This window comes from Massilia atriviolacea (assembly GCF_003953935.1).
GTDB lineage: Bacteria > Pseudomonadota > Gammaproteobacteria > Burkholderiales > Burkholderiaceae_D > Telluria_A > Telluria_A atriviolacea.
The window spans coordinates 57672-113680 of record NZ_RXLQ01000020.1 but is presented as its reverse complement, the minus strand read 5'-3'; the positions used below and the strand labels follow the sequence as shown (position 1 = coordinate 113680).

51 protein-coding genes (2 of these 51 cut by a window edge) are annotated in these 56009 nt (G+C 64.7%); 23 read left to right on the top strand and 28 right to left on the bottom strand.

Features of this window, described 5'->3' with window-relative positions; all coding sequences use genetic code 11:
* A protein-coding gene (locus EJB06_RS27365) for an NAD(P)H-binding protein (protein WP_229427319.1) crosses the window boundary here: on the bottom strand, nucleotides 1–902 show its 5' portion. Its footprint begins 10 nt before the window's first position; the window shows 902 of its 912 coding nt (coding positions 1–902); the start codon lies at nucleotides 900–902; its stop codon lies beyond the left edge, outside the window.
* A 122-nt stretch (nucleotides 903–1024) separates the two neighbouring features.
* Here EJB06_RS27365 and EJB06_RS27360 point away from each other — a divergent pair, with 122 nt between their 5' ends.
* Nucleotides 1025–1927, top strand: coding sequence for a LysR substrate-binding domain-containing protein (locus EJB06_RS27360; protein ID WP_126077195.1), 903 nt, complete (start codon nucleotides 1025–1027; stop codon nucleotides 1925–1927).
* Nucleotides 1928–2004: 77 nt separating this feature from the next.
* Here EJB06_RS27360 and EJB06_RS27355 read toward each other — a convergent pair whose 3' ends face one another.
* Nucleotides 2005–3543 (bottom strand): peptide MFS transporter, encoded by a 1539-nt coding sequence (locus EJB06_RS27355; protein ID WP_126077194.1) that lies wholly within the window; start codon nucleotides 3541–3543, stop codon nucleotides 2005–2007.
* A gap of 253 nt (nucleotides 3544–3796) precedes the next feature.
* Here EJB06_RS27355 and ppnN point away from each other — a divergent pair, with 253 nt between their 5' ends.
* Nucleotides 3797–5167 carry a nucleotide 5'-monophosphate nucleosidase PpnN gene (gene ppnN / locus EJB06_RS27350; protein ID WP_126077193.1) on the top strand — a complete coding sequence of 457 codons (1371 nt, stop codon included), beginning with the start codon at nucleotides 3797–3799 and terminating at the stop codon, nucleotides 5165–5167.
* Nucleotides 5168–5182: 15 nt separating this feature from the next.
* On the opposite strand, the gene EJB06_RS27345 is transcribed toward ppnN, so the two are convergent.
* The 4 genes from EJB06_RS27345 to sigJ all read right to left on the bottom strand — a co-directional run bounded on the left by EJB06_RS27345 (nucleotide 5183) and on the right by sigJ (nucleotide 9488).
* On the bottom strand, nucleotides 5183–7267 hold the full coding sequence (locus EJB06_RS27345) for a TonB-dependent receptor (protein WP_126077192.1): 2085 nt from the start codon (nucleotides 7265–7267) through the stop codon (nucleotides 5183–5185).
* Between the two features lie 53 nt (nucleotides 7268–7320).
* Nucleotides 7321–7611: a putative quinol monooxygenase gene (locus EJB06_RS27340; protein WP_126077191.1), complete on the bottom strand. Its 291-nt coding sequence runs from the start codon at nucleotides 7609–7611 to the stop codon at nucleotides 7321–7323.
* 96 nt (nucleotides 7612–7707) lie between these two features.
* Nucleotides 7708–8622 carry an AraC family transcriptional regulator gene (locus tag EJB06_RS27335; RefSeq protein WP_229427318.1) on the bottom strand — a complete coding sequence of 305 codons (915 nt, stop codon included), beginning with the start codon at nucleotides 8620–8622 and terminating at the stop codon, nucleotides 7708–7710.
* On the bottom strand, nucleotides 8619–9488 hold the full coding sequence (gene sigJ / locus EJB06_RS27330; RefSeq protein ID WP_126077190.1) for an RNA polymerase sigma factor SigJ: 870 nt from the start codon (nucleotides 9486–9488) through the stop codon (nucleotides 8619–8621). The genes EJB06_RS27335 and sigJ overlap by 4 nt, the downstream gene beginning before the upstream one ends.
* 91 nt (nucleotides 9489–9579) lie before the next feature.
* Between sigJ and EJB06_RS27325 the strand changes: the two genes are divergently transcribed.
* Nucleotides 9580–10014: a carboxymuconolactone decarboxylase family protein gene (locus tag EJB06_RS27325; RefSeq protein WP_126077189.1), complete on the top strand. Its 435-nt coding sequence runs from the start codon at nucleotides 9580–9582 to the stop codon at nucleotides 10012–10014.
* A 46-nt stretch (nucleotides 10015–10060) separates the two neighbouring features.
* Here EJB06_RS27325 and EJB06_RS27320 read toward each other — a convergent pair whose 3' ends face one another.
* From EJB06_RS27320 to prfB, 8 genes are all read right to left on the bottom strand, one after another.
* Nucleotides 10061–10921 (bottom strand): PEP-CTERM sorting domain-containing protein, encoded by an 861-nt coding sequence (locus EJB06_RS27320; RefSeq protein WP_229427317.1) that lies wholly within the window; start codon nucleotides 10919–10921, stop codon nucleotides 10061–10063.
* Nucleotides 10922–11040: 119 nt separating this feature from the next.
* Nucleotides 11041–11913 (bottom strand): PEP-CTERM sorting domain-containing protein, encoded by an 873-nt coding sequence (locus tag EJB06_RS27315; RefSeq protein WP_126077188.1) that lies wholly within the window; start codon nucleotides 11911–11913, stop codon nucleotides 11041–11043.
* A 214-nt stretch (nucleotides 11914–12127) separates the two neighbouring features.
* The gene (locus tag EJB06_RS27310) at nucleotides 12128–13498 is read right to left on the bottom strand and encodes a Dyp-type peroxidase (protein WP_126077187.1); all 1371 of its coding nucleotides are present in this window, start codon (nucleotides 13496–13498) and stop codon (nucleotides 12128–12130) included.
* A gap of 7 nt (nucleotides 13499–13505) precedes the next feature.
* Nucleotides 13506–14114: a hypothetical protein gene (locus EJB06_RS27305; RefSeq protein ID WP_126077186.1), complete on the bottom strand. Its 609-nt coding sequence runs from the start codon at nucleotides 14112–14114 to the stop codon at nucleotides 13506–13508.
* Between the two features lie 72 nt (nucleotides 14115–14186).
* Nucleotides 14187–15284 (bottom strand): catalase family protein, encoded by a 1098-nt coding sequence (locus EJB06_RS27300; protein WP_126077185.1) that lies wholly within the window; start codon nucleotides 15282–15284, stop codon nucleotides 14187–14189.
* 290 nt (nucleotides 15285–15574) lie between these two features.
* Nucleotides 15575–17107 (bottom strand): lysine--tRNA ligase, encoded by a 1533-nt coding sequence (gene lysS, locus EJB06_RS27295; protein WP_126077184.1) that lies wholly within the window; start codon nucleotides 17105–17107, stop codon nucleotides 15575–15577.
* Between the two features lie 38 nt (nucleotides 17108–17145).
* Nucleotides 17146–17811: an HAD family hydrolase gene (locus tag EJB06_RS27290; RefSeq protein WP_126077183.1), complete on the bottom strand. Its 666-nt coding sequence runs from the start codon at nucleotides 17809–17811 to the stop codon at nucleotides 17146–17148.
* A 3-nt stretch (nucleotides 17812–17814) separates the two neighbouring features.
* A protein-coding gene (gene prfB, locus EJB06_RS27285) for a peptide chain release factor 2 (protein WP_126077182.1) occupies nucleotides 17815–18919 on the bottom strand; the annotation gives its coding sequence in 2 pieces (ribosomal slippage) (nucleotides 17815–18837 and nucleotides 18839–18919; 1104 coding nt in all).
* Between the two features lie 157 nt (nucleotides 18920–19076).
* On the opposite strand from prfB, the gene EJB06_RS27280 reads away from it, so the two are divergent.
* Both EJB06_RS27280 and EJB06_RS27275 read left to right on the top strand, forming a co-directional pair.
* On the top strand, nucleotides 19077–21077 hold the full coding sequence (locus EJB06_RS27280; RefSeq protein ID WP_126077181.1) for a bifunctional 2',3'-cyclic-nucleotide 2'-phosphodiesterase/3'-nucleotidase: 2001 nt from the start codon (nucleotides 19077–19079) through the stop codon (nucleotides 21075–21077).
* The gene (locus tag EJB06_RS27275) at nucleotides 21074–21535 is read left to right on the top strand and encodes a tetratricopeptide repeat protein (protein ID WP_126077180.1); all 462 of its coding nucleotides are present in this window, start codon (nucleotides 21074–21076) and stop codon (nucleotides 21533–21535) included. Before EJB06_RS27280 ends, EJB06_RS27275 begins: the two co-directional genes overlap by 4 nt.
* Here the strand turns inward: EJB06_RS27275 and EJB06_RS27270 are convergent.
* Both EJB06_RS27270 and EJB06_RS27265 read right to left on the bottom strand, forming a co-directional pair.
* Nucleotides 21532–22353: a thioredoxin family protein gene (locus tag EJB06_RS27270; RefSeq protein ID WP_126077179.1), complete on the bottom strand. Its 822-nt coding sequence runs from the start codon at nucleotides 22351–22353 to the stop codon at nucleotides 21532–21534. The genes EJB06_RS27275 and EJB06_RS27270 overlap by 4 nt on opposite strands.
* Before the next feature lie 25 nt (nucleotides 22354–22378).
* Entirely contained in the window at nucleotides 22379–22591 is a 213-nt protein-coding gene (locus EJB06_RS27265) for a hypothetical protein (protein WP_126077178.1), read from the bottom strand.
* An 805-nt stretch (nucleotides 22592–23396) separates the two neighbouring features.
* Here EJB06_RS27265 and EJB06_RS27260 point away from each other — a divergent pair.
* The 5 genes from EJB06_RS27260 (at nucleotide 23397) to prfH (ending at nucleotide 31094) form a co-directional block, all read left to right on the top strand.
* Nucleotides 23397–26474 (top strand): glycoside hydrolase family 48 protein, encoded by a 3078-nt coding sequence (locus EJB06_RS27260; protein ID WP_229427316.1) that lies wholly within the window; start codon nucleotides 23397–23399, stop codon nucleotides 26472–26474.
* 84 nt (nucleotides 26475–26558) lie between these two features.
* Nucleotides 26559–27116 carry a LemA family protein gene (locus EJB06_RS27255; protein WP_126077176.1) on the top strand — a complete coding sequence of 186 codons (558 nt, stop codon included), beginning with the start codon at nucleotides 26559–26561 and terminating at the stop codon, nucleotides 27114–27116.
* A gap of 43 nt (nucleotides 27117–27159) precedes the next feature.
* A complete protein-coding gene (locus EJB06_RS27250; RefSeq protein WP_164558054.1) occupies nucleotides 27160–28845 on the top strand; it encodes a glycoside hydrolase family 5 protein in 1686 nt (561 codons plus the stop codon).
* Between the two features lie 426 nt (nucleotides 28846–29271).
* Complete coding sequence (locus EJB06_RS27245) at nucleotides 29272–30465, top strand: RNA ligase RtcB family protein (RefSeq protein WP_126077175.1); 1194 nt, start codon at nucleotides 29272–29274, stop codon at nucleotides 30463–30465.
* The gene (gene prfH, locus EJB06_RS27240; RefSeq protein ID WP_126077208.1) at nucleotides 30465–31094 is read left to right on the top strand and encodes a peptide chain release factor H; all 630 of its coding nucleotides are present in this window, start codon (nucleotides 30465–30467) and stop codon (nucleotides 31092–31094) included. The genes EJB06_RS27245 and prfH overlap by 1 nt, the downstream gene beginning before the upstream one ends.
* 332 nt (nucleotides 31095–31426) lie before the next feature.
* Here the strand turns inward: prfH and EJB06_RS27235 are convergent, their stop codons facing one another.
* Nucleotides 31427–31924: a hypothetical protein gene (locus tag EJB06_RS27235; RefSeq protein WP_126077174.1), complete on the bottom strand. Its 498-nt coding sequence runs from the start codon at nucleotides 31922–31924 to the stop codon at nucleotides 31427–31429.
* A gap of 160 nt (nucleotides 31925–32084) precedes the next feature.
* Here EJB06_RS27235 and EJB06_RS27230 point away from each other — a divergent pair, with 160 nt between their 5' ends.
* Entirely contained in the window at nucleotides 32085–33605 is a 1521-nt protein-coding gene (locus EJB06_RS27230; RefSeq protein WP_126077207.1) for a helicase HerA-like C-terminal domain-containing protein, read from the top strand.
* Nucleotides 33606–33617: 12 nt separating this feature from the next.
* Here the strand turns inward: EJB06_RS27230 and EJB06_RS27225 are convergent, their stop codons facing one another.
* The 5 genes from EJB06_RS27225 to EJB06_RS27205 form a co-directional block, all read right to left on the bottom strand.
* On the bottom strand, nucleotides 33618–33938 hold the full coding sequence (locus tag EJB06_RS27225; protein ID WP_126077173.1) for a DUF2288 domain-containing protein: 321 nt from the start codon (nucleotides 33936–33938) through the stop codon (nucleotides 33618–33620).
* 47 nt (nucleotides 33939–33985) lie between these two features.
* Nucleotides 33986–34669 (bottom strand): RES family NAD+ phosphorylase, encoded by a 684-nt coding sequence (locus EJB06_RS27220; protein WP_126077172.1) that lies wholly within the window; start codon nucleotides 34667–34669, stop codon nucleotides 33986–33988.
* Nucleotide 34670: 1 nt separating this feature from the next.
* Entirely contained in the window at nucleotides 34671–35108 is a 438-nt protein-coding gene (locus EJB06_RS27215) for an antitoxin Xre/MbcA/ParS toxin-binding domain-containing protein (protein WP_126077171.1), read from the bottom strand.
* Between the two features lie 111 nt (nucleotides 35109–35219).
* Nucleotides 35220–36914, bottom strand: a complete 1695-nt coding sequence (recJ, locus tag EJB06_RS27210; RefSeq protein ID WP_126077170.1) for a single-stranded-DNA-specific exonuclease RecJ — start codon at nucleotides 36912–36914, stop codon at nucleotides 35220–35222.
* Nucleotides 36911–37933: a hypothetical protein gene (locus EJB06_RS27205; RefSeq protein WP_126077169.1), complete on the bottom strand. Its 1023-nt coding sequence runs from the start codon at nucleotides 37931–37933 to the stop codon at nucleotides 36911–36913. The genes recJ and EJB06_RS27205 overlap by 4 nt, the downstream gene beginning before the upstream one ends.
* A 253-nt stretch (nucleotides 37934–38186) precedes the next feature.
* Between EJB06_RS27205 and EJB06_RS27200 the strand changes: the two genes are divergently transcribed.
* Together EJB06_RS27200 and EJB06_RS27195 are read left to right on the top strand one after the other, a co-directional pair.
* Nucleotides 38187–38576, top strand: a complete 390-nt coding sequence (locus EJB06_RS27200) for a DUF3060 domain-containing protein (RefSeq protein ID WP_126077168.1) — start codon at nucleotides 38187–38189, stop codon at nucleotides 38574–38576.
* A 113-nt stretch (nucleotides 38577–38689) separates the two neighbouring features.
* On the top strand, nucleotides 38690–39082 hold the full coding sequence (locus tag EJB06_RS27195; protein ID WP_126077167.1) for a DUF3060 domain-containing protein: 393 nt from the start codon (nucleotides 38690–38692) through the stop codon (nucleotides 39080–39082).
* A 155-nt stretch (nucleotides 39083–39237) separates the two neighbouring features.
* Here the strand turns inward: EJB06_RS27195 and EJB06_RS27190 are convergent, their stop codons facing one another.
* Together EJB06_RS27190 and EJB06_RS27185 are read right to left on the bottom strand one after the other, a co-directional pair.
* Entirely contained in the window at nucleotides 39238–40014 is a 777-nt protein-coding gene (locus EJB06_RS27190) for a ferritin-like domain-containing protein (RefSeq protein WP_229427315.1), read from the bottom strand.
* A 20-nt stretch (nucleotides 40015–40034) separates the two neighbouring features.
* Nucleotides 40035–41225, bottom strand: coding sequence for a hypothetical protein (locus EJB06_RS27185; protein ID WP_126077166.1), 1191 nt, complete (start codon nucleotides 41223–41225; stop codon nucleotides 40035–40037).
* Nucleotides 41226–41392: 167 nt separating this feature from the next.
* Between EJB06_RS27185 and EJB06_RS27180 the strand changes: the two genes are divergently transcribed.
* From EJB06_RS27180 to EJB06_RS27170, 3 genes are read left to right on the top strand one after another with little or no spacing between them, the layout of a single operon-like run.
* Entirely contained in the window at nucleotides 41393–42658 is a 1266-nt protein-coding gene (locus EJB06_RS27180; protein WP_126077165.1) for a lipoprotein-releasing ABC transporter permease subunit, read from the top strand.
* Nucleotides 42651–43358, top strand: a complete 708-nt coding sequence (lolD, locus tag EJB06_RS27175) for a lipoprotein-releasing ABC transporter ATP-binding protein LolD (RefSeq protein ID WP_198420929.1) — start codon at nucleotides 42651–42653, stop codon at nucleotides 43356–43358. The genes EJB06_RS27180 and lolD overlap by 8 nt, the downstream gene beginning before the upstream one ends.
* 2 nt (nucleotides 43359–43360) lie before the next feature.
* Nucleotides 43361–44155 carry a TatD family hydrolase gene (locus EJB06_RS27170; protein ID WP_126077164.1) on the top strand — a complete coding sequence of 265 codons (795 nt, stop codon included), beginning with the start codon at nucleotides 43361–43363 and terminating at the stop codon, nucleotides 44153–44155.
* A gap of 6 nt (nucleotides 44156–44161) precedes the next feature.
* On the opposite strand, the gene EJB06_RS27165 is transcribed toward EJB06_RS27170, so the two are convergent.
* On the bottom strand, nucleotides 44162–44917 hold the full coding sequence (locus EJB06_RS27165; RefSeq protein WP_126077163.1) for an SDR family oxidoreductase: 756 nt from the start codon (nucleotides 44915–44917) through the stop codon (nucleotides 44162–44164).
* A gap of 134 nt (nucleotides 44918–45051) precedes the next feature.
* Here EJB06_RS27165 and EJB06_RS27160 point away from each other — a divergent pair, with 134 nt between their 5' ends.
* The 4 genes from EJB06_RS27160 to EJB06_RS27145 all read left to right on the top strand — a co-directional run bounded on the left by EJB06_RS27160 (nucleotide 45052) and on the right by EJB06_RS27145 (nucleotide 51431).
* Entirely contained in the window at nucleotides 45052–45900 is an 849-nt protein-coding gene (locus EJB06_RS27160) for an AraC family transcriptional regulator (protein WP_126077162.1), read from the top strand.
* 79 nt (nucleotides 45901–45979) lie between these two features.
* Nucleotides 45980–46942: an alpha/beta hydrolase family protein gene (locus tag EJB06_RS27155; RefSeq protein ID WP_126077161.1), complete on the top strand. Its 963-nt coding sequence runs from the start codon at nucleotides 45980–45982 to the stop codon at nucleotides 46940–46942.
* Nucleotides 46943–47508: 566 nt separating this feature from the next.
* Nucleotides 47509–48498: a DUF1353 domain-containing protein gene (locus EJB06_RS27150; protein ID WP_126077160.1), complete on the top strand. Its 990-nt coding sequence runs from the start codon at nucleotides 47509–47511 to the stop codon at nucleotides 48496–48498.
* Nucleotides 48499–49073: 575 nt separating this feature from the next.
* Entirely contained in the window at nucleotides 49074–51431 is a 2358-nt protein-coding gene (locus EJB06_RS27145; RefSeq protein WP_126077204.1) for a DNA internalization-related competence protein ComEC/Rec2, read from the top strand.
* Nucleotides 51432–51486: 55 nt separating this feature from the next.
* On the opposite strand, the gene EJB06_RS27140 is transcribed toward EJB06_RS27145, so the two are convergent.
* Nucleotides 51487–52014 carry an HAD domain-containing protein gene (locus EJB06_RS27140; protein WP_126077159.1) on the bottom strand — a complete coding sequence of 176 codons (528 nt, stop codon included), beginning with the start codon at nucleotides 52012–52014 and terminating at the stop codon, nucleotides 51487–51489.
* Between the two features lie 55 nt (nucleotides 52015–52069).
* On the opposite strand from EJB06_RS27140, the gene EJB06_RS27135 reads away from it, so the two are divergent.
* Nucleotides 52070–52579: a hypothetical protein gene (locus EJB06_RS27135; protein ID WP_126077158.1), complete on the top strand. Its 510-nt coding sequence runs from the start codon at nucleotides 52070–52072 to the stop codon at nucleotides 52577–52579.
* Here the strand turns inward: EJB06_RS27135 and EJB06_RS27130 are convergent.
* The gene (locus EJB06_RS27130; RefSeq protein ID WP_126077157.1) at nucleotides 52557–53966 is read right to left on the bottom strand and encodes an ATP-binding protein; all 1410 of its coding nucleotides are present in this window, start codon (nucleotides 53964–53966) and stop codon (nucleotides 52557–52559) included. The two genes, EJB06_RS27135 and EJB06_RS27130, sit on opposite strands and share 23 nt — an antisense overlap.
* A gap of 1 nt (nucleotide 53967) precedes the next feature.
* Nucleotides 53968–54654 (bottom strand): response regulator transcription factor, encoded by a 687-nt coding sequence (locus tag EJB06_RS27125; RefSeq protein WP_126077156.1) that lies wholly within the window; start codon nucleotides 54652–54654, stop codon nucleotides 53968–53970.
* A gap of 137 nt (nucleotides 54655–54791) precedes the next feature.
* Here EJB06_RS27125 and EJB06_RS27120 point away from each other — a divergent pair, with 137 nt between their 5' ends.
* Together EJB06_RS27120 and EJB06_RS27115 are read left to right on the top strand one after the other, a co-directional pair.
* Nucleotides 54792–55244, top strand: a complete 453-nt coding sequence (locus EJB06_RS27120) for a Spy/CpxP family protein refolding chaperone (protein WP_126077155.1) — start codon at nucleotides 54792–54794, stop codon at nucleotides 55242–55244.
* Nucleotides 55245–55262: 18 nt separating this feature from the next.
* Nucleotides 55263–56009, top strand: the 5' portion of a protein-coding gene (locus EJB06_RS27115; protein ID WP_126077154.1) for a dioxygenase family protein. It continues 108 nt past the right edge of the window; the window shows 747 of its 855 coding nt (coding positions 1–747); the start codon lies at nucleotides 55263–55265; the stop codon falls past the right edge of the window.

Sequence of the window (56009 nt, the reverse complement as noted above, 5' to 3'; positions counted from 1 at the left end):
GCCAGGTCGTGCTGCAGGATCAGGTGGTCGAGCCAGTCGTCGCTGTGGCCGAAGCGGTAGCCCAGCTGGGCGGCGCGCGCGGTATTCATCATGTATTGGGCCGGATAGTCGAAGGGGCTCAGTTCGCCCGCCGCGGCCGCCTGCTTGGCCGGCAGCGCGCGTACCGGCACGTCGAGCAGCATGCCGATGCGCTGCACCAGGTCGAAGGCGGACAGGCCGCCGTCGCAGGCCGCGTTGACCGGTCCCAGGAAATCCTGGGCCCCGGCCCACATCAGGAAGCTGCTGGTGCCCTGGGCGCTCATGAAGGAACTGGCGGCGGCCGCATTCGCATAGCGCAGCGGCGCGTGCTGGCGCACCAGGTCGACGTAGTGGGCCAGGCGCCCGGTAAAGTCTTCGGCCCCGGCCAGCACGTGGCCGATGCGCACCGTCACCAGCGGCAGCGAACCGTCGCGGTATAAATACGCTTCGGCCTGCACCTTGCCCGTGATGTAGCTCTCGGTGGCCAGGCGCGTGTCGTGCCATGGATAGCGGGTGTCGATCGGCTGCGCCAGCATATTGATGTCGTCCTCGCCGAAGGGCGCATCCTGCTGCCCGAGCAGCTCGCGGTAGACGTCGATGGTGGAGGCGACGATATAGCGTTTGACCTTGCCGGCGAAGACCTTGACGGCAATCGCCGCATCCAGCGGGCTGTAACACATCTGGTCGTAGACGATGTCGTAGCCGGCGCAGTTGGCGAAGGCGGTGCGCATGGCGTGCTCGTTGCGGCGGTCGACCTTGATGCGGGAAATGCGCGCGCCGAACGGGTCCGGGGTGTGCCCCCGGGTGGCGATGGTTACCTGGTGACCTGCGTTAAGCAAACGCTGCACCAGCAGCTTGCCGAAGTAGCGGGTACCGCCTATCACCAAAATATTCTTGCGCATTGCATTCCCTTGTTGATCTCAGTATATTTTCTGCTTAGTATGCCGATTCAACAACCGAGAAAAATTAAACCGATGAGTAAGAAAAACTTAGCCATGGGATATGCATGAAGCCCTTGCGCACGCTCTCCGGGCTGGTCGACTTCGACTGCGCGGCGCGCTGGGGAAGTTTTAAACTCGCGGCGCAGGAGCTGCACAAGACGCCGGCGGCGATCAGCCAGCAGGTCAAGCAGCTGGAGGAAAACCTGGGCTTCGCCCTGTTCCTCCGCCATCCGCGCCATGTGACCCTGACCGCCAAGGGGCAGGAACTGGCGGTGGTGGTGGCGCGCATGCTGGGCGAACTGCGCGCCAAGGTCGGCGCCCTGCAAGGCGGTAACGAGGAATCGGTGCTGCGCATCTCGACCACCCATTCCTTCGCCATCAAGTGGCTGGTGCCGCGCATGCACCGGTTTACCAAGCTGTATCCGGAACTCGACATCCGGCTCGATTCGAACGATGCCCAGGTCGACCTGGAAGACGACAGCAACGACGTGGCGGTGCGCTACGGTCCGGTGAGCGACGGCGACCCGGCGCTGCTGTTCCGCGAGCGCCTGATCGCGGTCTACAGTCCCGACCTGCTGGCCCCCGGCCAGACCGAGCTGACCCTGGCCGACCTGCCCAGGTTCCCGCTCCTGTACGAAAATTCCACCGAGTCGTGGCTGCAGCTGCTCAACGAGAACAAGGCCCTGAAGGGTAAATACGATTTCTCGCGCGGCTACAGCCACTGGGGCGTGCTGACGCAGGCGGCGGTGGCGGGGCAGGGGATTGCGCTGGTGGTGTACGGGATCGCCTTCCAGGATATCCTCAAGGGCTCGCTGCGCCAGATCAGCTGCCGCAGCGCGCCGTTCGGCAGCGGCTACCGCTTCATGGTCAACCGCAGCAAGGAGAACATGCCGAAGGTGCAGCGCTTCCGCGCCTGGCTGGTGGCGGAGATGAACGAGATGCAGCGCGCGCTGGACCAGACCATCTGAATAAGCTCTGGTTGAATAACCTCAGGTAAACGACAACGGCGGCCCGCGGGCCGCCGTTGTTCATGGTGCGACTGCGCTTACTTCACGCCGTGCATCAGCTTCTGGATCAACGGTGCGAGCAGGAACAGCAGCACGCCGCCGATCATCAGCCACCAGAAACCCTGGGTGTAGCCGGAGAGCGCCGACGCGATCGACATGCCCGATTCGCCGCTGACATGGCTGGCGAAGATGCCGGACAGGTTGTTGCCGATACCGGTCGAGAGGAACCAGCCGCCCATGCCCAGGCCGACCAGGCGCACCGGCGCCAGCTTGGTGACCATCGACAGGCCGATCGGGGACAGGCACAGCTCGCCGATGGACTGGACCCAGTAGACCGCGAACAGGGTCCAGAACGGGATCTTGCCGTAGGTCGGATCGACCAGGTGGGTCAGCGCGTACATCAGCAGGCCGAAGGCGAGGCCGTTGAAAATGATACCCAGGCCGAATTTGCGCGGAATCGATGGATTGGCGTTGACCTTGCCCATGGCGACCCACACCCAGGCGATGATCGGTGCGCAGGCGATGATGGCGACCGAGTTCACGCTCTGGAACCAGGCGGTCGGGAATTCGCTCATGCCGAACGGCGCGGTGATGAAGGACAGGGCGCCCTTGCGGTCGACGATGCTCTCGGCCAGGAAGGTGAACGAGCTGCCGGCCTGTTCGAAGAACATCCAGAACAGGATATTGAAGGCGAAGATGATCATCATCGCGAAGGTCTTGTCGCGTGCGACCTTGCCGTCGCGGATGCCTTCGGCGACCAGCATGCCGGCCAGGATCAGGAACAGGATGGTCAGGACGATCTGCAGATTGCCGGCGCCGGCCTTGAGCAGGAAGAACATGACAGGGATGACCAGCAGCGCGCCGCCGACCACCATGATCATGCGTTTCGGGCTGTTGTCTTCCGCCGGTGGCGCGCCGATGCCCTTGAGGGTGGCGCGGCCGAAGAAGAACCATACCAGGCTGATCAGCATGCCGATACCGGAAGCGAAGAACACGACCTTATAGGCCGGCATGTCGCCCGTATTGAACACTTTCTGTGCCAGCACCTGGGTAAAGATCGGCGCCAGGAAGGCGCCGGCGTTGATGCCCATGTAGAAAATGGTGAAGCCGGAATCGCGGCGGGTGTCGTTCAGCGTATAGAGCTTGCCGACCATGGTCGAGATGTTCGGTTTGAACAGGCCGTTACCGACGATGATGGTCGCCAGGCCGATCTTGAACACATCTTCGTTCGGCACCGTGATGGCGAACAGGCCGGCCGCCATGAAGGCGGCGCCGATCAGGATCGAGCGCTGGTAGCCGATGACTTTATCGGCGACGTAGCCGCCGAAGACGGCGCCGGCATACACCAGCGCGAGGTAGGAACCATAGGTCAGGTTGGCCGCTTGCTGGCCGCTGGCGTCGCCGCCGTAGAACTGCGTGACTATATAGAGTACGAGTGCCCAACGAATACCGTAGAACGCAAAACGTTCCCAAAATTCGGTCATGAACAACATCCAAAGCGGACTTGGGTGACCCAAGAACTGCTTGAACTCCGGGATTGCGACTTCCTGGTTGGGTGGGGTAGCGGCACCGCTCATGCGGTTTCTCCTGAATATGGTTATGGTTGGATAAAACATATGGTCGGCCGCGGCTCGTGACCCCGGATTTCCAATAGGGTCGCATTTTAATGTAAATCTTCTATGCTCAGCGAATTTTTGCCGGATGTGCTAATTAAGACAAGAAACGAGGCCGCGCAAGCACAGCGGCACTTGGGTCCCCCAAGAGCGGCGAGTTGTCGTATATTGGCGTGGCAGGCTTGTTTGTTACACCGAATCGAAAAGGATTTGTACTATGGAACACGACGTTGTCGATACCCTGATTTCGCCAGAAGGCCAGCTCGAAGTGCTGTCGAAAGCCGAAGTCTTTAAACTGCTCGACACCAGCCAGGGTGGCCTGTATCAAATCTTCCGCAACTGCGCGCTCGCAGTCCTGAACTGCGGCAGCACCATCGACGATGGAAAAGAACTACTGGAACGTTATAAATCCTTTGAAATCAGCATCGTACAGCGAGAGCGCGGCATCAAGCTGGAGATCAAGGGCGCCCCGGCGATCGCTTTCGTCGACGGCAAGATGATCAAGGGGATACACGAGCACCTGTTCGCGGTGCTGCGCGATATCGTTTTCATCAGCAGTGAAGTGACCGACAATCCCAAGTTCGACATGTCGCGCACGGAAGGAATCACCGATTCGGTGTTCCACATCCTGCGCAACGCCGATGTGCTGCAGCCGCAGCGCAATCCGAACCTGGTGGTGTGCTGGGGCGGGCACTCGATCAACCGCATCGAATACAACTACTCGAAGGAAGTCGGCTACCAGATGGGATTGCGCGACCTCGACATCTGCACCGGCTGCGGTCCGGGCGCGATGAAAGGGCCGATGAAAGGCGCCACCATCGGGCACGCCAAGCAGCGCCTGTCGGGCGGGCGTTACCTGGGTATTTCGGAGCCGGGCATTATCGCGGCCGAATCGCCGAATCCGATCGTCAACGACCTGGTGATCATGCCGGATATCGAAAAGCGGCTAGAAGCGTTCGTGCGCACCGGGCACGGGATCATCGTCTTCCCGGGCGGCGCCGGCACGGCCGAGGAAATCCTGTACATCCTCGGCATCCTGCTCCATCCGGATAACGCCGACATGCCGTATCCGCTCATTTTCACGGGGCCGGAAACCTCGCGCGACTACTTCATCCAGATTAACCAGTTCATCGCCGATACCCTGGGCGAGGAAGCGCAGAAGCGCTACAAGATCATCATCGACGATCCGGAACTGGTGGCCAAGGAGATGCAGCTGGGGATCCGCCAGGTGCGCGAATTCCGCAAATCGCGCAGCGACGCCTATTATTTCAACTGGCTGCTCAAGATCGACGAGGAATTCCAGCGCCCGTTCCGGCCGACGCACGAGAACATGCGCAACCTCTCGCTGCACAAGAACCAGGAAAAGCACCTGCTGGCGGCCAACCTGCGGCGCGCGTTTTCGGGCGTGGTGGCGGGGAACGTCAAGGACGAGGGCATCCGGGCGATCGAAAAGTACGGGCACTTCGAAATCCACGGCGATGCCGCCATCATGGGGCCGATGGACGCGCTGCTGGCGTCCTTCGTCGCGCAGAGCCGGATGAAGTTGCCCGGCAAGGCCTACACGCCTTGCTACCGCGTGATTACCTGATCCGCACGGTGCGCGTCATTCGAACTTCCTGACGAAACCGACGTACAGGCGGCGCGCGACGAAATGGTCGTAGCCCGCCTGGCGGAAGGTGCTCGCGTCGGTCCGGTAGCTGCGCTTGCTGCCGTCGAACAGGTCGCTGGCGTTCACCGTCAGGCTGAGCGTCTTCGTCAATTGCCGCTTCCAGCTCAGGTTCACACTGCTGGTCGATCCCTGCCTGCCCAGCGCCGTGATGGCCGAGGACTGGCCGTGGGCGTCGAGCGAGACATTGTCCGCCCCCGCGCTGTAGCTCGCCCGCAGGTTCATGTAACCCGCAGTGCCGTCCTGGCGCACCGGGCCATGCAGGTCGGGCGTGGTCAGCGCCACGCGGTAGATGCCGCCGTCCACGCCGAAGCGCAGCGCCGCATCCGGGTTCCAGTCGAGCGAGCCGGTCATGCCGGCGGAGCGTGCCTGCCCGCCGTTCTGCTTCGACGTCACCAGCACCTTGTCGGCGAAGCTGCGCGCATCGGCCACCGTATCGGCGCTGGTGCGGTGAAAGGCGCTCACGCTGGCGCTCAGCTTTCCCATCTCCGTGTCGGCGCCGATTTCCCACGACGTCAGGCGCTGGGGTTGCAGGCCCGGATTGCCGCGACTGAGGTTTTGCGCATCGATGTAGGTCGTGAACGGATTCAGGTCGCGCGGGTCGGGGCGCTGCAGGCTGCGGCGATAGCTGAGCGTTAGTTCGGTGCTGTCGCTGGCGGCGAATTTGAGGTGCATGCTGGGATTGAATGCCTGCCAGTGGCCTCGCTGCCCGGCGCCCTGCGCCGGGCGCACGCGCAGCGCCATGCGTTCGAAGCGTCCGCCGAGCAGCGCTTCCCATTGTCCGTGCCTGATCTGGTCGGTCAGATAGACTGCACCGAGCGTGGTCGCTACCGCATAGCCGTTGGTCGTGGCAGGGTCGGGCGTCTCGGCGCCGCTCACCCTGTCGACCGAGGCCTGGTAGTTGGCCAGGTCGTTGACCTCGTCCTGGAGATCCACGCCCATGCCCCACTGGCCATGCCCGGACGCGCGGCTCCAGTCGAGCGTGGCCTGGGTCAGCTGGCGCGCCGAGCGCGTCGCTCCGCGACTGTCGCTGGCAGTGCGCGCCGGCGCGACGTAGACGTCGCTGTACGACTTGTCGATCAGGGTATCCGTTTCGCTGCGCTGGACCATGGCCTTGAGCGCGCTGGCGCTGTCCTGACGGCTGTAACCGAGGCTGGCGCTGTTGTCGGACTGCTCGTTCGGGCCTTCCGAAATACGATGGAAGATGCGCTGGCCCGCGTGGTCGCGAGTCGCGTTGAGCGTGTCGAGGCGGGGATGCGAGCGGCGCGCATTGTAGCGCGTCGCCAGGCTGAGGCTCTCGCTGTCGCTGAGGATGTAGTCGACGCCCAGCGCTGCGCTTTCCACCTTGCGGCGCACGAAAATCCCGGACGTCTGCAAGGTGCTGCCGGCGTCGCCATTGAGCGGATTGTTCCAGTCGACTGCCGAGCGGCGGAATTTCTGCGTGCCGTCGCGGCGGTAGGCCACGCTGCCGTTCACGCTGAAGTCCTTGCGGGTCAGGTCGCCGGACGCGCCTACGTTCCACAGGCCGTGGTCCGCAGCGCTTCCCTGGACCTGCGCGCGGGTTCCCGGCTTGCGGTTGCGCTTCAGGACGATGTTGACGATGGCGCCGCCATTGGCGTTGTAGGCGGCGGAGGGATTGGTGATCACTTCGATGCTGGCGATGTCGGCCCCGCTCATGGTCTGCAGCGCCACCGCGCGTTCGTCGCCCGCCATCATCGCGGTCGGCTTGCCGTTGACCAGGACCGTGACCTGCGAATTGCCCTTGACCGCGATCTGCCCGTCGGCGGTCAGCGCGATCCCGGGCGTCGACTGCAGGACGTCTTGCGCGGTGCCGTTGGCGGCCCTGGCCATGTCGGACACGTCGTGGACCGTCTTGTCGAGCTTCTTGACGACCGGTTCCTTCCTGGCGCTGACTGTCACGACAGCCGGTTGTTCGGCGCGCGCCGTCGCCGGCAGCGCGACGAGTGCGGACAGGATCAGGGAGAGGCTCGTCCTGCGCGGGAGGGATTGATCGAAATGCATGCCAGCATTTTAACGTTTCCACGAAGTCAAGTGGGCGCTTTTCGGCCGCTTGTTTACAGCGCGCTGGCGTAGCGCCCCGATGGCGGCTCCAGCAGGCAGGCGGCAATCGGGTCCCATGCGCCGGAGCTGGTGAGCCGGTCGATGTGGGCCTTGTGCGCCTGTTGGCTGTCCCATTCTTCGACCAGGGTGAACACGGCCGGATCGTCGACGGCGCGGAAGATGCTCACGCCACGGCAGCCGGCCACGCTGGGCAGGTCGCGCTTGACACCGTCGAGCATCGCGCGGAAATCGTTCGCGGCGTCGGGCCGGGTGGTAAAGGTGATGATGAAGGTGGTGGCGGTCATGGCTGTTTCGCTTTGCGTGCGGTGGTTGCGGCCGCGGATCGGCCGTACGCATACGATAGGCCCGGGCGCGCCATGCCGCCAGCACCCTGGCTGCGCTTATATTGACTGCGGCTGCGCACTTGCGAGCTGGCGCGCATACTGCGCCGGCGGGGCGCCGTAGCGGCGCTTGAACTCGCGCGTGAAGTGCGCCGCGCTGTCGAAGCCGGTCATGGCCGCCACCTCGCCGGGACGCTTGCCGCCGGCCAGCAGCAGCACGCGGGCTTGGTCCAGGCGCGTATTGCGCAGGAAGTGCATCGGCGCCAGGCCGGCCACCTCGCGGAAGGTGTGGGCAAAGTGCGAGGGACTCATCGCGGCGGCGTCGGCCAGTTCGGCGATGCCCAGCGGGCGGCGGAAATGCTGCTGGATCAGCTGCACCGCCTTCTGGATGCGCGCGGCCGAACGCTTGATCGCCGCCGCGTCGCGGATGGCGCTTGCCGCGTCCGAGCGCAGCAGGCGCACGACGATCTCTTCGACGACGAGCGGGGCGATGGTGGCGCGGTCGATGGCGTGATCGGTGGCCGGCAGCAGACGCGTAAAGGCGTCGAGCACGCGCTCGTCGACCGGGGCGACGTAATTCGGGACCGTGCCGCCGTTGGGCGCGGGAGCGGTGTCGGCCAGCGCGATGAAGGTCTTCACCAGCAGCTCGGGCGGCAGGTCCATGTGGATCGCGAGGTAGGGCTGGCCCGGGCTGGCCTCGACCACGGTGCCGTCGCAGCGCGTTTCGGCGCCGAGCACGAGGCAGCTCATTTCGTCGTAGCTGAAGGTGCTGGCGCCAAGGCGCGCGCTCTTGCGGCCCTGGAGCACGACCACAATGCCCGGTGCGAGGGTCTGGGTTTTGTCGTAACGGATGGGGCTCGAGAAGCGGTAGTAGCGCAGGCCGGGCCAGATGGCATCGGTGCGGCCTTCGTCCACGGCGCGTTCGGCCACCATGCCGCGCAGGCGTGCCAGGGGAGATGCGGCGCCGTCCGTCACGATGCGCGCAGCAGCTTGTCGGGATTGCGCACGACGTAGATCGCGCCGATCCGGCCATCCTCGATGTCGAACGACATGGTCGAATCGAGCTTGCCGTCGACGAGGCGCAGCAGGCCGGGCTCGCCGTTGACGATTGCGTGTTCGAAGGTGGTCGTGGCGCCGTACTTGCGCGCCATGCTTTCGTAGAAGCGGGCGATCTTGTCGGCGCCGCGCACGATGTTGATGGTGGCCGATACCTTGCCGCCGCCGTCCGCGCGGAAGCTGGCGTCCGGCGCGAACAATTGCGCCAGCTGCGCGCGCTCGCCGCCTTGCGCCGCCGCGACAAAGCGTCCCAGCAGCTCCATGTGGCTTGCGTCGGTCATCGCGAAGCGCGGCTTGTCGGCGCGTACCCGTTCGCGCGCGCGGTGCAGCAGCTGGCGGCAGGCCGCCTCGGTCTTCTTGACGACGGCGGCGATGTCGGCGTAGCCGCAGTCGAAGACGTCGTGCAGCAGGAAGACCGCGCGTTCTTCGGGACCTAGCCGTTCGAGCATCAGCATGAAGGCCATGGAGATGTCGCCGGCCAGTTCCAGGCGCGCCTCGGGCAGGTCGGCCGCGCGCGTGACGATCGGTTCGGCCAGCCACGGGCCGATGTAGGCCTCGCGCTCGGGCAGCGCGCTGCGCAGGCGGTCGATGCACAGGCGGGTGACGACGGTGACCAGCCACGCCTCGGCACTGGACAGGGTTGCGCGGGTGTCGCTGGCGTTCCAGCGCAGCCAGGCGTCCTGCACGGCGTCGTCGGCATCGGCGCGCGAGCCGAGCATGCGGTAGGCGATGCCGAACAGGCGCGGCCGGACCTGGTGAAACTGGCTGGTGAAAATATCGTTCATTCTTTTTTTGGGCTGGCTGTCACAAACGCTGCGGCAGCTTCGTCTAATGATTGTAAGGCCTGCCAATCAATCTCACAAAAAAGGAATCAACATGCAACGCATCGATTTTTACACCGCCGCACCGAAAGCCGTCAAAGCCTGGATGGCGCTGGAACAGTACATCGCCACCTCGAGCATCGACAAACCGCTGGCAGAACTGGTGCGCCTGCGCAGCTCGCAGATCAATGGCTGCGCGTTTTGCGTGGACATGCATGCGACCGATGCCGCCAAGGGCGGCGAGACCGAACGGCGCCTGCATGCGCTGGCGGTATGGCGTGAAACGCCGTTCTTCACGGCGCGCGAACGGGCCGCGCTGGCCTGGACCGAAACCATGACGCGCCTGGCGCAGCAGCCCGATACCGGCGAGAGCTACACCGCACTGGCGCAGCAGTTCAGCGCCGAAGAGATGGTCGACCTGACGTTCCTCATTTCGACCATCAACGGGTGGAACCGGCTGGCGGTGGGGTTTGCCAAGATGCCTGAGTAGGGCGCCGGCGAATTGGCGCAACGCTGCGCCAATTGCCCCAATGCCGTCAGGCGCGAGCGGCCCGCTTGCGGCGCGCCGCGCCAGCCACCAGCGCCAGGCCGCCGATCAGCATCGCATAGGTCGACGGCTCCGGCACCGGACTGGCCGATGGCGTCGTGTCGACCGATGCGGCGCTGACCCACAAGCCGATCGATAGTTTCAAGTTTGCCGCGCTCGACTCCGTGTTCTGGAACATGATCGACAAGCGCTCGCTTCCCGACTGCGAGAAGGGCAGGTTCGGGTCGCTGGTGAACCTCGGCGCTGTCAAGCTGAACGTCGCGCTCACATCGGGATACCAGTCGGGCAGCATACCGTCGAAGCGCATGGTAGCCTTGATACTTGCATCTTCGTTCAGGCGATTGGTGCGTGGCAGCGAGGTCGCCACGCTGCCGCTGGCGTCGGCGAAGAAGCTGATCTGCGTGCCCGGCGAGAGCACGAATTCATCGATCAGCATGGAGGTCGACGCGACCGCCGACCGGTCGTAGCCGGCACTGCCCGTGGTCGACGCGGCTGCGTCGAAGTTCAGGCTCTGGAAATTGCCTCCGCTGATGGTCGAGGTTACGGCGCCCTGGCGGACCGACAGGCTGGCATCGAGCGGGCGGCTGTACAGCGCGCCGCTACTGTCGTCGTTGATGTCGCGCGTGGTGCGTGCTCCGCTCTGGTTGATGTCGGCCCGCGCGAACGAGGCAAGCGGGTTGGGATTGCGCGGCTTGATCGAGAGCGATGGCGCGATGCCGTCGTTCGGCAGCAGGTCCATCAGCGTGTACGAAAAATTGGTGAATGTGCCGCTGGCACTGACTTGCGCGGTGGCGCACAGCGGCGCGGCGAGCGTGGCGGCGACTGCCAGCTTGGTAAGCAATGTCTTCATGATCAGTCCTGGATGAAAAATGAGCGTGTTTTAAACGGGAATGCGGCGCGCCTTTGCGGTACCCGGGCAGGCGCGACCATCGGGCGGACGCGCCATGTGCGGCGCTGTCCGGCAATCGTTCACTGGTCCTGGACTTTGCGGCGGCGACGGGCCGCGCCGGCGACCAGGGTCAGACCGGCAAGCAGCATGGCCGTGGTGGCCGGCTCAGGTACCGGGCTTGGCGGCACCGGGCTGGCGTCATACACCTGCACAGTCGAGCTCAAGGAAATGCCCAGCGTCAGAGTGGATGAAAACAGCGAAGTGTTGCCGAGCGTAAGCGAGAGGCGCTCACTCACCGAGTCCGTCGCCGCAGGACTGTTGGGGAATGCCCAGTTCGATGCGACGGCCTCGCTGAAAGTCGATGTAAATCCATTCCACCCGTCTTGCGCATCGGCATTTAATGAAAACGACGCGTAGGTTCGTGCATATTCCCGAAGTACATTGCCTGCTGGCAGCGTGGTCGAGGTGCCGGCGTTAAAATCCGCGAAAAACGACACCTGCGTACCCGGCGAGAGCACGAACTCGGTGATGGTGGAGCTGGCGCTCCCATTCGCCGCCCGGCTTGCCGCGGCGATGCTGGTGGTCGATGCCGCAGCATGCAATTGCAAGGATTGGAAATCGGCGCCTGTCGTGCTCGCGCTTGCCGTGCCTGCACGCGTGCCGATGCTGGCGGCGACGTCGCGGTTGAACGGCGTCGTGAATTGGCTGCGGCTGTCGGTAAACCATGGTTCGAAGGTGGAATTCTGGCTGACCTCGCCGGAGGCCGTGCTGGCGCCGGGATAATTCGATCGATAGGCGATGGTGAGCGACGGGGCAATGCCATCGTCCGGCAACAAGTCGATCAGGGTGTAGGAGAAATTGGTCACGCTACCCTCGGCGCGAATCTGCGCGTGGGCCAGCAGCGGTGAAGCCAGCGCGGCGGCCATCACCACACTCGTAGCGAATTTGTTCATGGATTTGCCTTCATTGAATTACAAAAATATCAAGACAGGCAATATACCAGTGACAGCAGGACGCGCGACAGGATGTTGCTAATTGAGTACAAGTTACACTTTGACATTTGAGTTCCGGCCTGGATGGGGCGCTGCCCGCGCCGGGCGCCATGCTGGTCCGGCCGGCCGGGGCGGCGAGCAGCGCCGTCGCCCCGGGTAACATGCCTGGCGGCGATCAGGCCGGATTGCGCCCTTCGCCCGCCAGCCAGCGCAGCGCCGTCAGGCTCGGCATGAACAGATACTCGCCGCCGCGCACCGTGCAGAAAGTCTGGATGCCGTGGATACGCTGGCGCACCGGCCGCTTCTGGATGGTGAAGGTGCTGTCCTCATCCTGCTGGCCGAGGATGGGATCGCGCTCCTTGCCCAGGTCCATGAAGTTGCCATGGTCGACCCACTCCTGCTGCATGAACTCCACCGTCTCCGGCGCCCTTGCGCTGATCCCGATGAAGAACAGGCCGCGTTCCTGGCCGTCGTCCTCCAGCAGGTCCGCGCGCCACGGCGCACCGAAGGTGGTGCTGCGGCGGATGATGCGGTGCAGGTTCACGTCGGTCAGCACCGCCAGCTTGCTGTCGCGCGGATTCATGCGGCGCATGTGGCAGCCGTGCGGCGCCTGCAGGCCGGCCTGGTCGTCCTTGTACGTGAAGTCGTTGTTGCGCTTCGGGTCGGCGCCGAGGGCGGGATCGTCTTTTTCCGGCGCCAGCGTGAGCGGCGCGCCGCTGCGCCAGCGGCCCACCAGTTTGGCGGCCAGCAGTTCCTGGCCGGCTTCGTCGTCGGCGTTATCGCGCAGGAAGCGGTTGAAGGCGGCGGCGTCGGCCTGGTACTTGCGGATCACGACAAACGTGCCGTTGCGTCCCAGTGCGTCGGGCTGCGGCATCGCCAGCGGCACGCCGGATTCGCCCGGATAACCGAGAATCAGTTCGCCCGCCTTGATGGCGTCGCCCTGGCCCGGCAGCAGCTCTTCGATGCCGCCGTCGATGGCCGGGTTGCTGATGTTGTCGCGGTAGCCGAAGGGATTGAGGCTGTCCGGCTGCGCGCCGAAGTCGTGCATGCCGAGCAGGGTCACGCCCTGGACGTTGTCGAACTCCTTCTGCGCGGTGGCCAGCGCATGCTTCCACGACGCTTCGTCCGGCGCGAAGATCGATACGGTCACGTGTACCTGCCCGCTGCCGTAAGGCGCTTCCCAGTTGGCCGGTGCGCTGGCGCCGCTGTCGCGCAGGCGCTCGGCGCGCGCGGCCATCCCTTCGCGGAAGGCGGCCGGGAAGCTGGCCAGCGAATCGGCGGGAATCTCCAGCGCCACCAGGCCCGCGTGGCTCAGCGCCACGGCGATCCAGGCAGCCTTGTTGGTGCGCGCGTCGGCGGCGCTGCGCACATGCGGGGCGAGGCGCGAGAGCAGCGCGCGTCCGCCGGCGGCGTCGTCGATCTTGAGCAGCACATGGGTGCCGTAGTACGGGTCCGGGCGTTTGAAGAGAATGGTGGCCTGGATGTCGTCGAGCTCCAGCGCCGGCGACGGATGAACGAGGTTCTTGAGTTTATCGATGAATGTCATGGGCGCCTCACGCAATCTTGTCCAGGAATTCCTGGAGCGCGTCGTTCTGCTTTTGCAGGCGGCGCGTTTCCACGACCGACAGATTGGGATTGGCGACGTACCAGCCGTCGGCGGTGATCTGGTGGCTGGCGATGAAGTCCTTCACGCCCGGATCGGTGATGCCGGGCCAGCCTTCGACCGAGGAAAACAGCAGGTCCATCAGGTCGGGGATCTTGGTCGCGAAGTCTTCGATGTAGGTATCCCAGTCGCCGTCGTAGGTGGTCGCGAACAGGATCCTGGTATCGTTTTCGAAGAACACGAAACGCATGTCGTGCAGGGTCGAGACCTTTTGCGCGCCGTTGAAGTTACCGTTGACCAGTTTGAAGATGCGGCGCAGGCGGTCGGCGCCGCCCGGCTTGAGCTTGGCCATGGCGGTCAGTTCGGAGATCTTGCCGGACTGGCGGCCGATGCGGCCGGCCGAACCGGCATGGCCTTCGGTGTTGGGGTCCTGCTCGCGCAGCATGTTCTCCAGCGCGAGTTTGAGCAGGTCGGGGGCGTCTCCAAGGACCTCCTGGACTTTGCGCTTGATTTCCGCGAGGTCGGTAGAGGATTTGTTTTGTGGGTTGGTGTCGCTCATGATTGCTCCTTGGTCTTGATAAAAAAGGTGATACGTGGTGCTGACTACTGAACTGCTGTACTGCGGTACTGCTTAATCGGGCACCTGGCCGATGCTGTCGATCTCGATGCGCGGCTGCGCATTCATCTCGTGGCGGAATTTGGACGATGCCTCGTATGCCTTGATGCGCGCGCGCATGATGGAGCCCATCGGACGGTGCGCCTCGATGCAGTGCCACGGGTTGAACGACAAGACGTCGTCGGCGAATACGCGGCGCGCCGGGCTGTAGGCCTGCTGCGGCGGGATGGTGAGCCTGGCGACCGGCTGGTAGGGCGAGTCTTCCTGCGGCCACTCGATCGAGGCGTCTTCGATCGGCATCTTCTCGATGTCTGTCAGGAGCTGCGCGCGCAGTTCGTACTCGGCGCCCTGGCCGTTGAAGAAGTCGACCACCAGGTTGCGCAGGGCCGAGTCGTCGGCGTCGTCGCCGAGCGGCTGGCCGGTGAGGGCGCGTACATTGTCGGACAGCGGCGCGGCGCACAGCTTGGCCACGTAGTCGCCGTAGCGCACGGCGGCCATGCTGAAGAAGGTCTCGCCGAGGATGTGGTTGTTCGGCGCGCCGAGCGTGTCCACCACGGGATTGTCGATGCCGAGGGCGTGCAGGGCCTTGCTGCCGCCGCGCGCAAGGGCGGCGACGATGCGGCGCACCATGTCGGGATCGTCGGCGTGCTTTTCGAGCAGCTTCTGGGTCTTGAGGTAGGCGCTAGCGTGGCCGAAGGCGATCACGGGGTGGTTCACCAGCAGCAGGTCCTGGGTCGTGGCGTCCTGGCGGTTCGGCAGCAATTGCGGACCGTCGACACCGAGCATCTTGATCGCCATGCCGCGCGGCGACGGCAGCTTGTCGCTGTGGATGTCGCCGGGCGCTGTGGACAGGCGGATCACGACCGGGTAGGTGGCGGGACGGGCGAACACGCCCTGCGCCAGGTGCGGCGGCAGATTGTCGTAGACGGTCACGTGGCCGGTCAGCACGCCGTGGCACTTGGCGTGGGCGTCGCGCTTGGCGTGGCGGTGCTTGTCGAAGACGCGGGTGTTTACGCGCATCATGGATTCGACCACGCTGTCGATGATCTGGTCTTCGTTTTCCTGTTTTTGTTCCAGGTTGTCGTTGTAGGGGACGTAGGTGGCGGTACTCATGGGCTTCCTCGCTGTGTTTGCAATATTGCAATCGATGCAAGGAGTCTACCGACAGGGGAGGCGCGTTCGCTAGAATGTTTGCTCGAACGGCGGGGTATGGTGGAGGCTGTTCCTGCGCAGGCGGTAATAGAAGCCACCGTCGTTCCCGCGAAGGCGGGAACCCAAGTTCGGTCCGCAGCCACCGCCCGCGCCGAAAACTTGGGTTCCCGCCAAGGGGGCCGCAGAGGCCGGGAACGACGGGCGAAAAAAAAGGCGGGCATGGCGCCCGCCTTTCGCTTGTGACGCTTGCCTTATTCTTCGCGGCGCAGGTGCGGGAACAGGATCACGTCGCGGATGTTCGGCGAATCGGTGATGAGCATGATCAGGCGATCGATGCCGATGCCGCAGCCGCCGGCTGGCGGCATGCCGTATTCCAGCGCGCGGATGTAGTCGGCGTCGTAGAACATCGCTTCGTCGTCGCCCGCATCTTTCGCTTCGACCTGCGCCAGGAAGCGCGCGGCCTGGTCTTCGGAGTCGTTCAGCTCCGAAAAACCATTGGCCAGCTCGCGCCCGACGATGAACAGCTCGAAGCGCTCGGTGATGCCGGCCACCGTGTCCGAGGCGCGCGCCAGCGGCGACACTTCGGCCGGGTAGTCGACGATGAAGGTCGGCTCCCACAGCTGCGCTTCGGCGGTTTCTTCGAACAGCGCCAGTTGCAGCGCGCCCAGGCCGGCCGTCGAAAACGGCTTGACGCCGAATTTGAGCAGTTCGGCCTTGAGGAATTCGGCATCCTGCAGCTGTTGCGCGGTGTAATGCGGCGCGTAGGCGTTGATGGCGCCGACGATGGTCATGCGGCGGAACGGCTTGGACAGGTCGAGCGGCTTGCCGCCGTAGGTCAGTTCGGCGGTGCCGTGGGCGTCGATGGCGGCCTGGCGGATCACCGCTTCGGTGAAGTCCATGATCCACTGGTAGTCGGTGTAGGCCGCGTAGAATTCCATCATCGTGAATTCGGGATTGTGGCGCGGCGAGACGCCTTCGTTGCGGAAGTTGCGGTTCACTTCGAACACGCGGTCGAAGCCGCCGACCACCAGGCGCTTGAGGTACAGCTCCGGCGCGATACGCAGGAACATTTCCATGTCCAGCGCATTGTGGTGGGTGATGAAGGGCTTGGCGGCGGCGCCGCCGGGAATGGCGTGCAGCATCGGCGTTTCGACTTCCATGAAGTCGTTCTTTTCCATGAAGCGGCGGATCGACGACATCGCGGCGGTGCGGGCCTTGAAGGTGCGGCGCGCCTGGTCGTTGGTGATCAGGTCCACGTAACGCTGGCGGTACTTGGTCTCCTGGTCCGACAGGCCGTGGAACTTGTCCGGCAAGGGGCGCAGCGACTTGGTGATCAGGCGCAGCGTGGATACCTTGACCGTCAGTTCGTCGGTCTTGGTCTTGAACAGGGTGCCCTCGATGCCGAGGATGTCGCCCAGGTCGTAGTGGCTCAGCGCTTCCATGGCGGCTTCGCCGGTCTTGTCGAGCGTGACGTAGATCTGGATGCGGCCGTCGGCGCGCGGGCCGGACGAATCCTGCAGGGTCGCGAACACGGCTTTTTTGCCGGCTTCGCGCTTGAGCATCATGCGCCCAGCCAGGACCACGGGCACCTCGGTCGCTTCGAGTTCTTCGCGCGTCTTGCCGCCGAATTCCTCGATCAGTTGCGCGGCCTTGTGTTTTGGACGGAAATCGTTGGGAAAGGCGATGCCGCCTTCGCGCAGCGTGGCCAGTTTGGCGCGGCGTTCGGCGATCAGTTTGTTTTCATCTGCCGGGGCGGGTGCCTGGTCTTGGGTGTCCGTAGTCATGGTAAGTATCGCTATATATAAGTTGTTGCGAATGTAAATCAGGAGGAAAACAGTTCGTCGATCGTCAGCTCGGAAAAATCGCTGGCGATGTGGATGACGTTGTCGAATTCGGCGAAGGCGTCGGCCGGCAGGGTGGTGGTCAGCACCACCGCGCGCATGCCGGCGCGGCGCGCCGCTTCCACGCCCAGCGGCGCGTCTTCGAACACGATGCAGTGCTCGGGCGCGACGCCGCAGCGCTCGGCCGCGAGCAGGAAGACGTCCGGATGCGGCTTGCCGCGCGCGACATCGGCCGCGCCGACCACGGTGTCGAAATGGCGGCGCAGGTCCAGGCCATCGAGCGTGAACGTGATGTTGGCGTTGGGCGCGGCGGTGGCCACGGCCAGCGCCACCTGGTGCTCCTTGGCCAGCGCGATCAGCTCGTCGAAGCCGGATACGGTCTTGCGGTGCGGTTCGTACAGCTCGCGATAGACCAGTTCCTTTTCGTCGTTCAGGACGCGCACCTCATCGTCGTCCAGGTGCTCGCCCATCTCGGCACGGATGATTTCCTTGCCCTGGCGGCCGGCCGTGGTGCGGAAAAATTCGTCGGCGTCGATGTCCTTGCCGCGCCGCTGGAAGAACGCAATCCAGGATTCGGTGTGGAAGGACATATTGTCGACGATGGTACCGTCCATGTCGAAGATGAATGCGCGTCGGGTAGCGGTCATGGATTACACGCCTTGCTTGAGTGAGGCCGAAATGAAGTCGTCCAGGTCGCCGTCCAGCACGCCCTTGGTGTTACCGGTTTCGAAGTTGGTGCGCAGATCCTTGATGCGCGACTGATCGAGCACGTAGGAACGGATCTGGTGGCCCCAGCCCACGTCGGTCTTCGAGTCTTCCAGCTTCTGCTGTTCGCTCATGCGCTTGCGCAGTTCGTGCTCGTACAGCTTGGCCTTGAGCATTTCCATCGCTTCGGCGCGGTTGCGGTGCTGGCTGCGGTCGTTCTGGCACTGGACCACGATGCCGGTCGGGCCGTGCGTCATGCGGACCGCGGAGTCGGTCTTGTTGATGTGCTGACCGCCGGCGCCGGAGGCGCGGTACGTATCGACGCGGATATCGGCCGGGTTGACGTCGATCTCGATCGAGTCGTCCACTTCCGGGTACACGAACAGGCTGGTAAACGAGGTATGGCGGCCGTTGGCCGAGTCGAACGGCGACTTGCGCACCAGGCGGTGCACGCCGGTTTCGGTGCGCAGGTGGCCGTAGGCGTATTCGCCTTCGACCTTCAGGGTGGCGGTCTTGATGCCGGCCACCTCGCCGTCGGACTGTTCCAGGATGTCGACCTTGAAGCCCTTGCGTTCGCAGTAGCGCAGGTATTGACGCAGCAGCATCGAGGCCCAGTCCTGGGCTTCGGTACCGCCGGCGCCGGCCTGGATGTCGATGAAGCAGTTATTGGCGTCCATCGGGTTGCCGAACATGCGGCGGAACTCCATCGCTTCGACCACGGCCTTGATGGCGTCGGCGTCGACGATGACCGCTTCGAGCGTGTCGTCGTCGTTTTCTTCGCGCGCCATGGCGAACAGGTCGTTCGCGTCCTTCAGGTCGGCGTCCGCCTTGATCAGGGTATGGACGACGCCTTCCAGCTCCTTCTTCTCCTTACCGAGCGCCTGGGCGCGTTTCGGATCGTTCCAGACGGTCGGATCTTCTAGTTCTTCGTTGACTTGTTCGAGCTTCTCCGACTTCTTATCGAAGTCAAAGATACCTCCGAAGTTCGGCTTCACGATCCGTCAGGTCGTTGAGCAGGGCGGAGAGGGCGTTAATGCGTTCGGCTTCCATGGCGTTTCCGGTCTTATTGAATTGGTTAAATCGAACCTTCGATTATACCCCAGCGCGCCACATTTCCGGTCCTCGCCGCGTACCCGGCTTGATCGGTGTGGCGGCGCTGCGTATGATGGCGCGAATTAGCCCCCGCCACTCGCCGAAAATCGCCCCTATGCGTTATCAAATTTGCATTCCCGTCCTGCCCCTGATGTTCTGCGCCGCCGCCGCTGCCGCCACCCCGCCCAAAGGGGCCACGGCCGTCGTCGGCGTGATGGAAACGACCGACCTGCATTCGAACGTGCTCGGATACGATTACTTCAAGCTGGCGCCGGAACCGTCGCTGGGCCTGGACCGCACCGCCTCCCTGATCGCGCAGGCGCGCCGCGAGTTTCCGAACAATCTGCTGTTCGATAACGGCGACACCATCCAGGGCAGCGCGCTGGCCGACTACCAGGCGCTGGCCAATCCGCTCAAGTGCGAGCAGACGCTGGCCATCTACAAGGTGATGAACAGGCTCGCTTACGACGGCGGCGGGATCGGCAACCACGAATTCAATTACGGCCTGGCGTACCTGAGCCAGGTGACCGGCAACCGCTTCGAGGTCGATGGCGTCGACGCCAGCAAGCCGCGCTGCGCCGGCCCGGCCTTTCCGCAGGTGCTGGCCAACGTCTACAGCATCAAGACCGCCAGGCCGCTGTTCGCGCCGTACCGCATCATCGACAAGCAGATCACGGCGACGGACGCCGACGGCAAGCCGGTGACGACGACGCTTAAGGTAGGCATCATCGGCTTTGCGCCGCCGACCATCCTGTCGTGGGACAAGCGCTGGCTGGAAGGGAAGGTCTACACCGAAGGGCTGCGCGAGACGGCGTCCAAGTTCATCCCCGAAATGCGCGCGCAAGGGGCCGACCTGGTGGTGGCGATCTCGCACGGCGGCCTCGACGACAGCACGTACGCGCCGTCGATGGAAAACGGGAACTGGCATTTGTCCAAGGTGCCCGGCATCGACGCCATGCTGATCGGGCACTCGCACCTGCCGTTCCCGAACGCGGCCAGCACCGTCCCGCAATTCAACCTGCCGGGCGTGGACAAGGTCAAGGGCCTGGTCAACGGCGTGCCCACCGTGATGGCCAACCTGTGGGGCAAGCACCTCGGCGTGATCGGCCTGCACCTGTCGTACGACGGCCAGCGCTGGGTGGTCGACCGCAGCAAGACCACCGTGGAAGCGCGCGCCGCGCAGCAGGCCGACAAATCGTTCGTCGCGCCCGATCCGGCGATTGCGGCGCTGGTCGCGGGCGAGCACGAGGCGACCATCCGCTACGTCAAGACGCCGGTAGGGGCGACCGACTTCCGCATGTCCAGCTATTTTGCCGATGTGGGCGACGTGACGGCGATTGCGGTGGTCAACCAGGCGCAGACCGAGTACGTCGCGAAGTACGTCAAGGCCAACCTGCCGCAGTACGCGGCGCTGCCGGTGCTGTCGATGGCGTCGCCGTTCAAGGGCGGCAGCGCCGGCGTGACCGATTACACCGACGTGAAAGCCGGCAGCCTGGCGCTCAACAATGCGGCCGACCTGTACCTGTATCCGAATTCGCTGTACGCGGTGAAGGTCAATGGCGGCGAGCTGAAAGCCTGGCTGGAACACGCGGCAGGGCGCTTCAACACCATCGACCCGGACCTGGCCACGCCGCAGGAGCTGATCAACACCGCCTTCCCGACCTATAACTTCGACGCCATCACGTCGAAGGACGTCAGCTACGAGATCGACGTCACCAAGGTGCCGGGCCAGCGCATCAAGAACCTGCGCTTCCGCGACAAGCCGGTCAATGCCTCGAACGAATTTTTGGTGGCGACAAATAACTACCGCGCCAGCGGCGGCGGCGGTTTTCCGGGCCTGGACGGCAGCAAGACCGCCGTGGCGGCGCCGGACGCCAACCGGGAGGTCCTGATCGCCTACATCAAGGACGTCAGGCACCTCACGCGCGCGCAGCACGGCCAGCAGCGCAGCTGGCGCTTTGCCAGGGTGCGCACCGCCGGCCCGGTGGTGTTCCATTCGGCGCCGGGCCTGCTGCCGCTGGCGCAGCAGGCCGGCCTTGCCAACGTGTCGCAAGTGCGCGCCGACGATGGCATGGGCAAGGGCTTTGCGTTGTACGCGCTCGACCTGTCGAAATGATCCGGAGCTGCTTGCTGGCGGCGCTGCTGGCCGGCGGCGCGGTGCATGCGCAGCCGCTCGACGGCGGCGACGTGGCGCGCCTGCGGCAGGCGGCGGCGCAGGATGCGCAAGCCGCGTATGACCTGGGGCGCATGGTCCGCAACGGCATCGGCGTGGCGCGCGAGCCGACGCAGGCCTTCGCGCTGATCGCATCGAGCGCGCGGCGCGGCCATGCGCCGGCCATGTTCACCCTGTCGGCCATGCTGGCGGCGGGGGAGGGCTGTGCGGCGGACCTGGCGGCCGCGCGCCGCTGGCTGGAGGCGGCAGCGGACCTGGAGCACCCGGAAGCGCTGCAGCAGATGGCGATGTACGTGCAGGAAGGCGCGCTGGGCTACCCGCGCGATGCGCAGCGCGCCGCCCAGTTGCTGCGCGAGGCGGCGCACGCGATGACCCACCGCGCGCACGGCCACCCGGATTAAGGCTTGCCGGCTTCCAGATGGGCGGCGAGGACGCCGCAACTGTGCGCGTCCGGCCCCCTGGCACGGGTCATGTTGAGCTCTTTCGCCATCCACGCTTCCATATCGCGCATGTCGCGCTGCGCGAGCGCGGTTTCTTCGCTGGCGTCGGCGCGGCTGGTGCGCGAGAGTTTCAGCATGGCCGCTTGGTTGAGCGCGGCCGCATGCGCCACCGTCCACGTTTGCAGGGCCCGGTCATAAGCGACCGCTTTCGGCGGCGTGACCTTGCCGCATGCCGCCACCAGTTCCTTGAACAGGTCCTTGCGCGTGTACAGGCGCAGCACGTCCTGCTGGGCTGCCGTCAGCGGTGTCTGCGGCGCCGGCGCGGCCGGCTCCGGCATGGAATCCTGGGTCACATCCCTGCCCGGCGCCGGCGGCAGCTGGCGAATTTTGTCGATATGGGCCAGCAGCGCGCTCGCGCTTTGCGGACGCCCGCCGGCCTGGCGCTGCTCCTTGCCATCCTTGAACACGATCTGGCGCGGCACGCCGCCGGTGCCGATGCGCGACCCGAGGTTCGGCGCCTTGTGCCAGAGCGGCCACTGCACGCGCGCGAAGACGGTATCGGGTGCGCTCGATTCGGCCGCCGCCTGGTCGAAGGTCCGGTCGGCGCCGATGCAGTAGGTGCAGCCGCGATCGGGCGAGGTCAGCTGCACCACCACGTAGCCGGGCCGGGACAGGAAGGCATCGACCTCCGTCGGTTTGAGTTCGGTCACCTTGGCGGCGTATGCCATGGTGCAGCCCAGCGCGGCGCCGGCGGCGACGGCAAATTTCATGAACTTCATCGTTCGGTTTCCTTGGTGAGTGGTGTCAGAGCATGCGCATGCGGTGCGGCGTGCGGATGCGGGCGCGCAGACAGGGCTGGGTGCCGGCGCCGATGGGCACCACGTCCCACTTCGCCTGCATGAACACGCGGATGTTAGCACCGGAGCCGGTGCAAATAAGCTCACTTTTCCGCTTGCCCGGCAGAAAACGCACAAGTAAAGAATTATTTAGCATGAAAGCGATTTCAAGGGTTGTCAAATTTTAAAGCGTCACTTTTTCGCCACGCATGTCTGGCGCTCTCGCACGCTGTTCAGCGACCCACCCGACATAGGAACGCCAAGGAATTTAACATTTCTTTTTCGCAGGTGATCTTGAACAGTAAGCATCATTATTTTGCGTCGTTTCGGGCCTGTTTTTCTATGAAATCCATGAAAGCCCCGCCGTTGAAGGCGCTACTTGTTCTTTTTTCTGGAAACGGTTCCGAAATGCTCCCCCATCGACACTCCTGTTTTCGCCCAGCAATTGCTATATGTGCAATGCAAAAAACGACATTTTTGCGTTCTTGACATTTAACCTTTGCAGGCGATACATTGCGTCAATACCTAGGCGACAAGATGAATTTGTTATCCGATGGTGTGCCTTGGCCCGGACACGTCCGTCGCCACGGAGATTCGACAAAAAAACGGTCGGTTGATCGTTTTTTTTGGAAAAGAGTTGAAAACGTTTTCAAGCCTGTGTAATGCGGGGACGGCATGGCCGGCTCCGCCGCACAGGCGCCGTGGGCGCCGCAGCCTTGCTCTGGGCAGTGGAAGGTGCGGCGCACATGGGCAACGAAGGCATCCACCTGTCTTCGGGCGCAAGTTGCTTCCTGCTTCGGCAGGCGGCGGCCGGCGCAACGCGAACCGCGCCGTGGCCGCCCGCCACGGACCGGAACGCGGGAAACACTGAAACAAGCGCCATCCGCACCGGTGCATCCGGAAAGACGGCGACAACCATGCCGGCGTACGTGCATCACGGACGCCATAAAGTACGACAATTGCGAGGAGACTCCTGAATGAATTCGATGTCCAACATTAAACTGAACGCGGTGACCAACGCCCTGCGTAACAGCGGCAGCGGCCGCAACCTGGCGCGCAGCGCGATGCGCGGCCTGCTGGCCCTGTCGATCACGGCCGCATCCGCCGCCGCGATCAGCCTGCCGATGATGGCAACGGCCCACGCCGCCGCCGATGCGGAATACACGCAGCGCTTCCTGACCCAGTACAAGAAGATGAAAGATCCTGCGAACGGCTACTTCAGCAAGGAAGGCGTGCCGTACCACTCGATCGAAACGCTGATGGTCGAAGCGCCGGACCACGGCCACGAAACCACCTCGGAAGCGTACAGCTACTGGCTGTGGATGGAGGCGCAGTACGGCCGCGCCACCGGCGACTGGGGTCCGCTGAACGCGGCCTGGGCCAACATGGAAAAGTACATCATTCCATCGCAGTCGGACCAGCCGACCAACAACTTCTACAATCCGGGCAAGCCGGCCACCTACGCGGCCGAATACGACCTGCCGAAAAGCTACCCGGCGCCGCTGAACGGCGGCGTACCGGTCGGCCAGGATCCGATCGCCAACGAACTGAAATCGACCTACGGGACCAGCAATATCTACGGCATGCACTGGCTGCTGGACGTGGATAACTGGTACGGCTACGGCAAATGCGGCGACGGCACCACGCGTCCGTCGTACATCAACACCTTCCAGCGCGGTTCGCAGGAATCGGTCTGGGAAACCGTCCCGCACCCATCGTGCGAAACCTTTAAATGGGGCAAAAACGGCGGCGGCGAAGGCTTCCTCGGCCTGTTCATCGGCGACAATAACCGCGCCAAGCAATTCCGCTACACCAACGCACCCGACGCCGATGCGCGCGCCGTGCAAGCCGTGTACTGGGCGTCGGTCTGGGCCAAGGAGCAAGGCAAGAGCGCGCAAGTGGCCGACCTGGTCGCCAAAGCCGCGAAGATGGGTGACTTCTTGCGTTACGCCATGTTCGACAAGTACTTCAAGAAAATCGGCAATTGCACCAACGCCAATTCGTGCCCAGGCGGCAATGGCCAGCAAAATGCTCAAGGCGAACGCGACAATCAGCACTACCTGATGAGCTGGTACTACGCATGGGGCGGCGCGACCGACACCAACGCCGGCTGGGCATGGCGCATCGGTTCGAGCCACAACCACTTCGGCTACCAGAATCCGCTGGCCGCATGGGCGCTGTCGACCCAGGCCGAATTCAAGCCGCTGTCGCCGACCGCCGCTGGCGACTGGGGCAAGAGCCTGACCCGCCAGATGGAATTCTACCGCTGGCTGCAATCGGCTGACGGCGCGATCGCCGGCGGCGCGACCAACAGCTGGGGCGGCGATTACCTGACCCCACCGGCAGGCACGCCGACCTTCCACGGCATGTTCTACGATGAAAAACCGGTCTACCACGATCCGGCGTCGAACACCTGGTTCGGCTTCCAGGCCTGGTCGATGCAGCGCGTCGCCGAATACTACTACGCCAGCGGCGACGCGCGCGCCAAGACGGTCCTGGACAAATGGGTTGCCTGGGCATCGGCCAACACGGTCCTGAAAGCGGACGGCACCTACACCATCCCGAACACCCTGGCATGGAGCGGCGCGCCCGACACCTGGAATGCGGCGGCGCCCGGCGCGAATGCCGGCCTGCGCGTGAAGATCGTCGACAGCACCAACGACGTCGGTATCGCAGCGGCCCTGGCCCGTACCCTGATCTACTACGGCGCCAAAGCCAACAACGAGCCGGCAAAAGCGCTGGCCAAGCAGCTGCTGGACCGCATGTGGGCCAAGCACCAGGATTCGGTCGGCCTGGTGGTCGACGAAACGCGCGCCGACTACAAGCGCTTCACCCAGCCTTACGATCCGGCGACGGGTTCGGGCGTGTACATTCCACAGGGCTGGACCGGCACCAACGCCCAGGGCGCTGTGATCGATTCGAGCGCGACGTTCCTGAGCATCCGTCCGAAATACAAGGACGATCCGCAGTGGCCGAAGCTGAAAGCCTACCTCGATGGCGGTCCGGCACCGACCTGGCGCTACCACCGCTTCTGGGCCCAGGCCGACATCGCCAATGCGCTGGCTGACTACGCCAACATCGTCGGCGGCACCAGCACGCCGTCGATCGTGGCCAGCACCAACGCCGTCAGCGTGCCGGAAGGCGGCACCGCCAGCGTGAGCGTGAGCCTGTCGAAAGCGCCTGCCGCCAACGTCACGGTGGCCGTCGCCAAGGCGGCCGGCGGCGACGTCGACCTGAGCGCACCGCAGGCCAGCCTGCTGTTCACCCCGGCGAACTACAACGTGCAGCAGGCCGTGGGGATCAGCGCCGCGCCGGATGCCGATGCAGTCAACGGCAGCGCCAACTTCACCTTCACGGCGCCTGGCTACCTGAGCGCCACGACGGTGGCAACCGAAGCCGACCGCGACGTCGTCATTCCGGTGTCGCTGGTCGTGACCGGCGCACCGCTGTCGGTACCGGAAGGCGCATCGCGCACCTTCCAGGTCCGCCTGGGTGCGGCGCCAAAAGCCAATGTCACGGTCAGCGTCGCCCGTCTGAGCGGCGACACCGACCTGTCGCTGGCCGGCGGCGCCACGCTGACCTTCACGCCAGCGAACTGGAACGTGACCCAGCCGGTGACGATTGCCGCCGCCGTCGACGCCGACACGCTCAACGGCAGCGCCACCTTCGCCGTGAGCGCACCGACGGCAACGACCGTCAACGCGGTCGCCACCGAAGCGGACAAAGATGTGCAGACCGGCGGTTGCGCTGTCGACTTCGACACCACCAACGACTGGGGCGCAGGCCAGGTGCCGCGCGTTACCCTGCGTAACACCGGTACCGCGCCGATCACCGGCTGGGCACTGAACTGGACCGCGTCGAGCGACGTGACCCTGACCAACTCGTGGGGTGCTGTCGTGACCCAGAGCGGCCGTGCATTCAGCGCCACCCCGGCTGGCTGGAACGCGACCATCGCCGCCGGCGGCAATGTCGAGTTCGGCATGCAACTGGCTTACAGCGGCGCCAAAGTGCTGCCGACCAGCGTGAGCTGGGCTGGCCGTAGCTGCACCATCGCTGTGAAGTAATCGTCAGTCGTCCGCGCGGGCCTTGCCGGCCCGCGCGGATTTTTCGCATTTGCAATTTGCTTTCCCCAATACAGGAGGACGAGGATGACGTTTCGTTCAACCCACGCTGCCATCGCCGTGCTCGCGGTGGTACTCGCCGGCGCCGGTGTCGCCGGCACCATCAGTTTCAACGCCCTGAGCGAAGCGCGCGCGGGCGGCGCCGACGCTTGGCGCGACCTGACCCGTATCCACGCCGAACGCGCGCGCCTGGCCAGCACGGCGCTGGAAGGCGCGGCGCGCGCGGGCGGACTCGATCCGGCCTTCATCGACCAGGCCCGTACCAGCCTGGTGCGCGCCAGCGCGCTGCCGACCAATAGCGGCGTGCTCGACGATCCGGAAGCGGTCGACAATTACAAGCGCTACCAGGGCGAGCTGACCGGCGTGCTGTACCGCCTGGCGGGCACCCGTGGTGCGCCCGAGCTGGAGACGGTGTCTTCGCTCAAGGAACTACGCGGCAAATTGCCGCAAGACGAGCTTGCGCTGGCCGATGCGCGCAGCCGTTACGGAAAGTCGGCCGAAGGCTACAACGCCCTGGTCGGCACCTTCCCGGGTGCCGCGGTCGCAGCGGTGACCGGTTACCGGCCGCTACCTGCCGGGCTGTAGGCATAGCCCCGCTTCAAGTCATCTCACCCACTGGAGACGTACCATGATTACCCCGAAATTTGCAAGCAAACTGGCGCTGTCGCTGGCACTGGCCTTCGCGGCCAGCGCCGGCCAGGCATTTACCGTATCCGGCAACAAGATCCTGGACGATGCCAACCGTCCGGTCGTGCTCAAGGGCGTGAACTGGTTCGGTTTTGAGACCTTCGACGGCACGGTGCACGGCCTGTGGACCCGCAACTGGAAGAGCATGCTCGACCAGGTGCAGGCCAACGGCTTCAACGCCCTGCGCATTCCGGTGTGCCCGGCCACGTTCCGCGACTCGGTCAAGCCGAACATCGATGCGCTGGCCAATCCCGACCTGGTCGGCCTGAACTCGCGCCAGTGGCTCGACGTGTTCCTGAAAGAAGTCGACCGGCGCGGCATCTATATCCTGCTGGACCATCACCGTCCGGATTGCCAGGCGATTTCGGAACTGTGGAATACGCCGCAGTACACCGAAGAACAGTGGCTGACCGACCTGGAATACCTGGCCCAGCATTACTCCGGCCTGCGCAACCTGATCGGCCTCGACATCAAGAACGAGCCGCACGGCCAGGCGACCTGGGGTACGGGCAATGTCCGCACCGACTGGAACCTGGCGGCCGAGCGCGCCTCTAAGCGCATCCTGGCGAAAAATCCGAACCTGCTGATCTTTGTCGAAGGCATCGGCAGCAATGCCGGCGGTTGCCAGGGCCAGTACGGCCATTTCTGGGGCGGCAATCTGGAGCCGCTGAACTGCAAGACGCTCGACATTCCGCGCAACAAGCTGGTGCTGTCGCCGCACGTGTATGGTCCTGACGTGTTCGAGATGGAGTACTTCAAGGCTGCCAATTTCCCGGCCAACATGCCGGCGATCTGGGATCAGCAATGGGGCAAATTCGCCAAGGACTATCCGGTGGTGCTGGGCGAGTGGGGCGGCAAGTACGGTCACGGCGGCGGCAATCCGAAAGACAAGGTCTGGCAGGATGCGCTGGTCAAGTACCTGAAAGAGCGGGGCATGATCAGCTCGTTCTACTGGACGCTCAATCCGAACAGCGGCGACACCGGCGGCATTTTGCAGGATGACTGGAATACGGTCTGGCCTGACAAGATGGCATTGCTGAAGAACCTGTGGGCCGGCGCGACCCCGACGCCAACGCCGACCCCGACGCCGACGCCAACGCCGACCCCGACGCCGACGCCAACGCCGACCCCGACGCCGACGCCAACGCCGACCCCGACGCCGACGCCAACGCCGACCCCGACGCCGACGCCAACGCCGACCCCGACGCCGACCCCGACCCCGACCCCGACGCCGACGCCGACGCCGACGCCGACCCCGACCCCGACCCCGACGCCGACCCCGACCCCGACGCCGACGCCGACGCCGACGCCGACCCCGACGCCGACCCCAACCCCAACGCCAACCCCGACGCCGACGCCGACGCCAACGCCGACACCGGCGGTCACGGCAGTGGTCAAGATCTCGTCCGACTGGTCCGCTGGCTATTGCGCCGAGGTTGCTGTGAACAATAGCGGGACGACCCCGGTGGTGTGGAAGATCAGCGTGCCGGTACAGGGCAAGATCAACAACCTGTGGAACGCGGTCTACACGCAGACCGGCGCGACCTTGACGGCATCGGGCCAGCCGTACAACGCGACGGTGCAGCCGAAGAGCACGCAGTCGTTCGGCTTCTGCGCAGTTCGCTAAGCCAATAGTTTCCTAACCGGGTCAGACCCGAATGCCGCTAAGATAGGCCCTTTTGCCCCCGAGCCTCAGTTCCGTCATTCCCGCCTGCGCGAGAATGACGGGCTTTAAGTTAGCGGCATTGGGGGCAGACCCCGGTTAGGAAATATTCCCTGTCATTACGTGTGTCGCGGCAATTTAGCACTTGCAACGCTGCAAAATATCGCCTACTATCGCACTCCCAAGCAGGCCAACCATTTTTGAAAAGGAGATCGATCATGCAAAAACTGAACATCAACGCTCTTTTTCTGGGTCTGGCTGGCTACATCCTGCACTGAACCGACGGCATTCGCCCGTCTGTCGCATCGTTTTAGCCCCCTCTTGACGAGTTAATCGTCAGCACTTTGCCAGCACCCAGTCCCTTCTCGTATTTCTTTGGATTGGCATCACATGGGCAATTTTGTTCAGCAAATTTCTGATCGTATTTCGATCATCGCGTCCGACCGTCTGTGGCTCGAAGACGCAGCAGTACAACAAACCAAAACCACGGCCGCACTGGCCGGCATGCAACGCGTGGTCGGCTTGCCCGACCTGCATCCCGGGCGCGGCTATCCGGTCGGGGCCGCATTTTTCTCGACCGGACGCCTGTATCCGGCCCTGGTCGGCAACGACATCGGCTGCGGCATGGCGCTGTGGCAAACCGACATCCTGGCCGGCAAGGCCAGGCTCGACAAGATCGACAAGCAGATCGGCAACCTCGACGAGGTGATCGACGAGGAAGAATGGGCCGCGCTCGAACGCCGCGACCCGTCCTGGCCGGCGCGTATCGCTGCCTTGTCGGACGCGCTGGCGGCGGCGGGACGCGACCTGGCGCCGTTGCGCTCGCTCGGCACCATCGGCCGTGGCAATCATTTTGCGGAACTTCAGGCGATCGACGCTGTCGAAGATGAAGATGTCCTTGGGCGCACGACGCTGTCGCGCAAGTGCCTGCAGTTGCTGGTGCACAGCGGTTCGCGCGGCCTGGGGCAGGTGATCTTGCGCGCCCACGTCGATGCGCACAGCCACGCCGGCCTGGCCGACGGCAGCGCGGAAGCGCTTGCCTATTTGCGCGAGCACGATGCAGCGTTGCAGTACGCGGAAGTGAATCGCTCGCTGATTGCGGCGCGGATGTTTCATCGCCTGCGTTGCGAGGCCGTGCGTGTGCTCGATGTGCATCACAACACGGTGACCCCGGCATGCATCGATGGCCAGTCGGGATGGCTGCACCGCAAGGGCACCACGCCGAGCGACCAGGGGCTGGTGATGTTGCCGGGCTCGCGCGACGACTATAGTTACCTGATCGCGCCGGTGCTGTCGGCCGGTGAGCTGAGCCTGCATTCGCTGGCGCACGGTGCGGGGCGCAAGTGGCAGCGGACCGATTGCAAGGGCCGCCTGGACAAACTGGCGACGCCGGCGCAGTTGAGCCGCACGTCGATGGGTGGACGCGTGATCTGCAACGACCGCGCACTGATTTACGAGGAGGCGCCGCAAGCCTACAAGAACGTCGACAGCGTGCTCGGCTCGCTGGTCGGCGCGGGATTGGTGACGGTGGTTTCCCGGAGCAAGCCAGTGCTGACCTACAAAACGCGTGGGGAGTGCTGCTGATGATCTGGTTACAAATGACGGCCAATACCGGGCCGGCGGAATGCTGCCTGGCGGTGACAAAGGCGCTGGCGCAGCTGGGCCGCGAGGCGCACAAGGCGGGCGTGTCCTTGAGCGTGGTGGAACAGCTGGCCGGGCCGATCGGCGGTACCTTGCGCTCGGTGCTGGTGGAACTCGACGGCGCGCAAGAGGCAGTCGGCGCCCTCGCCGGGCAGTGGAGTGGCAGCATACAGTGGATTTGCGACAGTCCTTATCGCAAAATGCACAAGCGCAAGAATTGGTTCCTGAACGGCGCCGCGTTCGCGCCGCCGGCGGTCTCGGTCGAGCACGGCGAAATCCGCTACGAGGCGACGCGCGCCTCCGGTCCGGGCGGGCAGCACGTCAACAAGACCGACAGCGCAATCCGGGCAACCCATGTGGCCTCCGGTTTGTCGGTGAAGGTGCAGACGGAGCGCAGCCAGCATGCCAACAAACGGCTGGCCGCGCAGCTCCTGCTCAGTAAATTGGGAGACCTGGCGAAGTCGGAGGAGGGCAAACAGAAGTCCGAGCGCCGTCTGCATCATTTCCAGGCCGAGCGCGGCAACGCGGGACGGGTGTTCGTGGGGATGGACTTTGTGGAAAAGACGCGCTGACCCAGCGCGATCGTTGCCGATGCGCTTGCTGTAGCGTGGTGGCGCCGGTCTGGCGCGTTTCCAGGCCAGCGCCGCGTTGTGCGGACCGGTCGAATACAGTTGACCGGCGCGGACCTGCGTGCCGCGCCGGCATGTTGACACGGCCTTGCCCATTGCCGGCATGACCCTGGCATCCCATGCGCCGCCATGCAATTCCGCTCCCGTGTCGCGGAACTCCTAAGCCTGCCCGGCAGCGTGGCTGTGCAGTGCGCCGATTGCCAGCAGGCTGGCGGCGATGCTTCTCAACATGGACAGTCTCCCGAATCTGTCCAAAGAACAGTGTAATCCAAGGCTTATTTCCAGAGGCGGTCGACCAGCTCGCCGATGTCCAGCGGCTGGCCCGCCGCCCTGGCGGCCGTGGTCCATTCGGCAGGCGCCGGCGTCGGCTGCGTTGGCGCGCTTGCGCCGCCCATTCCATATTTGATCGCGGTCACCACCGTCCCGCCTTTGACCGCTGGGACCGGCACGGCTTGGGTGCCGGCCAGGAGCGCGTTCGCCAATGTCTTGGGCAAAGGGGGCGTGAAGTCGAGCCAGGCCATCGATTGCGCTCCGGGGCGGATCGCCACGACAAGGAACCCGCTGGACGCCGGCACGGCGTCAGCCTTGGCGAGCGCGCGTCTGGCGCTCGCATCGACTAGCTTGAGGTATGGCGCGAGCCTGTCGACGCTCACCCGTGCCTCGATCACGCGTTCCGGCTGCAGCAGGACAACGCCGCCGGCGCTGACGCCGCTGGCGGCCTGGACGCCACCGACACCGAGCAGGGCGGCAAGGAAAAAGACAGTCTGACGCATTGTTGACTCCATGAATAGATAGCGGCTCGCGGCTCGCGGCTCGCGCATTGCGCATTGCGCATTGGACCACATCCGCGCCCGTTCCGGGGAAGCTCGTCGCGAGCGATGCCGCCGGCATGAGGTACTATTGATTCCCTACCGCACCGAGGAGATTGCCGCCATGTCCATGCCGCTGCCGATTGCCCGAAATAATACCGCCCAACCTGCGCGCGTGCTCGATGTGCTGCCAGCGCTGGTCAACCGCCACGGCTGCATCACGGGCGCCACCGGGACCGGTAAGACGGTGACCTTGCAGGTCCTGGCCGAGGCGCTCTCCGGGATCGGGGTGCCGGTGTTCATGGCGGACGTCAAGGGCGACCTGTCCGGGATGGCCAAGGCCGGCACCGCGTCGGAAAAGATGGGCAAGCGCCTGGGCGCGCTGGGCGTCGACGCGCCTGCCTGGGCCGCTTGCCCCGTGACGTTCTGGGATGTGTTCGGGGAAGCCGGCCATCCGGTGCGGGCCACCATCTCCGATCTGGGACCCTTGCTGCTGGCGCGCATGCTGAACCTGAACGATACCCAGGAGGGCGTGCTGCAACTGGTGTTCAAGATCGCCGACGACAATGGCTTGCTGCTGCTCGATACCAAGGACTTGCGCAGCATGCTGCAGCATGTCGGCGACAATGCTGCCGATTTCCGCACCACGTACGGCAATATGTCGGCGGCGAGCATCGGCGCCATCCAGCGCGGGCTGGTGGCGGTGGAACAGCAGGGCGGCGACCGCTTTTTCGGCGAGCCCATGCTCAATATCGACGACTTGCTGCAAACCGATGCGCAGGGCAAGGGCGTGGTGAACATCCTGGCGGCCGACAAGCTGATGAATGCGCCGCGCCTGTATTCGGTGTTTCTGCTATGGCTACTGTCGGAATTGTTCGAAAACCTGCCCGAGGTCGGCGACCTGGACAAGCCGAAGCTGGTCTTTTTCTTCGACGAAGCGCACTTGCTGTTCAGCGAAGCGCCCAAGCCCTTGCTGCAAAAGATAGAGCAGGTGGTGCGCCTGATCCGCTCGAAAGGCGTGGGCGTGTTTTTCATCACCCAGAACCCGTTGGACATTCCCGATACCGTGCTCGGCCAGCTGGGCAACCGCGTCCAGCACGCCTTGCGCGCCTACACGCCGCGCGACCAGAAGGCCGTCAAGGCGGCCGCCGACACCTTCCGGCCGAATCCCGCGCTCGACACTGCCCAGGTCATTACCGAACTGGAGCTGGGCGAAGCGCTGGTGTCTTTTCTCGACGAGAAAGGACGGCCGAACATGGTCGAGCGGGCGTACATCCTGCCGCCGGCATCGCAGATCGGCCCGATCGACGATGCCGAACGGCGGCGCGCCATGGCGCAATCGGTGGTGGCCGGTGTCTACGAGCAAAGTATCGACCGCGAATCGGCGCACGAACTGATCGCCGCCCGCGCCGCGGCCGCTGCGCAGGAGGCGGAGGCGCCGGCGCCGTCCGGGCGCGACCGTGTGCCGGACAGCGCGCCCGATACCTCCCTCGGCGGCATGCTCGGCGGCCTGTTCGGCGGGGGCGGCGGCAAGCGTCAGTCGCCGGTCGAGGCGATGATGAAATCGGCCGCGCGCAGCATCGGCTCGCAAGTCGGGCGCGAAATCATTCGCGGCGTGCTGGGCTCGATCATGAAACGGCGCTAGGCCCTCGTCCGGTCAGTGCAGGACGGTTTTTTCCGGCTGCACCAGGATGAAGGGGTGGACTACCGAGGTCCACAACACGGCATCGGCCTCGGTCCAGGCTTGCGCCTGCGCATCGGAGACCTTGCCGACCTTGCCGTCCCCCATCCACTTGGCGATGCTGTCCTTGTCGTCGTGCGAAATGCGCACCGCCACATCGACCAGATCGAGCTCGGCGCTCACAAACACCACCGTCCCTTGGGCAAAGTGACGCTGCAGTTCGGCCCAGGGCAGGCGCGCGGTTTCGAGGTTGATCTTGGTGCGCAGTTCGGTGTCGTTTTCAGGCTTGGTTTTCATACAGATACTCAATGGTTCGGGTGGTGTACAGCGTACGGGACGATCGTTCAGGCGATCTCGATGAGGGGCGTGGGCGAGCCCGACCAGGTGAGGCGGTAGACCTGCCCCTTGCGCACATTGCCGACCAGCGCGGGACGGAAGCACGCCAGGCAGGTGCCCTCAGGACGCCGCACGCTGGGGTAGATCACGCCCATCGATCCGGCATCGAGCAACTGGCTGGCCAGGGTCTGCGATTCGATGTAACTGGCCGGGTCGAGGTATTTTGCAAAGGCATCGACGCCGCGAATATCGTGGAAGGTGCTGGTAAAGTCGGCGATCAGGGCTTGATAGGTCACGCTATCGTCGAAGCGGCCGATTTCCTGGTACTCCACGGTCTTGTGAAAGGTGATTTCGGCCAGCGCGGTCTCGGCTTCGAAGGCGCAGTACCACGCGCCGCGTTCGCCATCGTTGAAGCGGCTGCCTTCCGGGCGCGGATAGGTGTAGGCGGCATTGATGATCCGAAAGTTCGGCACGCCGAAGACCAGCTCGTCGACGCCGATGCCGGGCAGGCTGCCGTACTCGCCGCGCAGGCGTTCGTTGGTGGCGTTATCGATGTCGAACAGGTCGCGCAAGACGTCCGCGTTCTCGGCCAGCGGGCTGAGCACGGAATCTTCCACGTCGGCAAAGCGCGACGGAATCAGGCGGCAGGTATCGAACTGCCGCAGGGTGGTGAGCTTGGGGACGACCGTCAAGTCACAGGCCTCCGCGGCGCGCGTCGAGCAGCTTGCGCACCGTTTGCATCGACAGCAGGCCGCCCGCCAGCATGTGCGACAGCGGCGTGCGTCCGGCAAAGATGGGATTGCTGTTGGGGAGGGTGATCCATTCGTCGGCGAGCTTGTCGCCGTACAGGATGTGCAGGGCCTTGTAGATGCCGAGCATGTAGGAAATGCGGGTGATGCGGTCGACTTCGAGTATGCGGTCGGGGTTCTTTTTCCACTCGTAGAAGGTGGAGGAGGACATGCCGCCGAGCAGTTCGCGGGCATCGTCGTCGCGCAGCTTCCAGGCTGTCATGAGGGCAAAGAAACCTTTGAGCGCGGACTTGGACAAACGTTCCCGCTCCGCACGCGCGTTCAGGTCGATCAGCACGGCCGGCTCGAAGCGACTCTTGGGATAGGCGAAGGCAAGATGCATAGTGGGCTCCGGTTATGGAGTATTTATACTCTATTTTCGTATCGCGCGCAAGCCAATCGCCATCAAACGGCTGCTGAGCCTGCGCAAACAGATGGTCTCGCCCGGATTGCTTCAGGCCGGCTCGGCGTGTTCGACCAGCAGCTGCACGCGGGTGACCCCGTTGTACTCGTTGGCGTCGAGCCGGAAGGCTACGCGCGCCCGGTCGCCGACCGAGGCGGTGTGCCCGAACCAGATCGCGTCGTAGCGCTGGCCGTTGCGTTCCAGCTGCAGCTTGAGGTGGCGTTCCTTCAGGATGCGCTGGCTGACCACGCGGAATTCGTCGCAGAACACGGGCGGCGCGAAGCCCTGGCCCCACACCTGGCCGTCCATCAGGCCGATGAATTCGGTGGTGTAGTAGGCGTCTTCCAGCGGGCCGTCGGTTTCGATCACGCGTTCGAGCTGCTGTGTGTTGAGCCAGGCGCGCCCGACTTCTTCGAACGCCGCCGAAAACGCCTCGAACGCATCGGCGCGGATGGTCAGGCCGGCCGCCATGGCGTGACCGCCGAACTTGTCGATCAGGCTGGGCGCGCGCTTCGACACCAGGTCGAGCGCGTCGCGCAGGTGAAAACCGGGGATCGAGCGCCCGGAACCCTTGATCCAGCCTTCCGCGCCCGGCGCGAAGGTGATCGTGGGGCGGAAGAATTTTTCTTTCAGGCGCGAGGCGACGATGCCGATCACACCCTGGTGCCAGGATTCGTCGAACACGCTGATGGTGTTGCTGTCGGCCGGTTGGTAGGCGTCCAGGTGCAGCAGGGCGGTGTCCTGCATGTCGGCTTCGATTTCGCGGCGTTTCAGGTTGATCTCGTTGAGCTGCTGGGCGATGGCCCAGGCGCGCCCTTCGTCGTCGGTGACCAGGCATTCGATCCCGAGCGACATGTCTTCCAGGCGGCCGGCGGCGTTCAGGCGCGGACCGAGCGCGAAACCGAGGTCGAACGGCGAGGCGCTGCGCGCTTCGCGCCCGGCCACCCGGAACAGCGCGGCCACGCCGGGATGCATGCGCCCGGCGCGCATGCGCTTGAGGCCCTGCGCCACCAGGATGCGGTTGTTCGAATCGAGCCGCACCACGTCGGCCACGGTGCCCAGCGCGACCAGGTCGAGCAGGCTGTCGAGCTTGGGCTGGGTCTGGGCGTCGAACACGCCGCGCTTGCGCAGTTCGGCGCGCAGGGCGAGCAGCACGTAGAACACCACGCCGACCCCGGCCAGGTGCTTGCTGGGAAAGCCGCATTCGGGCTGGTTGGGATTGACGATCACGCGCGCCTCGGGCAGGGCGTCGCCGGGGAGGTGATGGTCGGTGACGACGACGTCGATGCCGCGCCGCTTCGCTTCCAGCACGCCGTCGATGCTGGCGATGCCGTTGTCGACGGTGATGATGATGTCGGGCGCCTTTTCGCGCGCGGTCAGTTCGACGATCTCGGGCGTGAGGCCGTAGCCGTATTCGAAGCGGTTGGGGACGATGTAGTCGACCGTGGCGCCCATCGTGCGCAAGCCGCGCAGGGCGACCGCGCAGGCGGTGGCGCCGTCGCAGTCGTAGTCGGCCACGATGGTCATTTTTTTGCCGGCCTTGATGGCGTCGGCCAGGAACACGGCGGCGGCGTCGATGTGCAGCAGGCCGGCGGGGGCGATCAGGCTGCCCAGTTCACTCGACAGTTCGCGCGCGTCGGTCAGGCCGCGCGCGGCGTACAGGCGCGCGAGCACGGGGTGCACGCCGGTCTGGCGCAGCATTTCGGAAGTGCGGAAGGAGCAGGGGCGAGTCGTGATACGGGTCATGGCAGCAGTCTATCCAGGGTCGGGCGGCGCCAGAAGGCGTGTTGCGACAATCGGGTGGTGGTAAAGGCGAGGTGGCGGCTGCGGTGGTTCAGGAGCAGTTGCAGCTGCTTGATGCGGCCGTCCTTGAGCGCGGCCAGGGCCGGCGCGAAGATGGTTTGCTCCAGCCGGTGCATGTGCTGCAGCCAGCTTGCCCAGTCGGTGGCCAGGGCCGCTTCGGTCAGGGCGTCGCACAGCAGGATGGCGTCGCCGTCCAGCGCGGCCAGCGGCGTGACCGGCTCGGCTTGCGGGTGGCCGGCCAGCGCCGCCATCCACGGCAGGGCCTCGCTGGTGGCCAGCAGGGCGGTGTCCGGGCCGGCGCCGGCTGCGGCGGCGCCCCATGGCCAGAATGAGTTGATGGCGGGCAGGCCGCGCGCTTCGCGTTCGGCATTGGCGGGGTGTTCAAACCACAGCATCTGCACTTCGTTCTGCAGCACGCGGAAGGCGCGCGACGAGGTGCCCTTGGGCAGCCAGTCGGTCAGGTTCAGGCCGACGGCCGAATCGGGGGTCGAGGTTTCCAGGCCGGTCCAGTCGTCGGCACGCATGAACCAGGTACCGGCGTCGCCGTAGAGCAGCGTCTTGCCGGATTCGTCGAAATACGGTTGGGCCAGGTCGAACAGGGCGCGTCCGTGCGCCTCGGACAGGTGCAGGCGGCGCATGTCGGCCATCAGCAGGTGGCTGCGCGCGATCTGGGTGTGGGCCGGATTGACGATGAACCAGGTGCCTTCCGGCTGCGCCAGGCCGTAGCCGCGCATGACGGCGCCGGCCAGCGACGGCGTGCCGTCGGCGCAGGCGTTCAGGGTGCGCGCCAGCCAGGCCTCGTGGGGCAGGGCGCGCAGCGCGTCGTCGACCGGCAGCGCCTGGTGCGACGCCGTGCGGCTGATGAGCGCGGCCAGGGCCGGCGCTTGCAAGGCGCGGATCAGGTCGGGGGCGAGCTCGGGAGGGGGCAGGGCGAACGGCAGGACAAGCGAAATTTGGGTCATCCAGCATTGTAGGACAAATTGGCAAACCCGAAAATATGCGGGCGCGCGGCGAACGGGCCGGCGCGCGGGAATGCGCGCGCCGTCATGGGCGCCGTCATGCGCGCTGTCAAGCGCGCGAAACAAGGCCGCAGCGGCCTGCGCACGCCGCTGCCTGGCTGCCGGCGTCCTGTCGATGCCGTCAAGCGCGCGCGGCTGTCCTCGATAGCGATGCTAGAATTTCATCAACCTTATTTTCCTGACAAGGAGTTCATGTATGCGGATCAAAACGATAGTCTGCGGACTTGGCATGGGCCTGGCGCTCGCGGTAGCGACCGGCGCGATGGCGCAGGACAAGGGCGTCGGCGAGATTGCCGTCCAAAAGGAGTCGATCGAAGTGACCGGCAATGGCCATCAGCGTACCTTTCCCTGCAACGGACGCAAGGTGCTGGTCAGCGGTTCCCAGCATGTGCTGACGTTCACCGGGGTGTGCTCCAGTGTCGAGATCGCCGGCGCGGAGAGCAAGGTGACGGTGCAGGTGGCGCCGACCGGTAGCCTGGTGGTGTCGGGCGTGAGTAACCAGGTGAACTGGCAGTCGACGGGCGAGCCGCGCCAGAACATCGCTGGTGCCGAACACAAGATTGTCAGGGTTCCGCTGAAACCGTAAAACGGATGCGGGAGTAGCGGCCATGTGACGATCATGAGCGCTGCATAAAACTTGCCAAAAATTTATTGATGAAATAGTATTTCAGGAATCATTTCATTGAAAAAAGGGTATTTATGTTTTTTCGTACATTATCTTCATGTGGGTTTGCCCTGATCGCTGCTATCGGCGCCTGCGGGACGGCGTTCGCCGATGACGACGCCACCGGCACCACGTCGGCGGGCAAGGACAAGATCGAAATCAGCGGCAACGATCATAAGCGCTCGTTCCAGTGCGACGGCCGCCGCGCGATCATCGAGGGGAATGACAACGTCATCACCTTCACCGGCGTGTGCTCGTCGCTGAATATTTCCGGCACCGGCAACTCGGTCACCATCGAACTGGCCCCCAAGGCGCCGCTGAGTGTGGAAGGCGTGGACAACAGCGTGCGCTGGCAATCCACAGCCGAGCCGAAGAAAAACATCTCGGGCGTGAATAACCGCGTCATGAAGATTCCAGGCCGCAGCTAGGCAGTTCAGCTGCCTGGCAAGGCAGCTGGCTGTCGACCGCGCCCTTGCCGCACCGTCGATGCGTCCTCGTTGCGTCGTAGTTGCGTCCTCGTTGCGTCGTAGTTGCGTCCTTGTTGCGTCGTAGTTGCGCCCTCGTTGCGTCGCAGCTGCCCGCTTTATTCAGGCGCCTGTAACAAGGACGCTGCGTCGTCGATCTCCACATCCCCGTACGTCAGCCCGATCGCCTCCTCATACCAGGTTTGCGTGAGTGCCAGGTGCTCGCGTTCTTCGTTCAGCGCCTGCGTGAAGCTGTCGACCATCTCCGCCAGGCCGTGCTCGTCCGCCAGCGCCACCAGCGTTTCCCAGCCCGCCTTGTCGCTCAGTTCGGCAGTCACGATGGCGTGCAGCGATTGCGCGATGGTGGTGCGCGGATCGTTCAACACCTGTACCAGCCCCATCGACTCTACGCCCACCAGGTCGGCGCTCGGGGTCTGCGAAGTCGGGTCTCCGCCAAGCGACTCGATGGCGTCCGCGACCATGAGGAAATGGCGCGCCTCGTCGGCACGGATCTGCTCCAGGTCGTCGATGGTCATGCTCATGTCCTCGGTGAGCATGATGTCGCACTTGGTGATCAGCGCGTCGTACAGGCGCGTGCCGGTGCGCTCGAAGGCGAGCCGCTCGCCGAGCTTGTCGAGCAGGATCTGCGGACTGTCGCCCTTGAGCATCGACACCCCCACCGTTACCGCCCCGGTCAGCGTGCCCGGCAGCGGCACCGATCCCAGCGCGTCGGCGTTGGCGATGTAATCGCTGCGCAGCTCCGCCAGCGCCCGCTCGTCGACGCCATCGCTGGAGACGATTGCCGGTTCGACTTCCTGCATCGCCCTGCTGTCGAGCGGCGACATCTGGATGCCGGTGCGGTTCATGCCCATGTGTTCTTGTTGAACGGTACTCATACGAATTCTCCTGTTCGCGCTCAGGGCGCGTTGGCGCCGGCGGCGGCCAGCGTGCTTTTGCGATTGAGTTCGGTCCCCGGCATCCATGCATAGCCGGACGCCACCATCTCGCTGGGCGACCCGTCGGCGTTGACCATGCTGCGGTAGCCGAGCGAGAGCGGGCTTTCCAGCGCTTTGGACACGAAGCGGGGGCCGTCGGTGCGCACGTCGACTTCGCTCATGAGGACCTGGCGCACAAAGTCGCGCTGGCTGCGCAGGGCCAGCGGGCTGACGAAGTCGCTTGTGACGACCTCGGCCGGGTCGCGCTTGTCGAACTGCCTGAAGGCCTCGCAGGCCATATGGAAATGCCCCAGTTCATAGTCGAGAAAGCGTTCCCAGAGCGCGCGCAGGTGGTGATTGGTTTCCTGCTCGACGCAGCTGTAATAGTTGTAGCACTCGGTCGCCTCGTGCAGCAGCCATTGCTCGATCCACGATTCGCCGGGGTCGAGCATGGATTCGTACTGGGTCACATGCTGTTCTTCGACCGAGGCGATTTCGGCGTACAGCTGGCGCGCCAGCGGGTCGGAGAACAGGGGGCCGATGTTCTGGTAATAGTCGTGGGTCTGGTATTCGCTGGCGACGATGGTCAGGGCGTTGACCTTGCTCAGGAAGGCGGCAGTGCGAGCGTGGTAGGGCTCGCGCAGGTCGTCCTCGGGCGCGCGGTGGTGCTCGGACGTGGGCCGCCCGGGCAGGATGTCGGTATAACTTTGCAGGATATTGTTGGCGTCCTTGCCCTCGAGCCGGTCGAGCAGGGCGGCGTAGCGGTACAGGTGATCGAAATCTTCCAGCAGGCCGAAGCGGTAGACCTGGGCCAGGTACGGGTCCGGCTCGCTCTGGGCGATGGCGGCGGTGAGCTCGATGGCGGCCTGTTCGTAGGCCACCGTGGTCTCCAGGGCGGAATGGTCGGGGGCGATCAGCCAGTTGACCAGGGTCGCCTGGTGCTGCTCGGTGCGGCGTACCTTGGCCAGCGGCAGGCGCAGCTCGCGGTTGAAGCGGGCCGCCAGGTGGCCGAAGCGCAAGGCTTCGGTTTCCAGCCCGTTGAGCAGGATGACCCGGATGCGCGTGAAAGCGTCGTCATCGAGCTTGCTGATCGGTTTTTGCACCATGTCGCGCCAGGTGAACCGCTGCTTGTCGATCGCCACGCCTTTTGAATCGAAAAGACTGAATGCCATGATTTTCCTCCGTTCTGCGGTACTGGGTTGGAGTGCGCGGCGGGCGACAGGTTCAACGTTTTTTGTAAAAACCACGCGGGTAACGGGTGATTCAATTGTGACAACCCTGCCCGGGACGCGCTTTGTGTGGCAAACTGCGCACTTGCAATCAATCACTGCCGGGGCACATGAGCATCATCCAGAATTTACCGTACGAATGGCTGGTCGGCCTGCGCTACACGCGGGCCGGCAAGCGAAGCGGCCGCAACAGCTTTATCTCGTTCATTTCCCTTATTTCGGTTTCCGGCATCGCCCTCGGCGTGGCAGCGCTGATCGTGGTGCTGTCGGTGATGAACGGCTTCCAGAAGGAAGTCACGGACCGCATGCTGTCGGTGCTGGCCCACATCGAAGTGTTCGACCCGCGCGGCACCATGCCCAACTGGCAGGCGGCGATGCAGGACGCCTTCAAGAATCCGGCCGTCAAGGGCGCGGCGCCGTTCGTGGAAACCCAGGGCATGCTGCTGCGCGACGGCGTGATGCGCCCGGCTGTCATCCGCGGCATTTTGCCGGACGAAGAACACAAGGTGTCCGATGCGGCGGCCCAGGTGCGCCAGGGCAGCCTGACGGCGCTGGTTCCCGGTCAGTTCAATATCGTGATGGGTTACGCGCTGGCGCGTTCGCTCGGCATCGGCATCGGCGACAAGGTCACCATGCTGCTGGCGCAGGCGCAGACCACGCCGGCCGGCATGCTGCCGCGCACGCGCACGTTTACCTTGGTCGGCATTTTCGAGGCCGGCCATTACGAATACGACGCCAGCTTCGCCTTCGTGCACCTGAACGACGCGCAAAAGATGGAGCGGCTCGACGCGCCTTCCGGCCTGCGCCTGCGCATCGCCGACATGCACGCCGCGCCGGCCGTGGCGGAGGAGCTCAAGGCCAGCATGGCGGGCGGCCTGCGCATCCGCGACTGGTCCGAGCAGAATGCCACCTGGTTCGCCGCCGTGCAGACCGAGAAGAAGATGATGTTCATCGTGCTAACGCTGATCATCACGGTGGCCGCCTTCAACCTGGTCGCCACCCTGGTGATGACGGTGACCGACAAGCAGGCCGACATCGCCATCCTGCGCACGCTCGGTTCCTCGCCGCGCTCGATCATGAAGATCTTCATGATCCAGGGGGCGCTGGTCGGCATGCTGGGGACCCTGGCCGGGGTTGGCCTGGGCGTGCTGGTGGCCTTGAACATCGATGTCATCGTCCCGTTTATTGAACAACTATTAGGAGTACAGTTTTTGCCCAAGGATATCTACCTGATCAGCGCCTTGCCGTCCGACCTGCGCTGGCCCGACGTGGCCAAGATCGGCGCCGTGGCCGTGCTGCTGGCCTTTGTCGCCACGCTCTACCCGAGCTACAACGCCTCGCGCGTGAAACCTGCGGAGGCGCTGCGCTATGAGTGATCCGAACATCGCCGGCGCCACGCCGGTCCTTGCGTGCCGGGGCCTGGGCAAGACCTTCACCCAGGGCAGTTATTCGGTGCCGGTGCTGACCAGTGTGGACTTCAGCATCTATCGCGGCGAACGGGTGGCCATCGTCGGCGCCTCCGGTTCCGGCAAGTCGACCCTGCTGCATCTGCTGGGCGGGCTCGATACGCCGACCAGCGGTTCGGTGACCTTGCTGGGCAAGGATTTCGCCAGCCTGTCCGAAACCGCGCGCGGCGACCTGCGCAACGAGGCGCTCGGCTTCGTGTACCAGTTCCACCACCTGCTGCCGGAGTTCTCGGCGCTGGACAACGTCGCCATGCCGCTGCTGATCCGCCGCGAAAAGCGCGCGCTCGCCCTCGACAAGGCGCGCGCGGGACTCGAACGGGTGGGCCTGGGCAAACGCGTGGTGCACGTGCCGGGCGAACTGTCCGGCGGCGAACGCCAGCGCGTGGCACTGGCGCGCGCGCTGGTCACCCAGCCCGGCTGCGTACTGGCCGACGAACCTACCGGTAACCTCGATCACGCCACCGCGCAGCAGATTTTCGACCTGATGCTGGAGCTGTCCAGAACCCTGGGCACGGCCTTCGTCATCGTCACCCACGACATCGAGCTGGCGCGCCGCTGCGATCGCGTGCTGCGCCTGACCGAACACGGGCTGCAGCCGGCCGAGCTGTAAGCATGTGGATCGACACCCACTGCCATCTGGACGCGCACGAATTCGGCGCCGAGTCGCTGGACGTGGCGCGCCGCGCGGGTGAGGGCGGGGTGGGGATGATCGTCATCCCGGCGGTCGAGCGGGGCAACTTCGACGTCGTGCGCAGGATGGCGGGTGCGGCGCCGAACGCCAGCTACGCGCTCGGCATCCATCCGATCTACGTGCCGAATGCGACCGACGACGACCTGGCGGCCTTGCGCGCGGCGGTGGAGGCGGCGATGGGCGATCCGAACTTTGTCGCCATCGGCGAGATCGGGCTCGATTTTTTCATTCCGATGCTGTGCGAGCCGGCCATGCGCGACAAGCAGGAGCATTTTTTTCGGGAGCAGTTGCGCATCGCGCGCGATGTGGGCTTGCCGGTGCTGATGCATGTGCGCCGCTCGCAGGACCAGGTGCTCAAGCACGTGCGCCAGATCCGCCCCGCCGGCGGCATCGCGCATGCCTTCAACGGCAGCTTCCAGCAGGCGCAGGTCTACATCGACCTCGGTTTCAAGCTGGGCTTCGGCGGCGCCATGACCTTTACGCGCGCCTTGCAGATCCGGCGCCTGGCGGCGACCTTGCCGCTCGCATCGATCGTGCTCGAAACCGATGCGCCGGATATTTCGCCGGCGTGGATTCATCCGGGCCGCAACAGCCCGGAACAACTGCCCGCCATCGGCGCGGTGCTGGCCGAACTGCGCGGCCTTACGGTCGACGAGGTGCGCGCGGCCACCTGCGCCAACGCGCTGGCTGCGCTGCCGCGTTTGCCGTTGCCGTAGCAGCGATCAGATGCCCTGGCCGCCCGAGACTTCGATGCGCTGGGCGTTGACCCAGCGGTTGTCCTCGTGCAGCAGGCTGGCGATCATCGGGCCGATATCGTCGGGCAGGCCGACCCGGCCCAGCGCCGTCATCGCGGCGAAGGCCTGGTTGATCTCCCGGTTATCGCGCACCGCGCCGCCGCCGAAGTCCGTCTCGATCGCGCCCGGCGCCACCGTGTTGACGGCGATGCCGCGGCTGCCCAGTTCCTTCGCCATGTACACGCTCAGGGTTTCGACTGCCGCCTTGACCGCCGCGTAAGCCGCGTAGCCGGGGTAGGTCAGGCGCGTCAGGCCGCTCGACAGGTTGACGATGCGGCCGCCGTCGGCGATCAGCGGCAGCAGCGCCTGGGTCAGGAAGTAGACACCCTTGAAATGCACGTCGACCAGGCCGTCGAACTGCGCTTCGGTGGTCTCTTCGATCAGCGCGTAGTCGCCGTGGCCGGCGTTGTTGACCAGGTGGTCGACACTGTCGCGCTGCCAGACCTCGCGCAGGGCGCCGCGCAGTTGTTCGGCGAAGGGGGCAAAGGCCGTGATGTTGCCCATGTCGAGCTGGAAGGCGAGAGCCTTGCGTCCCATGGCCTCGATCTCGGTCACCACGGCGCGCGCCTCGTCCTCGCGCGACTGGTAGGTGACGATCACGTCGTTGCCGCCGCGGGCGATGCTCAAAGCGGTGTTGCGTCCGAGTCCGCGGCTGGCGCCGGTGACGATGGCAATCTTGGTCATGCTGAACTCCTGATGTGTGGGGGAGGTTCATCATAGGACGCGGGCGCGCCGCCGGCGTAGCCCGAACCTCGCACTTGTTTGCCTGATCCTCCAGATGGCGCCGGCGGCGCTGCGGAATCGGGTACGATGGCGGCATGACCGATACCCTGCTCGATATCGTGCGCCGCCATGTGGAGGCGCACGCGGACGCCGATGGCCTTGCGCTGACGCCCATCGCGGGACTGACCACGATCCGCTCGGCCGAGGCGACCGGCCTGCTGCACGGGATCGCCCGGCCGCTGGTCTGCCTGGTGCTCCAGGGCGCCAAGCAGGTGGCGATCGGCGACACCTGCGTGACGTACCGTGCGGGCGATTCGCTGCTCATTACCGCCGATGTGCCGACCATCAGCCAGGTCACCGTCGCCCCCTATATATCGCTGGTGCTGGACCTGGACCCGGCCGTACTGGGCGAACTGTCCGTGCAGATGAGCGCTGCGGCGCCGCCCGAACCGACCGATGCCGAGGTGGCCGACACGGCGCTGCGGCTGATGCGCCTTCTCGAGCGGCCGGCGGCGGTGCCGGTGCTGCACGCGCAGCTGGTGCGCGAACTGCATTACTGGCTGCTGGCCGGACGACACGGAAAGGCGATCCGCCGGCTGGGCGGGCCGGACGGGCATGCGCAGCGCGTGGCGCGCGCGGTGGCGCTGCTGCGGGCCGAATTCGACCGTCCGCTGCCGGTCGAACGCCTGGCAGCGGCGGCGGGGATGAGTGCCTCCTCGTTTCACCATCACTTCCGCGCGGCGACCTCGCTCTCGCCGCTGCAGTTCCAGAAGCACCTGCGCCTGATCGAGGCGCGCCGCCTGATGATGTCCGACGGCGTCTCGGCCAGCAGTGCGGCGTTCGCGGTCGGCTACGAAAGCGTGTCGCAGTTCACGCGCGAATATGGACGCATGTTCGGCCTGCCGCCGATGAAGGACGCCGCGCAGATGCACGCGTCGGGGTAGGCAAAGCCGTGCTATCCTGGTTTTCTTGATAACGTTGCGATGGGGTTTAACCGGATCGCTATGGTGGAAAGGAGCTTTGATGCGTACCTCTGGACTGCGAAAGTGGGGTCTCTGGCTGTTGTTTTCTGCCAGCGCTGGCGCGGGTGCCGCTGGAACCGAACAGGCGATCACGCTGCGGACCGCAACCGGTTCGCTCGCCGGCACCTTGTCGCTGCCGAAGGGCACCAAGCCTGTGCCGGTGGCGCTGATGATCGCCGGCTCGGGGCCGACCGACCGTGACGGCAATGCTCCCGGCGTGAAGAACGACAGCCTGCGCCTGCTGGCACAAGGGCTGGCCGACGCCGGCGTGGCCAGCGTTCGCTTCGACAAACGCGGGATCGCGGCCAGCGCGGCGGCCGGCGCCAGGGAATCCGACCTGCGCTTCGAAACCTATGTCGACGATGCCACGGCGTGGCTGGCCATGCTCAAGGCGGACAAGCGCTTTTCGACGGTGAACGTGGTTGGCCATAGCGAAGGTGCCCTGATCGGCATGCTGGCCGCCAAAGCCGGCGATGCAAAGGCGTACGTGTCGATTGCCGGCGTGGCGCGCGGGGCGTCGGCTTTGCTGCGCGAGCAGCTGGCGCCGGCCCTGCCGCCACCGCTTGCTAAAGACAGCGAGCGCATTCTGGCGCAGCTTGAAGCGGGGCGGGAGGTGGCCGATGTGCCGCCCGCGCTGGCCACCTTGTATCGTCCGAGCGTGCAGCCGTATCTGATTTCGTGGTTCAAGTATCGGCCATCGGCGGTGATCGAGGAACTGACGATGCCGGTGCTGCTGGTGCAGGGCAGTACCGACCTTCAGGTGCCGCTGGGCGAGGCCGAACTGCTGCACAAGGCCAAGCCGGCCGCGCAATTGCTCGTGGTGCAGGGAATGAATCACGTCCTCAAGGAAGCGCCGCCCGACAAGGCGCGCCAGACCGGCACCTATACCGATCCCAAATTTCCGCTGGCGCCGGCGCTGGTGCCGGCGGTCGCCGGCTTTTTGAACAAGGCGGCCAAAGACTGATACGCGCCAAGGCCGAGCGTTGCAGGCGATGGCATGCTGGGGGTTTTGTCCACGCCCCGGGTAACGTCGGGCCTTCGGCAAGCACCAGCTTGACGGCTTCCGCACGGAACCCCCCCGTGTATTTCGTTAATTTCATAAGTTCCTCCCTTTGAAAAGTTTATCAAATGGAAGTGTTCACGAAACTCAGGTACCTCAACATTTGCTGGCAATCTCTCTGTGCGTGGCTTCACCGCAGCCACGAGGCGATTCGATGACTTACCGGCGAACGAGAAAACTCGCAGTATCCACGATGAGTAGTTTGTATCAGAGTCATTCCCTCACTCTATTGCAAAATTTCTTGGGTTCTTATTCGTGTCATCGCATGCGAATGGCCTCATCTCACACAGCATGCGCCGCTCATCCTTGGCGATTTCCAGATGTCTCATCATTGCCCATCCGATTTTAACAGCAAAAATTGGCACACTACGAAAACCAAAATACCAGCTCTCGTTACATTGTGTTAGATTTTATCGGGGCGTGGCATACTACACTGTTTCTTTCGATTACCCACTAAAAAAGGAACGATAATGAAACTTGGCCATATTTTCGGTCTACTGTCAATTTCACTCGTGTGCGCTGTTCCGGAGGTGGCAAATGCTAGCGATATATATTACGGTAAATTTCTCGACGACTTGAAGGGGAAATGGGATACAACAGCACGTCCTCGTCCAGTCTTCGAGTTAGTTAACGATTTTCGGTTTGAGGATCCTAATGGGTTGATGTGGACTGCTCCCGCCAAGATCAAGGTTGACGGTGCCAGCATTCCTCAATCGCTTTGGGGCGTCGTTGGAGGCCCCTTTGAGGGAGAATATATAAATGCATCGGTGATACACGACCATTATTGTCGAACGAAAGAACGAACCGCCCACGATACTCATAGAAATTTCTATTATGGAATGAAAGCGGCTGGTCTGCCGGAATGGAAAGCAACTCTGATGCATTGGGCAGTCGCCACGTTTGGCCCAAAGTGGGAACTTCGCTCCAAGATAATTGTCAAAAACATTTGTACGACGACGAATACGGCCGAGGGTATATCGAGGACGATATGTTCGGCAGTTCCAAGCCTAACAAACGACCTGGTAAGTATGCCTGCTGTTGATCTTTCAGATCCCGCTACGCTTGCCATGGCTGTGGCCAAGACTGAAGCTATTGCCCGTACGCTCAAAACCTCAGATGGAAAATTGCTCGATGTTACTGAGACAGGCATCGTCATGGTTCAGTTAAAGACCGTAGAAAAAAATGCTGAGCAGTATCGAAACCTCTTTGTCAGTCAACAGCATAAGACAGACCCCTCCAAGTTAGGCATTTTATCGTCGACTGATTTTGGAACTTTAGCGGACACCAAGGTTTGGCCTTCTAAAACAGTGCCAACAATATCCAAGGTTAAATTGCTAAATAAAACTACGAAAGACACAATTCCTGCGGACTCTCCGTTTAAAATGAAGAGCCAAGATGCACAACTAATTCAAGATCGAATCAAAATAGATGCTTTGAAATTTTCGACTGAGTTAAATTAAAGCGCACCTCGAAAATCTCTACAAATCTGGCATTATGACGACGCCTCATGATCAAGACCGGCGCCCAGCCTGCCGCTGCGGGTGCCGGCGCAAAAGATCGCTGCGTTGACCGGCACTGCCGTGGCGGCCTACGTGCGGCTGGCCGGCTTCGGCGTACCGGCCCAGCGCACGTTGTACATGCTCGCGGTGGGTCGCCGCCGCGCTCAGGTTCGGACGGCTCACGCAGGTCTCGCATGTGCTGTGGGTGGCGCTCGGCTTGGAGGTTCTAAACGACCGTTGGGCGATTGCATCGCCCAGCCTCTGGCTCTCGTCCGGCGCGGTGGCCGCCATTTGGTATTCCAGCACCGGGCGTATCGCAGTCGCCCGTCCGCGCTGGCGAGTCACCCAGCTTGTTCAGCTTGGCTCCGCGCTTCTGGTCGGCAAACAGGTGGTTTTGATCATGCGGAAATCGTCCGAATCGGTGGTTCGCCATCATGCCATGGACGGAGTAGTTTTTCGAGGTGCCCTGATATGCACCAAAGCCGAGCGTTGCAGGCCATGGCATGCTGGGGGTTTTGTCCACGCCCCGGGTCGCCATGCGCATTGCCATCCTCGGATTTGCCTGTGGTGCCGCCGTGCTGCAAGTCCAGGCGGCGCTGCCATCGCCATCGACGATGGCGGCGTTGGCCGGCGTCGCGCTCCTGCTCTGCTTCCTGCGCGGTGCGACAAAGACGGCAATGGCCGGCGCGCTGGCTGGTTTCTGCTGGGCGGCGCTGCTGGCCCACCTTGCGCTGACGCCCGAACTGGCCAAGGCCGACGAGGGCCGCGACATCACCGTCGTCGGCACCATCGACAGCCTGCCGCACCGCTTCGAACAGGGCGTGCGCTTCCATTTCAGGGTCGAACGGGTGCTGGGCGACGCGGCCGTGGTGCCGCCGCGCGTGTCGCTGGCGTGGTATGCCGGCTACCGCGACAGCGTGCGGCCGGTGGCCGACGTGCAGCCCGGCGAGCGCTGGCAGCTGGTCGTGCGCCTGCAACGCCCGCATGGCAACGCCAACCCGCACGGTTTCGATTACGAAGCGTGGCTGCTGGAGCAGGGCGTTCGTGCCACCGGCTATGTGCGGCCGGAAGGCGCGGCCAACCGGCGGATGGATCGTTTCGTCCTTGGCTTTTCCAACGTGGTCGAGCACTGCCGCGCCACGCTGCGCGAGCGCATCCTGCGCGCGCTGCCGGACAAGGAGTATGCGGGCGTGATCGTGGCATTGGTTGTCGGCGACCAGCGCTCGATCGGCCAGGACGACTGGAGTGTGTTCAACCGTACCGGCGTAGGTCACTTGATCTCCATCTCCGGCTTGCACATCACGATGGTCGCCGGACTGTTTGCCTCGCTCGCATCCTTCCTGTGGCGCCGCTCGTTCTTCACCGGCGCCCAGCTGCCGCTGCGGATGCCGGCGCAAAAGATCGCGGCGTTGACCGGCACCGCAGTGGCGCTGGCGTACGTGCTGCTGGCCGGCTTCGGCGTGCCGGCCCAGCGCACGCTGTACATGCTCGCGGTGGTCGCCGCCGCACTCTGGTTCGGACGGCTCACGCAGGTCTCGCATGTGCTGTGCATGGCGCTCGGCCTGGTGGTGCTGATCGACCCCTGGGCGATTGCCTCGCCCGGCTTCTGGCTCTCGTTCGGCGCGGTGGCCGCCATTTTGTATGCCACCACCGGGCGTGTCGCAGTCGCGCGCCCGCGCTGGAGCGGCATGCTGCTGGTGGGCGTGCACACGCAGTACGTGGTGACGCTCGCGCTGGTGCCGTTGACGATGCTGCTGTTTTCGCAGGTGTCGCTGGTCAGCCCGCTGGCCAATGCGCTGGCGATCCCGCTGGTCAGCTTCGTCGTCACGCCGCTGGCGCTGGCGGGCAGCATGCTGCCGGCACCCGTGTCGACCTTGCTGTTGAACGTAGCTCACTATGCCGTGCAGGCGCTGGCCTGGGTGTTGAGCTGGTGCGCGGGATCCCGCTTTGCCGTGTGGAGCGCGCCGACACCCGAACCGTGGCTGTTCGTGTTTGCGGCCATCGGCACGGTGTGGATGCTCGCTCCACGCGGATGGCCGCATCGCTGGACCGGCTTGGCCGCGTGGCTGCCGCTGCTGACAGCGCAGCCCACCCATCCGCCACCGGGCGAGGTGGCGGTGACCGCGTTCGATGTGGGGCAGGGCATGGCCCTGCTGATCGAAACCAGCGGCCACCGGCTTCTGTACGATACCGGGCCCGCCTACACGCCGGAGTCGAACGGCGCGAACCGGGTGGTCCTGCCGTACCTGAAAGGGCGCGGTATCGGCTATCTGGATGGCGTGATCGTCAGCCACAGCGACATCGACCACGCGGGCGGCGGGCGCACCCTGCTCGATGCGATCGGCGTTGGCTGGGTGGCCTCGTCGCTGTGGTACGACCATCCGATCGTCAAGGCCGCGCCCCGCCACGTGCGCTGCAGCGGCGGGCAGCGCTGGACATGGGATGGGGTGCGCTTCGAGATGCTGCATCCGAGCGCCGCCAGCTACGACGATCCCGGCCTAAAGCCGAACGCGCGCGGCTGCGTGCTGCGGATTACCGCCGGCGACCATGCGATCCTGCTGGCAGGCGACATCGAAGCGGCGCAGGAAGCGCAACTGGTGGCCGGATCGGCGCCGCTCCTGCGTGCGCACGTTTTGCTTGCGCCGCATCACGGCAGCGGCACCTCGTCCACGCCTGGTTTCCTGGCTGCCGTGCAGCCGACACTGGTGCTGTTCCAGGTCGGTTACCGGAACCGTTACCGCCATCCCAAGAGCGAGGTTGTGGAGCGCTATGAAAGGATGGGAATCGAACGCCTGCGCACGGACGAATCGGGAGCGGTCATGCTCGACTCGGGCACCGGCTTCAGGCCTGTCGAATATCGCCGCGTCCATGCGCGGTATTGGCATGGCAAATAATCGCACGTTTAAGGGCGCGGGAACGAGGAACGGAACGCGGCTGCTAGGATGCCGGCTACACTACCTGTGAACGCAGCAGGCGCTGTGCTTCGGACAGCTTGTCGGCATTCAGACCAACCCACGGCTCGCACAGCACAACCAAACCATCGTCGTACAGGGACGTTCCACGCAGGCTAGCTCCGCTTTGCTCGTCATCAAGCACAAGCATTGGACAGCCTCGTGGTAAATGATGGAGCGCCCAATGGTGGATCTCATCGAAGCGCGACCACCCGCTGCACTTTGGCGTTGTCCACGTATCGTGCATGCCCTCCGCGACAAATTGGAGATGGCGACGATGAAACACTGCCCGTAGTTGGTCGCACGCCAGATAGTGTGACCACGAGGAGCTGATCACATACTGGGGGTTGAACTCGTCGTGGAGCGCAGCCAGATTTTGGCGAGCCTCAGCGCAGAGCAGGCCATTCCACAGTTCCGGCCAGCCGTCGAGATCGCCGGACTTGAAGGTCGCCATGACTTGGTAACTGGTAAATTCCCGGCTGATTGCCAGCACGTCGTCGATATCTAGAAAAATTGTCGGTTTCATGATTGTGCATAATATGTCAGTGCGATCAGTGATAGCAGGTCAAGAAAGAACATCAATGAACATCGTAAATCTGAATGCCGACATCATTCCCGGCCAGGGCGCCGCAGGCTTTCAACTCGGCGTGCACCTGACGCAGGTGCGCTCTATTTTCGAGCGCGTTACCCGTTGGGACAGCAAGCGGCAAGCGCTGCGCGACGCTGTTGCGCAGTGCGACGGCTGGCTGATGGCTCCCGCGACCTCGTCCAACGACGGGCGCCAGGGCCAGTCCTTCTACTACCGGCGCGGCGCGGTCGAACTGCATTTCGATGAACACGGGACGCTGTCGACCATCGCTGTCTTCGATGGCTACGCCGGCGCTCTTTTCGGGAAGATCCACGTGGGCGACGAACTGGCTGGGGTCACCGAGTTCTGCGACGTGATGTTCGACGAAGATGAAGACATGCACTACCCGAGAGACAGCGCCATCGCGGGGCTCGGCTTTGGCGCCGAATTCGAAGCGCTGGAAAAGGCCCCATCGCAGCGCATCTTCGCGATATACCTGTTCAACCGGCCAGCGGCAACGTAATTTCCACCCGCAGCCCACCGCCTTCGCGGTTGCTGGCCTCGATGCTGCCGCGATGCGCATCGATCACGCGCAGCGCAATCGCCAGTCCCAGTCCATGTCCGTCGACGTTATTGCTGGTGGCGTTGGAGCGGAAGAAGGGCTGGAAGATCGACCCCAGGTCGGCCTGCGCCACGCCCGGCCCGCGGTCGCACACCGCTACTTGCACGCGGTCGGCATCGGCGCCGACCCCGATCTCGATCGTGCCGCCGTCGCCACTGTGCTTGATGGCGTTGCGGATCACGTTCTCGATGGCGCTCCACAGCAGGTCCGGCGCCCCGCGCACCGTGACGATCGCCTGCCCCGACAGCGTCACGCGGCGCCCGCATTGCTCGGCCTCGAAGCGGGCATCGGCCACGATGTCGTCGACCAGGTCCATGAACGAGACATCCTCGAAGCGCGGCAGCGCGCTCGAGACTTCCAGGCGCGATAAGGTCAGCAGCTCACCGACCAGCTTATCCATGCGTACGCTCTCGCGTTCGATGCGTTCGAGCGACGTGCCGATCCTGTCGGGCTGCTGGTGCGCCAGGCCGATGGCCGCCTGCAGGCGCGCCAGCGGTGAGCGCAGTTCGTGCGAGACGTCGTGCAACAGGCGGCGCTGGCCGTCCATCAGGGTGCGCAACTGTCCGCTCATGCGGTCGAAGTCGCGTCCCAGGTCGTTCAGTTCATCGCCGCGCACGCCCTTGATCTGCGCAAAGCGGGGCGACAGGTCGCCGCCGGCGGCCGCTTCGAAGGCGCCGCGCAAGGCCCGGATCGGACGCGAGAAATACCACGCCAGCAGGGCCGCGAACAACAGGCTGGCCAGGGTTGCGCCGGCCATGGTGATGTAGGGCAGCAGCTCGCGGTTCGGCGGCGGCCCGCGCCGCGCGCCTGGGCCGAAACCGGGCGGCGGCATCGGGCGCAGGCCCGTGCCGGCGCCGCCCGGCCCGCGCTGGTCCAGCCAGCGCACGAACACCAGCAAGCGTTCGCCGTCCGGCGCCGTCAGTGTGCGCACCACGTTGTGGCGCGCCGGCTGCCCCAGCATGCGCTCGGCCTGGGCGCGCAATGCCGGCGTGACGGTGCGTCCCAGCATCTCGCGCCCGCCCGCGTCGATGACGAAAATGCTGTGGCGCGTCGTGCCGCTCACCAGCTCGCGCAGTGCGGCGCTGCCGCCATGCTTCAGGGTGGCGGCCGCCGTGTCGATGATGAATTCGGCCGACGGCCCGGTGTCGATGCCGGTCGCGCGCGGCGAGTCCACGGCCGCCTGCGTGCGCGCCTGGTCGCGCAGCCAGAACACGGTGCCCACGCCGATGGTGGCCGCCAGCTGCGCCAGCAGGATCGACAGGAAGAACTTCCAGAACAGGCGCCCCATGCTAGTCGCGAATCAGCTGGTACCCGAGACGGTACACGGTTTGCAGGCAGGAGCGGCCGTCGGCCAGGGTGCCCAGCTTGTGCCGCAGGCTGCTCAGGTGGACGTCGATATTGCGGTCGAAACGCGCCATCGGCCGGCCCAGTCCCTGTTCTGACAGCTCGTTCTTGCTGACCGGGCGTCCCGCGTTGCGGGCCAGGACTTCGAGCAGGTTGAATTCGGTGCTGGTCAGCTCCAGCGCGGTGCCGTCCCAGCTGGCGCGCCGCTGCGCCGGCTGCATCGACAGCTTGCCGACGTTGATGGTCACGCCGTCGCCGTCGCCGCGCGGTGCGTGGGTGCGGCGCAGGATGGCGCGAATGCGCGCCGTCAGCTCGCGCGGGGTGCACGGCTTGGTGACGTAATCGTCCGCACCGAGTTCCAGACCGAGAATGCGGTCGGTGTCGTCGCCGCGGCCGGTCAGCATGAGCACCGGCAGGTGGCTGCGCTCGCGGATGCGGCGCAAGGTCTCGATGCCGTTCATCTGCGGCATCATCACATCGAGCACCGCGATCGCATTGCGGCCGGACAGCGCCTCGCGCGTGCCGGCCTCGCCGTCGTGGGCGCAGCAGACGCGAAATCCTTCCTGCTCCAGGTATTCGCGGAACATGCCGACGAGTTCAACGTCGTCATCGATTAATAGCACTTGGTTCATGCAGCCATCATAGCAAACCGGACGCCGTCCGATCAGCGGGCGGGCGATGCCTTTACGCGCTTTTACATGTCCCCGACACCGATTTACATGGCGCTCTCGCACAATGGAGTCCTTCTCACGCACCGACAGGAACTGCCATGAAAAACCCGTACCACCGCGCACTCGCCATCTTGTTAAGCAGCGCCTGCCTTGGCGCCATTGCCGCCCCGGGGGAGGGCCGCATGCCGCCGCCCGGCCCGGGTCACCACCAGCACGGACCGGCTTTCGCACCCGGGGTCGACCTGAGCGACGCCCAGGAAGACAAGGTCTTCGCCATCATGCACGCACAGGAACCGAAGCGGCGCGAGTACAGGCGCACCTTGCATCAATCGCAGGATGCCCTGCGCGCCCTCGGCACGGCGGAGCAATTCGACGAGGCCAGGGCGGCATCGCTGGCGCAGGCGGCCGGCAACGCACTGGCCGCGCTGACCCTGCTCGACGCCCGCACCGACGCCCAGGTGCGCGCCGTGCTCACGCCGGAACAGCGCAAGCAGTCGGCCGAGAATCGTCCGCGCCGCGAGCAGCGCCGGCCCGGCCGGCAAGCGGATTAAGCGGCGAAGGAGCGCACCATGGAACATCACGACCACGATCACAGCCTGGGCCAGGACATTCAAGCGATGCTGGACATGACCTTGAGCCGGCGCCAGTCGCTGCGCTGGCTGTTTGCGTCGGCCGCAGCGCTGCCGCTGGCGGCCTGCGGAGGCGGCGGAGGCGGCAGCGCCGGCGAGAGCACCGCCGGCACCACGCCTGCCACCCCCACGACCGGGAGCAGCGCGTCGTGCGCGTTGATTCCCGAGGAAACCGGCGGTCCGTATCCGGCCGACGGCACCAACAGCAGCGTCGGCGGGGTGGCCAATGCGCTGATCCTGGCCGGCATCGTGCGGCCCGATATCCGCGCCAGCATCGCCGGCGCCACCGGGGTCGCCGCCGGCGTGCCGCTGACAATCAGGCTGCAGATGGTGAACCTCAAATCGGGCTGCGCCGCGCTGGCCGGCGCCACCGTGTACCTCTGGCACTGCGACCGCGAAGGGCGCTACTCGATGTACAGCAGCGGCATCAGCGCCGAAAACTACCTGCGCGGCGTGCAGGAGGCCGATGCCGGCGGGATGGTTACGTTCACCACCATCTTCCCCGGCTGCTATGCGGGACGCATGCCGCATGTGCACTTCGAGGTGTATCCGAGCCTGGCCAAGAGCACCAGCGCGGCGAACCGGATCAAGACATCCCAGTTCGGCTTTCCGGCGGCGATGCTGGCCGAGGCTTACGCGGCCACCGGCTACAGCGCCAGCGTACGCAACCTGGCCGGCATCAGCTAC

What these genes read in the sequence shown, in the direction of transcription:
- EJB06_RS27280 (WP_126077181.1), top strand. Translation starts at nt 19,077, where the DNA reads ATGCGTTATCAAATTTGCATTCCCGTCCTGCCCCTGATGTTCTGCGCC.
- lolD (WP_198420929.1), top strand. Translation starts at nt 42,651, where the DNA reads ATGAGTGATCCGAACATCGCCGGCGCCACGCCGGTCCTTGCGTGCCGG.
- EJB06_RS27300 (WP_126077185.1), bottom strand. Translation starts at nt 15,284, where the DNA reads ATGAGTACCGCCACCTACGTCCCCTACAACGACAACCTGGAACAAAAA.
- sigJ (WP_126077190.1), bottom strand. Translation starts at nt 9,488, where the DNA reads ATGAACGATATTTTCACCAGCCAGTTTCACCAGGTCCGGCCGCGCCTG.
- EJB06_RS27120 (WP_126077155.1), top strand. Translation starts at nt 54,792, where the DNA reads ATGAAAAACCCGTACCACCGCGCACTCGCCATCTTGTTAAGCAGCGCC.
- EJB06_RS27180 (WP_126077165.1), top strand. Translation starts at nt 41,393, where the DNA reads ATGAGCATCATCCAGAATTTACCGTACGAATGGCTGGTCGGCCTGCGC.
- ppnN (WP_126077193.1), top strand. Translation starts at nt 3,797, where the DNA reads ATGGAACACGACGTTGTCGATACCCTGATTTCGCCAGAAGGCCAGCTC.
- EJB06_RS27195 (WP_126077167.1), top strand. Translation starts at nt 38,690, where the DNA reads ATGTTTTTTCGTACATTATCTTCATGTGGGTTTGCCCTGATCGCTGCT.
- EJB06_RS27130 (WP_126077157.1), bottom strand. Translation starts at nt 53,966, where the DNA reads ATGGGGCGCCTGTTCTGGAAGTTCTTCCTGTCGATCCTGCTGGCGCAG.
- EJB06_RS27155 (WP_126077161.1), top strand. Translation starts at nt 45,980, where the DNA reads ATGCGTACCTCTGGACTGCGAAAGTGGGGTCTCTGGCTGTTGTTTTCT.
- EJB06_RS27135 (WP_126077158.1), top strand. Translation starts at nt 52,070, where the DNA reads ATGAACATCGTAAATCTGAATGCCGACATCATTCCCGGCCAGGGCGCC.
- EJB06_RS27145 (WP_126077204.1), top strand. Translation starts at nt 49,074, where the DNA reads ATGCGCATTGCCATCCTCGGATTTGCCTGTGGTGCCGCCGTGCTGCAA.
- EJB06_RS27215 (WP_126077171.1), bottom strand. Translation starts at nt 35,108, where the DNA reads ATGCATCTTGCCTTCGCCTATCCCAAGAGTCGCTTCGAGCCGGCCGTG.
- EJB06_RS27165 (WP_126077163.1), bottom strand. Translation starts at nt 44,917, where the DNA reads ATGACCAAGATTGCCATCGTCACCGGCGCCAGCCGCGGACTCGGACGC.
- EJB06_RS27230 (WP_126077207.1), top strand. Translation starts at nt 32,085, where the DNA reads ATGTCCATGCCGCTGCCGATTGCCCGAAATAATACCGCCCAACCTGCG.
- EJB06_RS27320 (WP_229427317.1), bottom strand. Translation starts at nt 10,921, where the DNA reads ATGAAGACATTGCTTACCAAGCTGGCAGTCGCCGCCACGCTCGCCGCG.
- EJB06_RS27310 (WP_126077187.1), bottom strand. Translation starts at nt 13,498, where the DNA reads ATGACATTCATCGATAAACTCAAGAACCTCGTTCATCCGTCGCCGGCG.
- EJB06_RS27225 (WP_126077173.1), bottom strand. Translation starts at nt 33,938, where the DNA reads ATGAAAACCAAGCCTGAAAACGACACCGAACTGCGCACCAAGATCAAC.
- EJB06_RS27255 (WP_126077176.1), top strand. Translation starts at nt 26,559, where the DNA reads ATGACGTTTCGTTCAACCCACGCTGCCATCGCCGTGCTCGCGGTGGTA.
- EJB06_RS27170 (WP_126077164.1), top strand. Translation starts at nt 43,361, where the DNA reads ATGTGGATCGACACCCACTGCCATCTGGACGCGCACGAATTCGGCGCC.
- EJB06_RS27325 (WP_126077189.1), top strand. Translation starts at nt 9,580, where the DNA reads ATGCAACGCATCGATTTTTACACCGCCGCACCGAAAGCCGTCAAAGCC.
- EJB06_RS27205 (WP_126077169.1), bottom strand. Translation starts at nt 37,933, where the DNA reads ATGACCCAAATTTCGCTTGTCCTGCCGTTCGCCCTGCCCCCTCCCGAG.
- EJB06_RS27150 (WP_126077160.1), top strand. Translation starts at nt 47,509, where the DNA reads ATGAAACTTGGCCATATTTTCGGTCTACTGTCAATTTCACTCGTGTGC.
- EJB06_RS27245 (WP_126077175.1), top strand. Translation starts at nt 29,272, where the DNA reads ATGGGCAATTTTGTTCAGCAAATTTCTGATCGTATTTCGATCATCGCG.
- lysS (WP_126077184.1), bottom strand. Translation starts at nt 17,107, where the DNA reads ATGACTACGGACACCCAAGACCAGGCACCCGCCCCGGCAGATGAAAAC.
- EJB06_RS27315 (WP_126077188.1), bottom strand. Translation starts at nt 11,913, where the DNA reads ATGAACAAATTCGCTACGAGTGTGGTGATGGCCGCCGCGCTGGCTTCA.
- EJB06_RS27190 (WP_229427315.1), bottom strand. Translation starts at nt 40,014, where the DNA reads ATGAGTACCGTTCAACAAGAACACATGGGCATGAACCGCACCGGCATC.
- EJB06_RS27290 (WP_126077183.1), bottom strand. Translation starts at nt 17,811, where the DNA reads ATGACCGCTACCCGACGCGCATTCATCTTCGACATGGACGGTACCATC.
- EJB06_RS27345 (WP_126077192.1), bottom strand. Translation starts at nt 7,267, where the DNA reads ATGCATTTCGATCAATCCCTCCCGCGCAGGACGAGCCTCTCCCTGATC.
- EJB06_RS27185 (WP_126077166.1), bottom strand. Translation starts at nt 41,225, where the DNA reads ATGGCATTCAGTCTTTTCGATTCAAAAGGCGTGGCGATCGACAAGCAG.
- EJB06_RS27275 (WP_126077180.1), top strand. Translation starts at nt 21,074, where the DNA reads ATGATCCGGAGCTGCTTGCTGGCGGCGCTGCTGGCCGGCGGCGCGGTG.
- EJB06_RS27250 (WP_164558054.1), top strand. Translation starts at nt 27,160, where the DNA reads ATGATTACCCCGAAATTTGCAAGCAAACTGGCGCTGTCGCTGGCACTG.
- EJB06_RS27125 (WP_126077156.1), bottom strand. Translation starts at nt 54,654, where the DNA reads ATGAACCAAGTGCTATTAATCGATGACGACGTTGAACTCGTCGGCATG.
- EJB06_RS27260 (WP_229427316.1), top strand. Translation starts at nt 23,397, where the DNA reads ATGTCCAACATTAAACTGAACGCGGTGACCAACGCCCTGCGTAACAGC.
- EJB06_RS27340 (WP_126077191.1), bottom strand. Translation starts at nt 7,611, where the DNA reads ATGACCGCCACCACCTTCATCATCACCTTTACCACCCGGCCCGACGCC.
- EJB06_RS27270 (WP_126077179.1), bottom strand. Translation starts at nt 22,353, where the DNA reads ATGAAGTTCATGAAATTTGCCGTCGCCGCCGGCGCCGCGCTGGGCTGC.
- prfH (WP_126077208.1), top strand. Translation starts at nt 30,465, where the DNA reads ATGATCTGGTTACAAATGACGGCCAATACCGGGCCGGCGGAATGCTGC.
- EJB06_RS27360 (WP_126077195.1), top strand. Translation starts at nt 1,025, where the DNA reads ATGAAGCCCTTGCGCACGCTCTCCGGGCTGGTCGACTTCGACTGCGCG.
- EJB06_RS27305 (WP_126077186.1), bottom strand. Translation starts at nt 14,114, where the DNA reads ATGAGCGACACCAACCCACAAAACAAATCCTCTACCGACCTCGCGGAA.
- EJB06_RS27140 (WP_126077159.1), bottom strand. Translation starts at nt 52,014, where the DNA reads ATGAAACCGACAATTTTTCTAGATATCGACGACGTGCTGGCAATCAGC.
- EJB06_RS27200 (WP_126077168.1), top strand. Translation starts at nt 38,187, where the DNA reads ATGCGGATCAAAACGATAGTCTGCGGACTTGGCATGGGCCTGGCGCTC.
- recJ (WP_126077170.1), bottom strand. Translation starts at nt 36,914, where the DNA reads ATGACCCGTATCACGACTCGCCCCTGCTCCTTCCGCACTTCCGAAATG.
- EJB06_RS27160 (WP_126077162.1), top strand. Translation starts at nt 45,052, where the DNA reads ATGACCGATACCCTGCTCGATATCGTGCGCCGCCATGTGGAGGCGCAC.
- EJB06_RS27235 (WP_126077174.1), bottom strand. Translation starts at nt 31,924, where the DNA reads ATGCGTCAGACTGTCTTTTTCCTTGCCGCCCTGCTCGGTGTCGGTGGC.
- EJB06_RS27355 (WP_126077194.1), bottom strand. Translation starts at nt 3,543, where the DNA reads ATGAGCGGTGCCGCTACCCCACCCAACCAGGAAGTCGCAATCCCGGAG.